Annotated in this window: 46 protein-coding genes (1 of these 46 cut by a window edge); 18 read left to right on the forward strand and 28 right to left on the reverse strand. The window is 63.0% G+C overall.

Features of this window, described 5'->3' with window-relative positions; translation table 11 throughout:
- Positions 1-145: 145 nt before the first annotated feature.
- Positions 146-1,123 carry a LysR family transcriptional regulator gene (locus tag VXM67_RS14080; RefSeq protein ID WP_367237094.1) on the forward strand — a complete coding sequence of 326 codons (978 nt, stop codon included), beginning with the start codon at positions 146-148 and terminating at the stop codon, positions 1,121-1,123.
- A 20-nt stretch (positions 1,124-1,143) separates the two neighbouring features.
- Here the strand turns inward: VXM67_RS14080 and VXM67_RS14085 are convergent, their stop codons facing one another.
- On the reverse strand, positions 1,144-1,605 hold the full coding sequence (locus VXM67_RS14085) for a Rid family hydrolase (protein ID WP_023380599.1): 462 nt from the start codon (positions 1,603-1,605) through the stop codon (positions 1,144-1,146).
- Between the two features lie 263 nt (positions 1,606-1,868).
- On the opposite strand from VXM67_RS14085, the gene VXM67_RS14090 reads away from it, so the two are divergent.
- Together VXM67_RS14090 and VXM67_RS14095 are read left to right on the forward strand one after the other, a co-directional pair.
- Positions 1,869-2,555, forward strand: a complete 687-nt coding sequence (locus VXM67_RS14090) for a hydrolase (RefSeq protein WP_023380600.1) — start codon at positions 1,869-1,871, stop codon at positions 2,553-2,555.
- Between the two features lie 95 nt (positions 2,556-2,650).
- Positions 2,651-3,034, forward strand: a complete 384-nt coding sequence (locus VXM67_RS14095) for a helix-turn-helix domain-containing protein (protein WP_023380601.1) — start codon at positions 2,651-2,653, stop codon at positions 3,032-3,034.
- A gap of 91 nt (positions 3,035-3,125) precedes the next feature.
- On the opposite strand, the gene VXM67_RS14100 is transcribed toward VXM67_RS14095, so the two are convergent.
- The 6 genes from VXM67_RS14100 to VXM67_RS14125 all read right to left on the reverse strand — a co-directional run bounded on the left by VXM67_RS14100 (position 3,126) and on the right by VXM67_RS14125 (position 11,022).
- The gene (locus VXM67_RS14100; protein ID WP_027906944.1) at positions 3,126-4,979 is read right to left on the reverse strand and encodes a DUF1302 domain-containing protein; all 1,854 of its coding nucleotides are present in this window, start codon (positions 4,977-4,979) and stop codon (positions 3,126-3,128) included.
- A gap of 172 nt (positions 4,980-5,151) precedes the next feature.
- On the reverse strand, positions 5,152-6,336 hold the full coding sequence (locus VXM67_RS14105; protein WP_027906943.1) for an acetyl-CoA C-acyltransferase: 1,185 nt from the start codon (positions 6,334-6,336) through the stop codon (positions 5,152-5,154).
- 21 nt (positions 6,337-6,357) lie between these two features.
- Positions 6,358-6,792, reverse strand: a complete 435-nt coding sequence (locus tag VXM67_RS14110) for a thioesterase family protein (RefSeq protein ID WP_027906942.1) — start codon at positions 6,790-6,792, stop codon at positions 6,358-6,360.
- A gap of 2 nt (positions 6,793-6,794) precedes the next feature.
- Positions 6,795-7,958: an iron-containing alcohol dehydrogenase gene (locus VXM67_RS14115; protein WP_023380605.1), complete on the reverse strand. Its 1,164-nt coding sequence runs from the start codon at positions 7,956-7,958 to the stop codon at positions 6,795-6,797.
- 41 nt (positions 7,959-7,999) lie between these two features.
- Positions 8,000-9,787, reverse strand: coding sequence for an acyl-CoA dehydrogenase C-terminal domain-containing protein (locus tag VXM67_RS14120; RefSeq protein ID WP_023380606.1), 1,788 nt, complete (start codon positions 9,785-9,787; stop codon positions 8,000-8,002).
- A complete protein-coding gene (locus VXM67_RS14125) occupies positions 9,784-11,022 on the reverse strand; it encodes a 3-hydroxyacyl-CoA dehydrogenase (RefSeq protein WP_023380607.1) in 1,239 nt (412 codons plus the stop codon). Before VXM67_RS14125 ends, VXM67_RS14120 begins: the two co-directional genes overlap by 4 nt.
- A 100-nt stretch (positions 11,023-11,122) precedes the next feature.
- Between VXM67_RS14125 and VXM67_RS14130 the strand changes: the two genes are divergently transcribed.
- Positions 11,123-12,022, forward strand: coding sequence for a LysR family transcriptional regulator (locus VXM67_RS14130; RefSeq protein ID WP_023380608.1), 900 nt, complete (start codon positions 11,123-11,125; stop codon positions 12,020-12,022).
- 101 nt (positions 12,023-12,123) lie between these two features.
- Positions 12,124-14,082: an alkyl sulfatase dimerization domain-containing protein gene (locus VXM67_RS14135; protein ID WP_186598852.1), complete on the forward strand. Its 1,959-nt coding sequence runs from the start codon at positions 12,124-12,126 to the stop codon at positions 14,080-14,082.
- A gap of 19 nt (positions 14,083-14,101) precedes the next feature.
- Here the strand turns inward: VXM67_RS14135 and VXM67_RS14140 are convergent, their stop codons facing one another.
- From VXM67_RS14140 to VXM67_RS14150, 3 genes are read right to left on the reverse strand one after another with little or no spacing between them, the layout of a single operon-like run.
- The gene (locus tag VXM67_RS14140; protein ID WP_104881758.1) at positions 14,102-14,401 is read right to left on the reverse strand and encodes a DUF202 domain-containing protein; all 300 of its coding nucleotides are present in this window, start codon (positions 14,399-14,401) and stop codon (positions 14,102-14,104) included.
- Positions 14,394-14,780: a DUF202 domain-containing protein gene (locus tag VXM67_RS14145; protein WP_023380611.1), complete on the reverse strand. Its 387-nt coding sequence runs from the start codon at positions 14,778-14,780 to the stop codon at positions 14,394-14,396. The genes VXM67_RS14140 and VXM67_RS14145 overlap by 8 nt, the downstream gene beginning before the upstream one ends.
- Before the next feature lie 13 nt (positions 14,781-14,793).
- A complete protein-coding gene (locus VXM67_RS14150; RefSeq protein ID WP_049818714.1) occupies positions 14,794-16,131 on the reverse strand; it encodes a DUF1329 domain-containing protein in 1,338 nt (445 codons plus the stop codon).
- Between the two features lie 149 nt (positions 16,132-16,280).
- On the opposite strand from VXM67_RS14150, the gene VXM67_RS14155 reads away from it, so the two are divergent.
- A complete protein-coding gene (locus VXM67_RS14155; RefSeq protein WP_367237095.1) occupies positions 16,281-17,243 on the forward strand; it encodes a LysR family transcriptional regulator in 963 nt (320 codons plus the stop codon).
- Here VXM67_RS14155 and VXM67_RS14160 read toward each other — a convergent pair.
- From VXM67_RS14160 to VXM67_RS14170, 3 genes are all read right to left on the reverse strand, one after another.
- A complete protein-coding gene (locus tag VXM67_RS14160) occupies positions 17,228-18,544 on the reverse strand; it encodes an MFS transporter (protein WP_367237096.1) in 1,317 nt (438 codons plus the stop codon). The genes VXM67_RS14155 and VXM67_RS14160 overlap by 16 nt on opposite strands.
- A gap of 61 nt (positions 18,545-18,605) precedes the next feature.
- Complete coding sequence (locus VXM67_RS14165; protein ID WP_023380615.1) at positions 18,606-19,769, reverse strand: acyl-CoA dehydrogenase family protein; 1,164 nt, start codon at positions 19,767-19,769, stop codon at positions 18,606-18,608.
- 15 nt (positions 19,770-19,784) lie between these two features.
- A complete protein-coding gene (locus VXM67_RS14170) occupies positions 19,785-21,332 on the reverse strand; it encodes an AMP-binding protein (RefSeq protein ID WP_027906936.1) in 1,548 nt (515 codons plus the stop codon).
- A 227-nt stretch (positions 21,333-21,559) separates the two neighbouring features.
- Here VXM67_RS14170 and VXM67_RS14175 point away from each other — a divergent pair, with 227 nt between their 5' ends.
- Positions 21,560-24,103 (forward strand): excinuclease ABC subunit UvrA, encoded by a 2,544-nt coding sequence (locus VXM67_RS14175; protein ID WP_023380617.1) that lies wholly within the window; start codon positions 21,560-21,562, stop codon positions 24,101-24,103.
- Between the two features lie 106 nt (positions 24,104-24,209).
- Here VXM67_RS14175 and VXM67_RS14180 read toward each other — a convergent pair whose 3' ends face one another.
- Positions 24,210-25,592 (reverse strand): cytosine permease, encoded by a 1,383-nt coding sequence (locus VXM67_RS14180; RefSeq protein ID WP_023380618.1) that lies wholly within the window; start codon positions 25,590-25,592, stop codon positions 24,210-24,212.
- Between the two features lie 248 nt (positions 25,593-25,840).
- Between VXM67_RS14180 and VXM67_RS14185 the strand changes: the two genes are divergently transcribed.
- Together VXM67_RS14185 and VXM67_RS14190 are read left to right on the forward strand one after the other, a co-directional pair.
- Positions 25,841-26,974: an MFS transporter gene (locus VXM67_RS14185; RefSeq protein ID WP_051376122.1), complete on the forward strand. Its 1,134-nt coding sequence runs from the start codon at positions 25,841-25,843 to the stop codon at positions 26,972-26,974.
- 81 nt (positions 26,975-27,055) lie between these two features.
- Positions 27,056-28,024, forward strand: coding sequence for an endonuclease (locus VXM67_RS14190; RefSeq protein WP_023380621.1), 969 nt, complete (start codon positions 27,056-27,058; stop codon positions 28,022-28,024).
- Positions 28,025-28,081: 57 nt separating this feature from the next.
- On the opposite strand, the gene VXM67_RS14195 is transcribed toward VXM67_RS14190, so the two are convergent.
- Both VXM67_RS14195 and VXM67_RS14200 read right to left on the reverse strand, forming a co-directional pair.
- Entirely contained in the window at positions 28,082-28,351 is a 270-nt protein-coding gene (locus tag VXM67_RS14195) for a hypothetical protein (protein WP_023380622.1), read from the reverse strand.
- Between the two features lie 304 nt (positions 28,352-28,655).
- Positions 28,656-29,813 carry an ATP-binding protein gene (locus VXM67_RS14200; RefSeq protein WP_023380623.1) on the reverse strand — a complete coding sequence of 386 codons (1,158 nt, stop codon included), beginning with the start codon at positions 29,811-29,813 and terminating at the stop codon, positions 28,656-28,658.
- 210 nt (positions 29,814-30,023) lie between these two features.
- Between VXM67_RS14200 and VXM67_RS14205 the strand changes: the two genes are divergently transcribed.
- On the forward strand, positions 30,024-30,191 hold the full coding sequence (locus VXM67_RS14205) for a hypothetical protein (RefSeq protein WP_167332793.1): 168 nt from the start codon (positions 30,024-30,026) through the stop codon (positions 30,189-30,191).
- Here VXM67_RS14205 and VXM67_RS14210 read toward each other — a convergent pair.
- Both VXM67_RS14210 and VXM67_RS14215 read right to left on the reverse strand, forming a co-directional pair.
- On the reverse strand, positions 30,188-31,489 hold the full coding sequence (locus tag VXM67_RS14210; protein WP_023380625.1) for an ATP-binding protein: 1,302 nt from the start codon (positions 31,487-31,489) through the stop codon (positions 30,188-30,190). The two genes, VXM67_RS14205 and VXM67_RS14210, sit on opposite strands and share 4 nt — an antisense overlap.
- A gap of 6 nt (positions 31,490-31,495) precedes the next feature.
- On the reverse strand, positions 31,496-32,197 hold the full coding sequence (locus VXM67_RS14215; protein ID WP_023380626.1) for a response regulator transcription factor: 702 nt from the start codon (positions 32,195-32,197) through the stop codon (positions 31,496-31,498).
- A 157-nt stretch (positions 32,198-32,354) separates the two neighbouring features.
- Here VXM67_RS14215 and VXM67_RS14220 point away from each other — a divergent pair, with 157 nt between their 5' ends.
- From VXM67_RS14220 to mobA, 3 genes are all read left to right on the forward strand, one after another.
- Positions 32,355-33,530, forward strand: coding sequence for an efflux RND transporter periplasmic adaptor subunit (locus VXM67_RS14220; protein WP_104881750.1), 1,176 nt, complete (start codon positions 32,355-32,357; stop codon positions 33,528-33,530).
- Positions 33,531-33,541: 11 nt separating this feature from the next.
- Positions 33,542-36,664, forward strand: coding sequence for a multidrug efflux RND transporter permease subunit (locus VXM67_RS14225; protein ID WP_367237097.1), 3,123 nt, complete (start codon positions 33,542-33,544; stop codon positions 36,662-36,664).
- Between the two features lie 61 nt (positions 36,665-36,725).
- The gene (mobA, locus tag VXM67_RS14230) at positions 36,726-37,307 is read left to right on the forward strand and encodes a molybdenum cofactor guanylyltransferase MobA (protein WP_023380629.1); all 582 of its coding nucleotides are present in this window, start codon (positions 36,726-36,728) and stop codon (positions 37,305-37,307) included.
- 92 nt (positions 37,308-37,399) lie between these two features.
- Here mobA and VXM67_RS14235 read toward each other — a convergent pair whose 3' ends face one another.
- From VXM67_RS14235 to peaA, 5 genes are all read right to left on the reverse strand, one after another.
- A complete protein-coding gene (locus tag VXM67_RS14235) occupies positions 37,400-39,073 on the reverse strand; it encodes a fatty acid CoA ligase family protein (protein WP_367237098.1) in 1,674 nt (557 codons plus the stop codon).
- A gap of 102 nt (positions 39,074-39,175) precedes the next feature.
- Positions 39,176-40,297, reverse strand: coding sequence for a quinohemoprotein amine dehydrogenase subunit beta (peaD, locus tag VXM67_RS14240; RefSeq protein ID WP_027906929.1), 1,122 nt, complete (start codon positions 40,295-40,297; stop codon positions 39,176-39,178).
- Positions 40,298-40,328: 31 nt separating this feature from the next.
- A complete protein-coding gene (gene qhpC, locus VXM67_RS14245; protein WP_023380631.1) occupies positions 40,329-40,652 on the reverse strand; it encodes a quinohemoprotein amine dehydrogenase subunit gamma in 324 nt (107 codons plus the stop codon).
- Between the two features lies 1 nt (position 40,653).
- The gene (peaB, locus tag VXM67_RS14250) at positions 40,654-42,084 is read right to left on the reverse strand and encodes a quinohemoprotein amine dehydrogenase maturation protein (protein WP_027906928.1); all 1,431 of its coding nucleotides are present in this window, start codon (positions 42,082-42,084) and stop codon (positions 40,654-40,656) included.
- 49 nt (positions 42,085-42,133) lie between these two features.
- A complete protein-coding gene (peaA, locus tag VXM67_RS14255) occupies positions 42,134-43,699 on the reverse strand; it encodes a quinohemoprotein amine dehydrogenase subunit alpha (RefSeq protein ID WP_023380633.1) in 1,566 nt (521 codons plus the stop codon).
- A gap of 482 nt (positions 43,700-44,181) precedes the next feature.
- Here peaA and VXM67_RS14260 point away from each other — a divergent pair, with 482 nt between their 5' ends.
- Positions 44,182-45,675, forward strand: a complete 1,494-nt coding sequence (locus VXM67_RS14260) for an aldehyde dehydrogenase (protein ID WP_367237099.1) — start codon at positions 44,182-44,184, stop codon at positions 45,673-45,675.
- Positions 45,676-46,058: 383 nt separating this feature from the next.
- Here VXM67_RS14260 and VXM67_RS14265 read toward each other — a convergent pair whose 3' ends face one another.
- The 5 genes from VXM67_RS14265 to VXM67_RS14285 all read right to left on the reverse strand — a co-directional run bounded on the left by VXM67_RS14265 (position 46,059) and on the right by VXM67_RS14285 (position 52,664).
- The gene (locus tag VXM67_RS14265) at positions 46,059-46,964 is read right to left on the reverse strand and encodes an RHS repeat-associated core domain-containing protein (RefSeq protein ID WP_244880945.1); all 906 of its coding nucleotides are present in this window, start codon (positions 46,962-46,964) and stop codon (positions 46,059-46,061) included.
- 97 nt (positions 46,965-47,061) lie between these two features.
- Complete coding sequence (locus VXM67_RS14270; protein WP_027906926.1) at positions 47,062-48,354, reverse strand: NAD(P)/FAD-dependent oxidoreductase; 1,293 nt, start codon at positions 48,352-48,354, stop codon at positions 47,062-47,064.
- The gene (locus tag VXM67_RS14275) at positions 48,347-49,024 is read right to left on the reverse strand and encodes a S8 family serine peptidase (protein ID WP_186598844.1); all 678 of its coding nucleotides are present in this window, start codon (positions 49,022-49,024) and stop codon (positions 48,347-48,349) included. The genes VXM67_RS14270 and VXM67_RS14275 overlap by 8 nt, the downstream gene beginning before the upstream one ends.
- Positions 49,014-50,747 carry an ABC transporter ATP-binding protein gene (locus VXM67_RS14280; protein ID WP_023380638.1) on the reverse strand — a complete coding sequence of 578 codons (1,734 nt, stop codon included), beginning with the start codon at positions 50,745-50,747 and terminating at the stop codon, positions 49,014-49,016. The genes VXM67_RS14275 and VXM67_RS14280 overlap by 11 nt, the downstream gene beginning before the upstream one ends.
- 3 nt (positions 50,748-50,750) lie before the next feature.
- On the reverse strand, positions 50,751-52,664 hold the full coding sequence (locus tag VXM67_RS14285) for a sigma-54-dependent Fis family transcriptional regulator (protein ID WP_367237100.1): 1,914 nt from the start codon (positions 52,662-52,664) through the stop codon (positions 50,751-50,753).
- A 515-nt stretch (positions 52,665-53,179) separates the two neighbouring features.
- Between VXM67_RS14285 and VXM67_RS14290 the strand changes: the two genes are divergently transcribed.
- The 4 genes in view from VXM67_RS14290 to VXM67_RS14305 are tightly spaced (at most 32 nt apart) and all read left to right on the forward strand, a layout consistent with a single transcriptional unit that may run on beyond the window.
- Positions 53,180-54,508 carry a hypothetical protein gene (locus tag VXM67_RS14290; RefSeq protein WP_104883884.1) on the forward strand — a complete coding sequence of 443 codons (1,329 nt, stop codon included), beginning with the start codon at positions 53,180-53,182 and terminating at the stop codon, positions 54,506-54,508.
- Between the two features lie 32 nt (positions 54,509-54,540).
- Complete coding sequence (locus VXM67_RS14295; protein WP_023380641.1) at positions 54,541-56,775, forward strand: Ig-like domain-containing protein; 2,235 nt, start codon at positions 54,541-54,543, stop codon at positions 56,773-56,775.
- Positions 56,776-56,790: 15 nt separating this feature from the next.
- Positions 56,791-57,264, forward strand: coding sequence for a curlin-associated protein (locus tag VXM67_RS14300; RefSeq protein WP_023380642.1), 474 nt, complete (start codon positions 56,791-56,793; stop codon positions 57,262-57,264).
- A 16-nt stretch (positions 57,265-57,280) separates the two neighbouring features.
- On the forward strand, positions 57,281-57,671 hold the 5' end (the start) of the coding sequence (locus VXM67_RS14305) for a curlin-associated protein (RefSeq protein WP_023380643.1). Its footprint extends 1,055 nt past the window's final position; 391 of the gene's 1,446 nt are visible here — the first part of the coding sequence; it begins with the start codon at positions 57,281-57,283; its stop codon lies off the right edge, out of view.

Raw genomic sequence — 57,671 nt, forward strand, 5'->3', positions numbered from 1 at the left:
GGGGGTTGATACCCCACAGACACCAGAAGCTCCCCAATATGCCCCATCTCACGTTGGAAGCTTGTGCCATTGAGGCTCCTTCGCGGCTTGGGTTCCCCCCGGCCCTTCTCGTATGATCTGCCCATTCTGTTCTGGAACCAGACACGTGAAGTCGTTACCTGAAAACTTGCCAACTGGCCCACAAGCCGCCAAGGATGCGAAATGGAACGTGGGCGAGGCTGCCAATCAGCTTTCCTGGGATGATCTGCGGATCATCAAAACGCTGAGTGAATGCGGTAATCGCGCTGCCACGGCCAAGAAACTCGGCATCAACGTATCAACCGTCTCGCGTCGGGTTTCCCAGGTGGAAAAAACACTGGGCGTGGCTTTGTTCGATCACCGCAAGTCAGGCTATCTGCTCACCCTCGAAGGCGCGGAATTGCGAGCGCTCGCCGAGCGTGTGGAACTGGACATCATCAGCGTGACACGGCGAGTATCACGTGCCGGCCAGGGGCCGCTCGGTAAACTGCGCATTACCACCAGCGACTCACTGCTTCTGTACTTTCTCACCCCAATCATCGCGGACTTCAAAGCCCTCAACGAAGGCATCACGATCGAAGTGCTGGTGGGCAACGAATCACTGAGCCTTGCCCGGGATGAATCGGATATCGCCGTTCGGGCGACCAAAAAACCCGCCGAGAGCCTGGTTGGTCGCAAACTGGCCTCGATCGCCTGGGCTCCCTATGGCAGCAGCAATCACATGACGCCTGCTGCGCTCTTCGCTGAAGGCCAGGCTTGGGTTTCCTATTCCGCCGCGCTAAGAGGCTTGAAAGCGACGAGCTACGTCGAAAACAGGGTCGCTGCCGAGTGCATCGCCTTCCGCACCGACTCAGTCGCAGCCGCAAGCGCTGCCATAGCCGCAGGACTGGGCGTGGGTTTTCTGCCCTGCATGCTCGGCGATATCACGCCAGGGTTGGAGCGCATCGGCCCGGTGGTGCCCGAACTTCAGGATGAACTGTGGTTGCTGACTCACCAAGACATCCGCAAATCCTGGCGGGTCAAAGCATTCATGACGTTCTGTGCAGCCGCCGTTGCCAACCAGAAGCCTTTGATCGAGGGTCAACGGGAACTCCCGGTCCTTTAGCCCGAGACCGGGAGTGCCGCTCACTCAGCCCGTGACCCGATCACTGCTTTGCAAGCAATTTCGATCAACTGAGGGCGTTGGGCCAGCCTCGATACGCCGATGATGTTGCTCGCGCATTGCGGCCGCTCGGTGCCGTAGGCAGCCTTTCGTACCTTTCCGACCACTGCGAATGCAGCGTCCATGTCCAACACGTAGAGCGTTTCCTCCACGACATCCTCGAGCGTCGCACCGTACAGGGCGAGTAACTTGGCGATATTGTCGTACGCAGCGCGCATCTGGTCGCCCATCGAAGAGAAATCGCTGGGCTTCCCGTCACGATCCAGGGGGGCAGGCGCGATCAGGCTGCCCTCCTCGTCATGGTTGAACTGGCCAGAGACATAAATGTCGTTTCCTACCCGCCGTGCCTGCGGGTAGCCGTAACTCTTCTCCCATGGCACGCCCCAATAGGCGGTTTGTTTGTTGAGCGGTTGTGAAGCTGTCATCGCATTCTCCTGAGGCGAACCGGATCAGGTGGATCCGCCTTTGCGTACGAATCCTAGCAGGCAGATGAACAAGTCTGTGGCGCATTAGTGCGTTCCTACTGGCGCAAAAATGCGCCACCGCTTCGCGTTGGGTTTGGCTATCTTGTACTCGGACTCAAGCAACGGGCGTCGCCGAGGACATCACCCGATGGCTCAGCGAAGCCTGCCGAACGCGGGCGCCGAGGCTTGTGCGATGACCTTCATCTAGCAGACAGGGAGCAACAATGAACAATCCAAAAACTGAAGTCCTGACCCCGCTCAACAGCCAGCTGATCTTCATCGATCAGCAACCGCAGATGGCTTTTGGCGTACAGAGCATCGATCGTCAAACGCTCAAGAACAACACGGTGGGCCTGGCCAAGGCCGCCAAGATTTTCAATGTTCCCACCATCATCACGACGGTGGAGACTGAAAGCTTCTCTGGGCATACCTACCCCGAGCTGCTTGCTGTCTTCCCCGACGCTCCGCTGCTGGAGCGGACCTCCATGAACTCCTGGGACGACCAGAAGGTGAGAGATGCGCTGAAGAAAAACGGTCGCAACAAGATCATCGTTTCCGGCCTATGGACAGAAGTCTGCAACACCACCTTCGCCCTGTCGGCAATGAACGATGCCGGCTACGAAATCTACATGGTCGCAGATGCCTCTGGTGGCACGACCAAGGAAGCGCACGACTACGCAATGCAACGCATGATTCAGGCGGGTGTGATTCCTGTCACCTGGCAGCAAGTGCTGTTGGAATGGCAGCGCGATTGGAAAAACCGCGACACCTACGACGCCGTCATGGCGCTGGTCAAGGAACACTCCGGCGCCTACGGGATGGGTGTCGACTACGCGTACACCATGGTGCACAAAGCGCCTGAGCGCGTTCAGCATGGGCCTACCCTAGCCCCAGTCGCTGCGCCTGTCTGACCGTCACCAGCCCCTTGCGTCAAGGGGCTGCTCATCGCCCCTGTGAGGGGTACGCCAATCGGTCGTACCCCTCTTCATTGAATAAATGGACTTGTATGAACAGTGACAACTGCACTGTGCTGGCCAGTGTCGCACTGAAAACCACCGGGCGACTTAAACCCTGGCAGGTGACGACCGCGAAGAAGTTGATGCTGGACAATCTGGACACCGGCATATCCGTTACTGAGCTAGCTCAAGCCTGCGCCCTATCGCGCAGCCATTTTACCCGCATGTTCAGGGATACCCTGCAGATGCCCCCGCAGCAGTGGATGCGTGCGCAACGGTTGAAGAAAAGCAAGGAGCTGCTCGGAGGCTCGGGAATGTTGCTGGCCGAAATTGCACTGGAGTGCGGCTTTTGTGACCAGTCCCACTTTTGTCGGACATTTGCCAAGGCCGAAGGCATTTCACCGCTGGCTTGGCAGCGGCAAGCAACGCTTTAGCACCAAGCCGCCGGCCCGCGAGTCGCACAAGTTGCCGATTCGCGGACGCTCTTGGCATCAACGGGTTTTCCATTCCCGACATTGGGCCGTTCTAGAAACTGGCGCCAACACTGAACGCCAGATAATCGCGATCGCCGCGGGTGCCATAGTCACCGTCGATGAAGTCGGTGTAGGCAACGCTTGCCCAGTACTTGTTTGCCAATGTGGCATCCACACCCACGCTGATCGAGCGCGACCCTTCATTGAACGCGGAGCCATCGGTGGGGGAATAGCCCTTGACGTCATGAGCCCAGGCCAGGTTTGGGCGGATGTCCACGCCCTGGAGCAAACTCGGGTAGCTAAAGGTTGCCCGCAGCCGATAACCCCAGGAGAATGGCGTGACGAACCCCTCCCCGTTGCAGTCACCTGGACTTCTTGAAATTTCCAGGCACACGTCGTTGTCCGCAAGCTCGCCATTACCGTAGGCGCCAGAGCGGCCATAGCGCGGGCCGAAACGCCCCTCTAGCCCACCTACATAGGTGGCCCCCACCTCCCCGATCAGCAACAGTTGGTTAGCGCCCATCACCTGGCTGAACGTCTGCAGCGCCGACACCTGGGCTTGGGTCACTTCCTTGCGCCGGTAGCCGTTGAACAAGGTATTGCCGGTCGGCGGTCGCAGTCCATCGGCGTTGAGCGGGCTGCGCCCCGGCGCATTGAGCAACGACTGCAGCAGATCGTTTCCGTTCAGCTGTACCGGCATGTTCGGGCGATAGCTCACCTCGCCTTGCACGGCGGTGCCGTTGCGCAGCGTGGTGGCAAAGGTGATGCCATAGAGGCGAATGTCCTCGGGGTACTGCGCAACGTACTGCGAGGTACCCATACGCAGCGCACCGGCCAGAGTCTGCCCGTTGCTCGACGTCAGGAAGGCCCCGCAGTTGGACAATGGCACGCCGATGCTGCCGCACAAGCGCCTGGCAAAGTCGGTATTGGCGTAATAACGGCTGCTGACCGTGCCCAGGTACGGAGAGCGACTGTGATAGTTGGCCGCGTACAAACCAAACTCGGTATCCATCGGCTCGACATACCAGTGCAGCGAAAAGCCCCACTGGCCACCATTGCGCGCAGTCTGGTCGGCGCCACGCGGCACACGCACGCCCTCCTCGGTCAGCGTCACGCCAAAGGGGGCCAGTGCTTGGGTAACCACTGGGTTGGTGACCATCTGCCCACCGACGTCCAGGCCCTGACAACCTTCTGGCATGAAATCGTTCGCGGCGAAGAAAGTTGCACAGTTATCCAGCCGGGTCTGCTCCCAATCGAGCTGGTAGAAAGCGTCGAATGACACGGCCTGGTTGAGGTTCTGAGTGATATACAGCAGGTTGATCGGCACCAACGCATCCTTCACTTCGGTGCCAGGTCGGCGTAGCGCGGCCTGGTTGAACGGACTGATTACGTTCAGACCACCTTGAATGAACAGGCTTTCGCCCCAGTTCACGACCTGTTTGCCCAGGCGAAGCGAACCGGGCTCACCGTCGATGTCGTAGAGAGCATAGGCAAACGTGTCCAGCAACTCGGCGCCCGCGGTCTTCGTCGAAACCAGACGGTTGTTGTCGTCGATAGCGACCGCGCGCTGTTGGTGATCACGCTGCATTGTGTCGTACCAGTAGCTGCCACGCACGAACAGACCGACGTTATCGTGTCGTAGCTCCAGGTCGTGCGTCCCTTTGAAGATCGCCGAGAAGACATCCCCCGAACGGTAGTTTCGCCGCCCATCGTTGCCATTGGCGTACTGAAGTTGCTGCTTGTCCGGGTTGGCAGTGCTGATGGCTGTAGCGAACGAAAGGGCCGAGTCAAGCCGCCCTTCGAGTGGGCCGACATCGAATTGCAAGGCAGTGGCCGGTGCGGCGAGCAGGCAGCAGAATACCGCCAGCGGCGCTCGGCGCCGGCAGGAAAGGTTGTATACGCTCACTCTTAACCTCTTGTTGTTGTATTCGAGAGTGACAAGACAAGTTCAACGGGGAAAACGCCGGCCGCACTGGCCGGCGGTAGTAGTGGGAAGATTATTAGTGAGGTGGCGCGGCGGTCACAAATAGCGTCTTCGGATCAGTGCCATGCCGGTTCGTTATGGCTGGTGGGCGCGTTCAAAGCACCTCGAACAATCCGGCCGCGCCCATGCCTCCGCCAACACACATGCTGATCACTACGTAGCGCACGTTGCGCCGGCGGCCTTCGAGCAAGGCATGGCCGACCATGCGTGCACCGCTCATGCCATACGGGTGCCCGATGGCGATGGCGCCGCCGTTGACGTTCAGGCGTGCTGGGTCGATGTCCAACTGCTCGGCGCAATACAGCACCTGGCAGGCGAATGCCTCGTTGAGCTCCCACAGGCCGATGTCTTGCACCCGCAAGCCGTGCCGAGCCAACAGGCGCGGTATCGCCAGTACAGGCCCAATGCCCATTTCCTCCGGTGCCAGGCCGACCACCGCCATCCCTCGGTACAGCCCCAGCGGCCGTTGCCCCAGTCGGGCCGCGCGGTCACCGCTCATGAGCACGCATGCACTGGCGCCGTCGGACAACTGGCTGGCGTTACCGGCAGTCACACAGCCGCCCTCGATCACCGGACGCAGCGCCTGCAAGTCCGCCAATTGCGTGTGGGGCCGGTTGCCTTCGTCCTGGGTCAGATGCACGAGTTGATGAGTCTGGATGCCGGTATCCGGATCCACCAGCTTGCGCTGAGCGGTCACCGCAACGATCTCGTCGGCGAAGAGTCCAGCGTGTTGCGCGGCAGCCGTGCGCTGCTGCGACAGCAAGGCGTAGCGGTCCTGCGCCTCACGGTCGATGCCGTACTTCTGTGCCACACGCTCAGCCGTTTGCAACATGGGCATATAGGCGTGCTCGCACATGCGCCGCACCGTGGCATCTTGCGCAGCGTTGGCAGCCTGCATGTGCGCCTGCTGCACCAGGCTGATCTGCTCTTGCCCTGCCCCGACCACCACCTGCATACCCTCGCTGCGAATCTGCTGGGCGCCGATGGCGATGGCCATCAACCCCGAGGCGCATTGGCGATCGATGGTCTGCCCGGCCACCGACAGCGGCAAGCCGGCCGCCAACGCCGACAGGCGCGCCGGGTTGATCGCGGCAGTGCCGCTTTGCATGGCGGTGCCGAGCACCAGGTCCTCCACCTCTTGCGGTTCTATGCCGGCGCGCTCGACCGCCGCACGGATGGCGATGGCACTCATGCTTGGTGTAGTGAGGTCGTTGAAGGCGCCCCGCCAGGCTTTGGCGATAGGCGTACGCGCCGTGGATACGATGACTACGTCTTGCATGAAACAGCTCTCCTTGTGCAATTACGCCGGCAGCAAGCGTTCGAACGCGCTGCGCAGTTTGGCGGGAATGGGGACCGGCCGGTGGTCGCGGCGGTCAACGAAAACATGGGTAAAACGACCGGCAGCACAGGCTTGGGGTTGGCCCTCGACGAACACGGCCAGCGCGTACTGCACCGAACTGTTACCCAGCTTGTCGATGGCGATACCCACCTCGATGCGCTGCGGAAACGCAACGGAGGCGTAGTAGTCGCACGCCGAACCGGCCACATAGGCCACAACTGGGTCGCTGTGAACGTCCAGGCCGGCATGCTCGATCAGCCAAGTGTTCACGGCGCTGTCGAAATAGCTGTAGTAGATGACGTTGTTCACATGCCCATACAGGTCATTGTCATGCCAGCGCGTGCTGATCGGCTGGAAGTGACGGTAGGCGCCGCGCAGCGGGCGCTCCCTGGCCATGTTCAGAACGCCGCCTGGTAAAGGGCAAGGGCGTCGGCAAGGGTCACCTTGCGCGGGTTGTTGACCAGCAACCGTTGTTGCTGCATGGCGTCCTCGGCAAGCAGCTGCAGACTGTGCCGCGGTACGCCAACGTCACGCAGCCGGCTGGGCAGGCCGCAGCGCGGCGCAAGTTTCTCCAGTTCATCGATGAACTGGCAGCACAGTTCGTGCGGATCACCCGGCAGCAATCGCTCGCCCAACAGTGCTGGAGCCAACGCCGCGTAGTCGGCGAACGCCTCGCGCCGGTTGTAGCGCATGACGTGAGGCAGTACCAAGGCATTGGCCAGCCCGTGTGGTACGTGATAACGCGCCCCTAGCGGGTAAGCGAGCGCATGCACCGCCGCCACCGGGGCATTGGCGAACGCCTGGCCGGCCAGGCAGGCGCCCAGCAGCATGGCCTGGCGCGCCTGTAGATTGCCGCCGTTGTGCACCGCCTGGTCGAGGTTGCGCGCCAGCAGCGCCAGGGCCTCGCGGGCCAACAGGCTCGACATTGGATTGCGCTTGAACTGGCTGGTAGAGGCTTCGATGGCGTGGACCATCGCGTCGATACCCGTGGCGGCGGTGATCGCCGGTGGCAGGCCCAACGTGCGCTCAGCGTCCAGCAATGCCAGGTCAGGCAGCAACAGCGGCGAAATCACCGCCATCTTCGCCGACTCGCCAGTGGTGATCACGGCGATGGGCGTTACCTCCGAACCGGTACCGGCGGTGGTAGGGACCTGGATCAGGGGCAGACGCTGGCCCTTGGCTTGGTTGATGCCGTAGACCGCTTCCAGGCTTTGCTCGCAGTCAGGGTGCGCCAGCAGCGCAACCAGCTTGGCGACATCCATGGAGCTGCCGCCGCCAAAGCCGACGATCAGCTCGGCCCCGATGTGGCGGGCACGACCGACCGCTGCCAGTACGCAGGCATGACTGGGGTCGGCACTGACTTCACTGAAAATCGCCGCGCTCAGGTTCGCCTGGGTGAAGCCGGGCAACAGGTCATCGAGCATGCCCAGGCTTGTGATGCCCGGGTCGGTCACGATCAACACACGACGCGCGCCGCGTTGCTGACACAACTGGGCAAGGCGCCCCGCGGCGCCGACTTCGCACAACAGGTGGGGGGTGGTGGCAAAACTGAATGGCTGCATGTCCGAATTCCTTTTGTTCTTGTAGGGGAACGGCAAACCGGTCAGAAGGCGAAATGCGCTTCATCCAAGCTCATCAGGCACTGAGCACCGCCACGCAACGCCTCGCAGTGGGCACTGGCGCGCGGCAATATCCGCCGCCAGTAGAAAGCCGCCGCATGCAATTTCGCCTGGTAGAACGCGCCGTCGCCGCTACCTGCAGCCAAGGCAGCGCTTGCGCGCTCGGCTGCCCGGAGCCACAGCGCTGCCAGCAGCACGTAGCCTGAATAGGCGAGGAAGTCCACCGACACTGCACCGATCTCCTGAGGGTCGCAGCGGCAGGCATCGAGCACTTCAGCGCTCAGGTTGCGCCACTCTTGTAGACGCTGGATCACCGCCTCGGACATGCCCACCAGTTCTTTTGCGTGGCATTGGCGCGCCGCCGCAAGTAGCTGATCGATCAACAGCCACAGCTGCTCGCCGCCGTCGGCCAATACCTTGCGCCGAACCAGATCCAGGGCTTGGATGCCATTGGTGCCCTCGTACAGCTGGGTGATTCGGCTGTCGCGCATCAGTTGCTCCATGCCCCATTCGCGGATGTAGCCATGCCCGCCATAGAGCTGCACGCCAAGACTGGCGACCTCCTGGCCGACGTCGGTGAGAAATGCCTTCACGATGGGGATCAACAGTGCCGCCTGCCGGCCGGCGGCGGCCCGGTCCTCTGGCTGCTCGCCACCATGCTCCAGGTCGAGCGCCTGCGCCGCGAAAGCCGCCAACATGCGGCATCCTTCGCTGAGGGTTTTCTGGGTCAGCAGCATGCGCCGCACGTCAGGGTGGCAGATGATGGGGTCGGCACTGAGTTCGGGCGCCTGCGGCCCTACGAGGCTGCGCGACTGAAGACGCTCACGGGCATACGCCAGGCCGCCCTGGAAGGCCGCCTCGGCAATGCCCAGACCTTGTAGGCCGACCTGGAAGCGCGCGTCGTTCATCATGGTGAACATACAGGCCAGGCCCTGGTTGGCTTCGCCCACCAGCCAGCCACGGGCGCCGTCGAAGTTCATCACGCAGGTGGACGCGCCCTTGATACCCATTTTGTGTTCCAACGCGCCGCATTCGAGCGCGTTGCGCGTGCCCAGTCCACCCTCGGCTGAGCACACGAACTTCGGCACCAGGAACAAGCTGATGCCGCGAACCCCGACGGGCGCATCCGGAAGGCGTGCCAACACCAGGTGGACGATGTTGTCGGTCAGGTCCTGATCGCCGCCGCTGATGAAAATCTTGCTGCCGCTGATGCGATAGCTGCCATCGCCGTGCGGCTCGGCCCGAGTGCGCAGCAACGCCAGGTCGGTGCCTGCTTGGGGCTCGGTCAGGCACATGGTGCCGGTCCATTCACCGCTGACCAGCTTGCCCAGGTAATCACGCTTGAGAGCGTCGCTGCCATGCCGGTGCACGGCCAAGGCTGCCCCCTCGGTCAGACCGGAATAGATCCGGAAAGACAACGAGGCGCTCATCAGCATTTCGTGAAAGCATGCCGAGACCATCTGCGGCAAGCCTTGCCCGCCGTATTCCAGCGAGCCGGTCATACCGCCCCAGCCCTGTTCCACGTACTGTTGGTAGGCATCGCGGAAGCCATCGGGCGTGATTACACGGCCCTGTTCGAGGCGACAGCCCTGCTCGTCGCCTTGGCGATTGAGCGGTGCCACCACCTCGCTGGCAAAGCGCGCACCTTGATCGAGAATGCCGTCGATGGTTTCACGGTCCAGCTCATTGCCCAAGCGGGCGCAATGGGCCGTCACGTCGAAGACTTCGTGCAGGACGAACTGCATGTCACGCAGGGGGGCCAGGTAGTTCATGCGCGGCCCTCGCGGACATTGGCCAACGGCTTACCCTCGGCCGCCAGACGCATCAGCAACCCAGACGGGCGCCAGTGCTCGCCGAACAGGCCTTGCAGACGCTCCAGGCGCCCCAGCAACGACCCCAGTCCCTGTTGGTCGGCCCAGCGCATGGGCCCACCGATATCCGCCGGGAATCCATAGCCATGCAGGTAGACGCGGTCGATGTCATCGCTGCAACTGGCAACCGACTCCTCGAGGATCTTCGCACCTTCATTGACCAGTGCCAGCAGGCATCGCTCGCGGATCTCTGCTTCGCCGATCTCACGCGGGCGCACGCCCAGGTCGTGGGCAACCTTGAGCACCAGCGCATCGACCTCGGGGTCGTGCACGGCTTCTCGGCTTCCAGGGGCGTAACGATAGTAACCCTTACCCGTCTTCTGTCCGAAGCGACCCAGCGCACACAGGGCATTGTCGACCTGGGCCAGGGGGGCCTCCATTCCTACGCCGGCCAGCTGGCGGGCACGCCACTCCAGGTCGATGCCAACCACGTCGTACATGCGGAACGGCCCCATGGCCATGCCGAAGGCTTGCAGCGCCTCGTCCACCTGCCTTGGCGTCGCACCTTCCAGCAGTAGTTTGCGGGCCTCGGCGACATAGGTGGCAAGCATGCGGTTGCCGATGAAACCCGGACAGTTGCCAGCCACCACGACTTCCTTGCCCATCCGCTGCCCCAGGGCCTGGGCCGCATCGAGCACGGCAGGCGATGTGCGCTGACCACGTACCACTTCCAACAGCTTCATCACGTGCGCCGGGCTGAAGAAATGCAGCCCCAGTACCTGCTCAGGTCGCTGGGTCACGGCAGCGATCGCGTCTATGTCCAGCGCCGAGGTATTGCTGGCCAGGATTGCTTCAGCTTTGAGGGTATCGTCCAGCGTGCGAAAAATCTCCTGCTTGAGGGCAAGGTTCTCGTACACCGCTTCGATCACCAGGTCGACCTGGGCGAGGTCTGCATAGGTGGTTACCTGGCTCACGCGCGCCAGGCAGGCATCGGCCTCTGCCTGGTCGATGCGACCCTTGGCAACCTGCTGCGCCCAAGTCTGCTTGAGCATCGCCAGGCCCGTCTCCGTGGCGCGCGGGTCGTTATCCAGCCACAACACGGGCAGCCCTGCACGGGCCAGGCTGATGACAATGCCGCGACCCATCGTCCCGGCACCAATCACCGCCGTCTGCTCAACGTTATAGGGAGTATTCACGCATGACGCTCCTGATTCTCAGTGTGAAGGCATTGCCCCCACCCTAGTCAGGCGCCTACTATTTTTGAAATTTTCATTTTCCATCCCATGTATTTTTCGCATGAATATTGGCAACTTCGATCTCAACTTGTTGCGCGTGCTAGACATGCTGCTGCGCGAGCAAAATGTGTCTCGCGCCGCCGAGCGCCTGGCCCTGACCCAGCCCACGGTGAGCAACGCACTGGCCCGCTTGCGCGACCTGCTCGATGACCCATTGCTGGTACGGGTTGGCCGACGAATGCGGCCTACCCCGCGCGCGCTGGCCTTGGAGGGCCCGATCCGTGCGGCCTTACAACAGATAGAGCAGACCCTTGGCGGCGGAGACAGCTTCACGCCATCGGTGAGCCACCGGCAGCTGCGCATCGCCCTCACCGACTTTGCCGAACAGCTATGCATGCCCGGGTTATTGACCACCTTGCACAACCAGGCCCCCCACCTGCGCGTGGATGTCGTGCATCTGGCGCCCAACCTGCCGGCCGAAGCCCTCGACCGGGGTGAACTGGACCTGGTACTGGGGCGCTTCGACGAAGTGCCGGCACGCTATGAGCGACGCCACTGGCGCAGCGAGACCCTGCATGTGGCAGTACGCCAGGGACACCCCGACGTCGATGGCGCACTCGACCTGCAGACTTTCCTGGGCTTGCGTCATCTTTGGGTGCACGGCGGCCAGACCCGTGGCATGGTCGATCAGTGGCTGGGCGAGCAGGGTCTAGCCCGGCGTATCGTCTACACCACACCCAACTATCTGCAAGCCGCACACCTTGCCGCCAGTTCTGACTTGTGTGTGGTATTGCCCACCGCGCTGGCGCGCCATTTCGCCCAGTTGCTGCCGCTGCAGGTATTCGACCTGCCCTTCGCCCTGGAACCGTTCCAGCTGGAGCTGGTGTACCTTGCCCACCGCCAGCACGATCCGGCGTTGGCCTGGCTGGTGGCCCGTATCATGGACATACGCGCCGGCTGAGCCATCGCATCCGGGCATGGCAGGGCATACAGCAGAGGTATTGGTTAGGCGCCAAGCTCTGTCCTTAGAGTGGTCGCCCTCAAAACAACAAGGAATGCCCCATGCGCCTACGATCTCTGCCCTACCTGCTGGCCATCGCTCTGCCCTTTACCGCGCACGCCGATTCGCCCGGCAAGGACGCTACCGACCTCACCCGCCAGAGTAATCAGCAATGGCTTCAACGCCTGCCGTTCGCCGACCGTAACGACTTCGCCGATGCTCGCCGCGGCTTGCTCGAAGCCGTGGACCAAGCCGTAGTCACTGCCGATGGCAAAACCGTCTGGGACCTGCAGCGCTATGCATTTCTCAACGGCGAGGCACCGGCCACGGTCAACCCGAGCCTGTGGCGTATCGCCCAGCTCAATACCATCGCAGGCTTGTTCAAGGTCACCGAGGGCATCTACCAGGTACGTGGCCTTGACCTGGCCAACATGACCCTGATCGAAGGCGAGCACGGCCTGATCGTCATGGACCCGCTGCTGTCGGTCGAGACTGCCAAGGCCGGGCTGGCGATGTACTTCCGGCATCGCCCGCAGCGTCCGGTGGTGGCGGTGATCTACACCCATCCCCACGTCGATCACTTCGGCGGAGTGCGCGGCGTGATCGACGAGGCCGACGTCAAGGCCGGGAAGGTTCAGGTCATCGCCCCGCAGGGCTTCTTCGAGCATGCCATCAGCGAAAACGTGTTGGCGGGGCCTGCAATGAAGCGACGAGCGCAGTACATGTATGGCGCACCGCTGCCACGCGGGCCGCGCGGCCAAGTGGACGCTGGCCTTGGCAAGGGTGTACCGGCCAATGCCACGGTCAGCCTGATCGCCCCTACGCGGCTGATCGAAAAACCCATCGAGACGCTGCGCATCGATGGTGTCGATATTGAGTTCCAGCTCACGCCCGGCACCGAGGCACCTGCCGAAATGAACCTGTGGTTCCCCACGTTCAAAGCCCTGTGCATGGCCGAGAACGCCTCCCACGTGCAGCACAACGTGCTGACCTTGCGCGGCGCCCAGGTGCGCGATGCCAAGGTCTGGGCGTACTACCTGGATCAATCGCTGTTGCGCTACGGCAACCAGGCCGAAGTGGTCTTCGCCCAGCACCACTGGCCGACCTGGGGTGGTGAGGCGATCCGCGAGTACCTGGCCGACCAGCGCGACATGTATGCCTTCATCGACAGCCAGACCCTGCGCCTGATCAACCGGGGCCTTGGCCCCACCGAGATCGCCGCCGAACTGACCTCGCTGCCGCCTCGGCTGGCCAGCAAATGGTACAGCCGCGACTATTACGGCTCGCTCAGCCATAACGTGCGTGCGGTTTACCAGCGCTACATGGGCTTCTACGATGGCAACCCGGCGACGCTGAACCCGCTGCCGCCACGCGAGACTGGCGAACATTACGTCAAGGCCCTCGGCGGTGCCGAGCGAGTGCTGACCTTGGCCAAGCAAGCGTATGACAACGGCGACTACCGCTGGGTAGCAGAGCTTACCCGCCACCTGATTTTCGCCCAGCCGGACCATCGCGCCGCGCGCGAGCTGCAAGCCGACGCACTGGAGCAACTGGGCTATCAAAGCGAAAACGCCACCTGGCGCAACGCCTACCTGACCGGCGCGCAGGAACTGCGTAACGGTGTGGCAACCACCGCCAGTAAGGGCGGTAGCGCCGATGACCTGGTGCGAGCGCTGACCCCATCGCTGTTCTTCGACTACCTGGGCGTGCGTGTCGATGCAGCCAAAGCTGCCGCGCAGGACCTGACCATCAACTGGCGCTTCACCGACATGAACGAGTCCTATGCCCTGACCCTGCGCAATGGCGTGCTTACCCACCGCGACCATACGCAACACGCCAAGGCGGATGTGCAAGTGTCGATGAGCAAGGCCACCTTGGACCTCATCGCACTCAAGCAGACCGGTTTCCTCAAGGAAACCAAGTCAGGTGGCATCGTCATCAGCGGCGAGCGGGAGAAATTCATGCGCTTCATGGCGCAGTTGGACGAACCAGATGGGCGCTTCAACATCGTCACGCCCTGATTGACTCGACAGCGCCGCTCTAGATTGAGCGGCGCAACCACACACACAGCACCAGCAGCGCCACCCCTATGGCACAGAGCGGCACGATGCAGGCGCCTGCGCGTCCTTGCTCGCTGCACAACATGCCCAGTCCTCGGCGGTAGATCCCCTGCTCCCGCACCCGCCCCAGCAACGCCAGCAGCACGCCCATGCCCGCAATGGCGAGCATTTCGCCGCGCCAGGCCAGGCATGCCACTAGCAGCAATGAGACTTGGGTACGCCGCCAGGCCAGCACCGTGCGTTCTGCCTGCAGTCCCTGGTCGACACTGCAATCAACCATGCCAACGCCCCCACAACGCCTCTACCAGCGCAATGCTGGCCAGCGCGCATGCGATGCTCAGCAGCGGTACCAGCCGAGGTAACGGCAATGGCGCTTCGCAACGCAGTGCGCGTTCCACCGTTAACCAGCGCCAGCCAGCGCCCAGGCTTACCAGCAAGCTGGCTGCCAGCAGTGCCATTTCCATCGCCACCCGACCCGGCTGGGGCCAGGCGTGAGCAGCGAATGTCTCGATGGCAATGGCCCCGCCGAGCAACGCCAGGGCTGTGCGGATCCACGCAAGAAAGGTGCGCTCATTGGCCAGGGTAAAGCGCGGGTCGGGAGGCTTGCCCTGCCCCAGCAACCAGCGTTCCCACGTACGGTGACGATGATCAGGATTCATCTAGGGTCCTTTTTCAGCGCAGCCCCTGGCTACGCAGTGCGCCGGGTGAGAAGTAAGATGCACTGGTGCGTACATTGAAGGCGAAGGGCCTGGGTTGCTCGTTGGTCAGGCCTGAGAGCTGGTAGCGGCCACTGCGTAGGTCGTAGATCGCCTCCATGGCGTTGACCAGTGACTGCCCCGCCACGTGGTAATAGCTGTGGGCCTGGGCCGTACGCCAAAGCTTTCCCTGGCGATCGTAGAAGTCCGCCTCGACGATGGCCCAGCTGTCCTCGTCCAGGTAGTAGCGACGGCTCGCATAGATATGCTTCGCCCCCGGCTTCAGGGTGCCCACCAGTTCCCAGACCCGGTGCAGCTCGTAACGGGTCAACTGCGGGGTGACATGGCCTGGGCCGACCAGTGCTGCATAACCGACCAGCGGCGATGCCAGGCGATAGCTGTTATAGGGCACGTGCAGGGTCTTCTTACCGACCAAAGTCCATTCATAGAGGTCTGGAGCGCCGTTGAACATATCCCGGCTGTCGGCGGTTCGCAGGCCGGCAGTGCCCGGGGTGATGCTGTCATAGGCCAGCGCCGGTGCGCGACGAACCCGCCGCTGGCTGCTGCTGTACAACCACGACAAGCGCGGCTGCGCCACCTGGTCGAGGGTTTCGTGCAGCACCACGGCGTCGCCGGCCAGGCGCGACGGCGCGGTCAGGCGGTAGCTCAGGTAGTACAACACGTTACCGGTCCGACCTTCGGCCAGTACATCGGGTCGGGCGAAGGTCTGTTGCATGCTCATCGTGACGAAGCGTCCGTCTCCCCGTGGGGTGACACTGTCCGAGGCCAGGCTGTAGCTGCCATTTCGCGGTCGCGTGAGGTGATTCCATAGCACTTGCAGGCCGTTGCTCGGCTGCGGAAATGCGAGCACTCCGGCAAAGCCCTGCAAGCCATTGCCATCGTTGGTCAAATGAACGCTGGTAGCGTTGTGCCGCGCCCACTCGGCCACTTGGGTCGACACCGCGACACTGCGATGCGACGGGTAGACAGGTAGGCGAAACGACTGGGGATAACGCTCGATCAAGGCCACTTGTCCATCCGTGAGCTGCTGACGATAGCGCTGGTAGTTCTGCGCGGTGATGACGTACAGCGGCTGCTCATCGGCGTAGGGATCCAGTGGCGTACCGTTGACCGACAGCGATACCTGACCCGCTTGCAATCCGCCAGTCCATGCCGGGACACTGCCATCGCGGGTAGGCCCTCGTTCGGCGCCCACGGGTGTCAGTTCCTCGGTCATCGGTGTCGCCCCCAGGTGCGGGGCCAACAGGCTGGCGTGGACGAGCAGGATGCAGCGCAGCAGTGCTAAAGATTTCATATCGCGTGGCCTCTTGTATTTACCGGACCTGACCGGGCTTGCCTTGGCCTGCCCTTTCGGGGTGATACTAGGAGCCGCGCTTCGAACCCCACAAATAACGTGTTCGGATACGTGCCATATCAGTTCGGCATACCCTTGGAACCGCTCCAATGACCTTGAAACAGCTCCGTTACCTGATCGCCATCGTCGAAGCTGGCAGCTTCTCTTCCGCCTCACGCCGGTCCTATATCGCCCAACCTGCGTTGAGCAGGCAGATCGGCCTGCTGGAGAGTGAACTGGAGATGCAGTTGCTCGACCGCCAGTACGACGGCATTGCCCTGACCGACGCCGGGCGCCAGTTGTACGAGGTGGCCCGCCAGGTTGTGCAGAAACTCGACTCGGTCAAGGACGAGCTGAAATCCAGCCGCGGCGACCCTAAAGGCCATGTGGCCATCTCCATTCCGGCCACGGCCGCCGACTTGCTGCTACCGGAAATCGTCAGGCGCGCCGAACAACGCTTCCCCGGGGTGACCCTGACGGTGTGGGATGGCCTGAGCCGAGAGGGTGGCCAGGCCATCGAACTGGGCAAAGTGGATTTTGGTGTGGTGCCCAACGCCGAGGAGCTCGAGCATGTGGAAGCCGAGGCAATCTTCACCGAGGCCCTCTACTGGGTCGGCGCCAGCGCGCCGGGTGCCGCCGACACCATCACCCTGGCCGAAGCGGCGGCCACCCGGTTGGTCCTGCCACCCCGCGCGCTACACCTGCGCCGCCGCATCGAGCAGGCAGCCATGGAAGCGGGCGTGCCCTTGGCAGCGGCCTATGAACAGCAATCGGCTCCCGGCATCGCCAGCCTGGTGCGTGCAGGCCTGGCGGCGACCATCAGCAACTGGCCGCCGCTCAGTGAACTGCTTGAACCCACGGCGGCGCGACGCATTGTCGAACCGCGCATCAGCCGCACCATCGCCTTGGCCCATTCGCGCCACAAGCCGCTGTCGTTCGCCGCTGGCTGCCTGCGCGACCTGGTGCGAGGCGTGTTGGTCGACCTGGTCAACAGTGGCCGTTGGCGGGGCGAGCTGATTGGGTGTGAGGCTGAGCCATTGGAGTCCGTGCTTGGTGTTCAGCTTGCGGTCTGAGAGCGCACCCGGACACCCCGCTTGACCACAGCTGGCTCGCGCAAGCGCTGTAACGTGCGCTGCGGATTCAAGGTCGCCAGGCCAACCAATCCGGCCAGCACCAGCACCGCGCCACATACCAGGAAACCCTGGGCGTAACCGGCCGGGTGTTCGGCCCCCGCGCCCTGCACCAGCAGACCAGTCACCACCGGTGCTGCCAGGCCGGCCAGTGAAGCGATACCATTGCCCATCGCGAGGATGCCGCCACGCTGGGCCGCCGGGGTGAACTCGGCGAGCATCGCCGGCCCCACCGAGTACATCACCAACGCCAGGCCCCCACTAAAGGTCAGCGCGGCAACCCGTACCGCAGTGCTCAGCCCAGGCAGGATCAACGATGCCGACAGTAGCCCTCCCAGCACCAGGCACAGCGAGACGAAGACTCCGCGCGCCACCCGCGACGGCATGCCTCGGCGCATCAGACGCTGCGATAGCCAGGCCAACAACAGGCTTAGCGGCGTGGTCACCACCACGAACATGACGAAGATGTGCCCCGTCTGCAGCGGATCGATACCCAGGCCGACCTGCAGGTAACTGGGCACCCAGGTCAAGGTCAGGGCCAGCGACCAGTTGGCTGCGAAGTGGCAAAGGTAGTTGCCAAGGACGCTGGGGTCGCTCAACAACCTGCGATACGGTATCGCCGTGTCATCCGCCCTGAGTTGGCTGGCACGCAGGCGCTCGAGGGTGCCCTCCTTACCCAGTCGCCACCAGAGCAGGCACCAGACCAGGCCGATCAGCGCAAGGATAATGAAGTTGGTGCGCCAGCCATAGTTCAGGCTGACCCAGGGGATCATCGCGCCCGCCACCAGCAGCCCCATGGCACTACCGGCATGCAGCAACGCTACCGGCAGGTTGCGTCGGTCATTGGGGAACCACTTGTACAGCGCATGGGTCGCCACCGGTGATGCCGGTCCCTCACCGATGCCCAGCAACACGCGGCAGGCAACGATCGCCCAGAGTGAGGTGGCGAACAGCATCGGCAGTTGTATCACTGCCCAGAAAAGGCCCATGCCCAACAGCAAGGTCCGTGTCGGGCGCCGGTTGGCCATGAAGCCACCGACCACGGCCGATGCGGCAAAGCACCAATGCAAAGCGCCACCGATCAGACCGAACTCAGTGGCCGTCAGGCCCAATTCGGCGCTCATCGGCACCGCCACCAGGCCGATCACCACCTTGTCGAGGAAGTTCACCAGCATCAGCAATGCCAGCAGGACGGCCACCAGCCAGGCCGTACGAGGGTTGGGCAGCGAAGAATCTGCAGTCATGGCAAGTACTCTTGTTCTTGTTGTGGGGTGTTGCAAGGCCGCCCCAAGGGCGGCCCGACGGTCACGCAGGCATCAATACGCCTTTGGCGATGGTGTTGCGTTGGATCTCGCTGGTACCGGTGAGGATACGCATCATCCGCGTGGCGCGGAAAATCCACTCCACGGGATGGCCCTGCATCAGCCCGGCCCCGCCATGCACCTGCACCGCTTTGTCGGCGATACGAAACGCCGCTTCGGAGACGAACAGCTTGCACATCGGCGCCTGGGTGCGAATATCGCCTCCGGCGTCGTTCACCTGGGCGGTTGCATACACCATGCTGCGCGCGGCATGCAGTTCGGTGGCCATGTCGGCGATCATATGGTTCACCGCCTGGAACATGGCGATCGGCTGGCCGAACTGCTTGCGCGTACGCGCATGCTCGATCGACAGGTTCAGGGCCAGGCCGGCCATACCCAGCAGGGTTGGGCAATGTAGCAAGCGATTGAGGGTGATGCGGCCCATGGCAAGCTTGAAGCCCTGCCCCTCCTCACCGATCAGGTTGGCCGCTGGCACACGCACTTCGTCCAGCACGATATCGCCATGGGCTCCGCCGCCGGACATCACTGAATAGTCGCTCTCGACACGTACGCCCCGAGCCTTCAGGTCGACGAAGAACGCCGAAATCCCCTGGGCGCCCTGCCCCGGACCGGTCACCGCCAGCAGCACTGCCAGGTCGGCATAGGTCGCACCGGAAATGTAGCGCTTGCTGCCGCTGAGCACATAATGATCGCCTTCACGCCGTGCCTGGGTGCGAATGGCCGTTGCATCCGAGCCTGCCTCGGCCTCGGTCAGGGCGAAACACACGGCTTTTTCGGCGCGGCACACTGGCTGTAGGAAGGTCTCGACCTGATAAGGGCTGGCTACTTTGAACAGGTGGCCGACGCGCGGCGGCCCGGACAACTCGCCCAGTACATGCGGCGCGAGCATCGACCCGGTCAGCACCGTGGCCTCCTTCACCGCGCACAGGTCCGCGACGTTCAGGCCGGCACCGCCCATGCTTTCTGGCAACATGACCTTGTAAAGACCTTGTTCACTGGCGCGTTTCCACACCTGGCGCAGCACTGCCTGCGGGTGCGGACGTGCCCAGTCCAACTGTGCCTCTTGCTCCAGCGGACGAACCTGGTCGCGGACGAAACCTTCGATGGCTTCGATGATCTGCGCAGCCTTTGCACTTGGTTGATACATGCTGATGCTCCCTGATTAGATACGACGTTCGCTGTGTTGCCAGTAGGCTTCGCGGACCAGTCGGCGCACGACCTTGCCATTGGGGTTCTTCGGTAGTTCGGCGACGAAATCCACACCGCGTGGCTTCTTGAATCCGGCCAGGGCGCGGCCGCAGCGCTCGATCAGCTCGGCCGCATCCAGCTGTGCCCCAGGCTTGAGCACCACCACCGCGCGCACCGCTTCGCCCCACTGTTCGTCGGGGACGCCGACTACCGCCGCCTCGAACACTTCGGGGAAGCCATAGATCACCTGCTCCACTTCGCTGGGGTACACGTTGAACCCACCGGAGATGATCATCTCCTTCTTGCGGTCGACGATGAACACGTAGCCCTGGGCATCGACGGTCGCCAGGTCGCCGGTGAGGTAGTAGCCGTCACGCATGACTTCGGCGGTGAGCGCCGGCGCACGCCAGTAGCCCTGCATGATGTCTGGCCCCTTGACGACGATCTCGCCGACCTCGCCCGGCGCCACATCCTCGAAGGCCTCGTTCACCACCCGCAAATCGGTCTCGAAATAGCACCGCCCGCATGAAGCCAGGCGCTGGTAATTGCCATCCTCGACCAGATGGTCCTGCTCGGTCAGCACGGTCACCAGCGAACAGGTCTCGCCAGCACCGTAACCTTGCGCGAGGATCGGCCCGAACAGTTCGATGGCCTTCTTCACCAGGGCCGGCGCCATGGGGGCAGCGCCATACATGACCAGCTTCAGGCTGGACAGGTCGAAGCGCTCGACACCAGGGAAGTTCACCAGCCGGTTGATCATCGCCGGCACCAGGAACAGCCGGGTCACCCGCTCACGCTGGATGGTCTCCAGCAACAGCGAATCGTCAAAACGGTCCAGCAGGAGGTTGCATGCGCCGACTGCCAGCAGCGGCATGATCTGCATACCGCTGGCATGGGTGATCGGCCCTACGTGGGCCATGACGTCATCAGGTCCGGAGCGACGCGTGGGGCTGGCGATACTCTTGCGCACCAGGGCCTTACGGTTGCCGAACGACAGCATGGCCGCCTTCAGCACACCGGAGCTACCCGAGGTATAGTGCAGCACCGCCAGCGCATCGTCGTCAGGGTCCCGGCAAAACGGCGCTTCGCTACCGAGTTCGAGCAGCGCGTCGTATCGCAGGTCACCGTCATCGCCTTCCAGCGCGATAACCTTGCGCAACATCGGTAACGTCTCGCGTCGCTCGGCCAGCGCGCGGGCGAAGGTGGCATCGGTGATCAGCGCAACGCTGCAAGCGTCTTCCAGCACCCGCACCACTTCATCCAGCGACAACCGCGCGTTGATCGGCACCTTGACCATCGCCGCCTTGTACAGGGCGACCTCCGCCTCCACCAACTCCACACGGTTGGCTGCCAGGATCGCCACATGTTCACCGGCGGCCACACCCAGTGCCCCCAGCCCCGAGGCCAGTCGGTTGCTACGGTGCTCCAGCTGGGCGTAGGTCAAGCGCGTCTGACGGTCCGCCACGGCGGTGTGGTCAGGCCAGTAGCGGGCACTGCGGGTAATGATCTTTCCAAGGTTCACGTTGTTGTTCTCGTCGACAGGAAGACGTCGACGATGCTAAACAGCGCGGGCCGGACAGATGTAATACCAGATTCCGATGCCGGCCATATCGAATTTGACTGGCTGGCGTTGGAAACGCCGAACGACACCAGCCGAAGTGTTTATGGCCCCTTGCATGACGCTCCGGGGTAGGCAGCCAAGCCAGACATTGGCTACCGTACCCTCTATTGCCCAACACCGAGCCGCCCATGACCCGCCCTCCTTCATCGACCAAGCCCAGCCACCTCGACAGCGAAGGCTGTGTGGTGGTGCGCGGCGCACGTGAACACAACCTCAAGGAGGTGGATGTCGCCATCCCCCGCGATGCATTGGTGGTGTTTTCCGGCGTGTCCGGCTCGGGCAAGTCTTCCTTGGCCTTCGGCACCCTGTACGCCGAAGCGCAGCGGCGCTATTTCGAATCCGTGGCCCCTTATGCCAGGCGCCTGATCGACCAGGTGGGCGTGCCGGATGTCGACGCCATCGATGGTTTGCCGCCGGCGGTGGCACTGCAACAGCAACGCGGGGCAAGCAATGCCCGCTCCTCGGTCGGCAGCGTCACCAACCTGTCCAGCCTGCTGCGGATGATGTACTCCCGCGCGGGCCACTATCCGCCCGGGCAGAGCATGCTGTATGCCGAAGATTTCTCGCCCAACACACCGCAAGGTGCCTGCCCGGCGTGCCATGGGCTGGGGCATGTCTTCCAGGTCACCGAAGCGACCCTGGTCCCCGACCCATCCCTGAGCATCCGTGACCGGGCGATTGCCGCATGGCCTCCGGCGTGGCACGGGCAGAACCTGCGCGACATCCTGGTGACCTTGGGCTACGACGTCGACAAGCCCTGGAAGGATCTGCCGCAGAAGGACCGCGACTGGATCCTGTTCACTGAAGAGTCGCCCACGGTGCCGGTTTACGCCGGACTCACACCCGCCGAAACCCGTATTGCGCTCAAGCGCAAGCTCGAACCCAGCTACATGGGCACCTTCACCGGCGCCCGGCGCTATGTGCTGCATACCTTCGCCAATAGCCAGAGTGCCCTGATGCGAAAGCGCGTGTCGCGCTTCATGCAAGGCCACCCCTGTCCGGCTTGTGCCGGCAAGCGCCTCAAGCCCGAAGCGTTGTCGGTGACCTTCTGTGGAGTGGATATCGGCACCCTGGCGCAGATGCCGCTGGACCAGGTGGCAGCACTGCTCGAACCGGTCGCCCAGGGCGAGACCAATGCGCATTTCACGCGCTCGGCAGAAAAACAACTGGCCGCGCAGCGCCTGGCCGAAGGCGTGCTGACGCGCCTGCGTACCCTGCAGCAACTGGGCCTTGGCTACCTCACCCTGGAGCGCGCCACACCGACATTGTCGACCGGCGAGCTTCAGCGCCTGCGCCTGGCCACGCAACTGAGTGCCTTGCTGTTTGGCGTGGTGTATGTGCTCGACGAGCCCTCCGCCGGGTTGCACCCTTCTGACAGCCAGGCGCTGTACGATGCCCTCGACCGGCTGCGCGTTGCTGGAAACTCGGTATTCGTGGTCGAGCACGACCTTGAGTTGATGCGCCGCGCTCAGTGGTTGGTGGACGTCGGCCCCGATGCCGGCGAGCGCGGTGGACGGGTGCTGTACAGCGGTCCGCCGGCCGGTTTGCGTGAAGTGGCCGAGTCCCACACTGCCCATTACCTGTTCGAGCAGTTGCCCACCCCCGCCAGTCATGCCCGCACGCCCACCGGTTGGCTGGAGCTACAGGGGATCCGCCGGCACAACCTGCAGGGCGTCGATACCCGCGTGCCACTTGGCGTGCTCACGGCGGTCACGGGTATTTCCGGCTCCGGCAAATCGAGCCTGATCGCCCAGGCTTTGCCTGAGTTGATGCTGCTTCACCTGGGGCACGAACCGGAAGAGAACACCGACGACAGCAGCGTCGAAGGGCCGACCATCATCGAACGCACCAGCGGCCACCTCGGTGGTGACGTGCATGCCGTGCAACGTGTCGTGCAGGTGGACCAAAAGCCAATCGGCCGCACCCCACGCTCCAACCTTGCCACCTACACCGGATTGTTCGACCCGGTTCGCAAATTGTTCGCCGCCACCGAGCAGGCACGCAAGCGCCGCTACGACGCCGGACGCTTTTCGTTCAACGTGGCCAAGGGACGCTGCGATACCTGCGAAGGTGAAGGCTTCGTCAGCGTCGAGCTGCTGTTCATGCCTAGCGTCTATGCCCCCTGCCCCACCTGCCACGGTGCCCGTTACAACGAAGAAACCCTCGCTGTCCGCTGGAACGGCCACACCATCGCCGACGTGCTGCGCATGACTGTGGAGCAAGCCTGCGACAGCTTCGCCGATGAACCGGCCGTATTGCGCTCACTGCAGGTCCTGCGTGAGATCGGCCTGGGCTACCTGCGCCTGGGTCAACCGGCCACCGAGCTGTCCGGTGGCGAGGCCCAACGCATCAAGTTGGCCACTGAGCTGCAGCGCAGTCAGCGCGGCCGCACCCTGTATGTGCTCGACGAGCCGACCACAGGCTTGCACGTAGCCGATGCCGACCGCCTGATGGCGCAACTGCAGCGCCTGGTCGATGCCGGCAACAGTGTAGTGGTGATCGAGCACGACATGCGCGTGGTTGCACAGGCTGACTGGGTCATCGACATCGGGCCGGGTGCGGGACATGCAGGTGGCCGGGTCGTGGCGACGGGGACAGTCGACCACGTCGCTCAGGTCAAGGGCAGCCGTACTGCACCGTACCTTGCACAAGAGCTGGCAAGGAGAGTCTGAAACTCCGGCCTTGCCAACCTACAGTCATCACTTGGCTAACGGCGGTCCCGGCTAGCCTCGACGAACGTCGCGTCAACCGTCCGCCGACGCCCACTGACGCGATGATTCACTCTACCGGGTGCTGGCCATACAACCCGGCGCTCGCACTAGCCGGTCGGCTGTTGACCATGCAGTACAGCGCCCCAGCCAGCACCAAACCCATGGCCCAGCTGATATCAGCGTCCAGCCACTGGGCAATGAATCCGGTGTAGAACGACAGCTTCATGAACGGTATCGTGCCAATGATGGAGACCGCATAGACCGCCAGGGTCCGCCGGTTGAAGCGCCCGTAGCGGCCCTTGATATCGTAAAGGTCAGCCACCGAGTAGTGGCCTCGGCAGACCCAGTAGTAGTCCACCAGGTTGATCGCGCTCCAGGGGATCAACAGGTACAGCTGACCGATCAGAATGTCGGCGAAGAAGGTGTCGAAGTGGTACTGGGTGGCGATCGCGATCAGGGTTGCGGCAATGCTCAGTACCGCCATCACCACGGCTTTGGCTGCTGCTGTGACCTGCTTGAGCTCGCCGAATGCACCGAAGATCGTCACCGTGGACATGTAAGCGCTGTAGAGGCAAAGCACGTTGTACTGGATGACGCCCAACGCGATCACAGCCAGCGCCAGCGGTGCCCACGGTCCGAACAACGAGGCAATCGCGGTGGCCGGGTCGTGGCCGAGCGCGGTGGGTATGGCCACGGCCAACAAGGCACCAAGCGCCATCATGGCGAATGAACCCAACGCACAACCGCAATAGGTCGTCCAGAATGTGTCGCGGGTGCGTACATTGGCCGGCAGGTAGCGTGAATAATCAGCCACATAAGGGCCATAGCCCAATGTCCATGAAGCTGCCTGGGCGATGACCAAATTGAACGCTGCGAACGAGAAACCGGTGCTCGGCGCCATGGTCGCGGCCGGGTCCAGCGGGTACAACAGGATCAGCACCATGGCGGTGGCGAACACCAGCGTCGACAAAACGCTCATCCAGGCGCCCAAGCGGTGGATCAGTTCATAGCCAACGAAACCGATAACGAAGGTCAGCACACCAACCAGTACGATGGCCTGGTCATCGCTCATCGGCATCAGCGCCTTCAAGGCATCGCGCATGAGCACGCCACTGGCGGCCAGAAACAACACTGCCGCAACAACCATCACCAACAGCGGAATGGCTGCGCCATAGACGCCGAATTGCGCGCGGCTCTGGATCATTTGTGGAATGCCCAGGTGCGGGCCCTGGGCCGAGTGCGCGGCCATGAACACGGTGCCGACCAGGTTGCCGATCAACAAGCCCAGCAATGTCCAGCCGAAACTCAAGCCTGACGCAATACCCAGCGTGCCGACCATCAAGGCCGTGACCTGGAAATTGGAACTGAACCAGATAGTGAACAAACGTCGGGGGGTGCCGTAACGCTCGCTATGGGGGACAAACTCGATACTGCGCTTTTCCAGCTTCACGACAGCCTCCTGATTCATTTTCACGATTATCAGTGGGTTATCGATGGCCTCTCGGCCTGTTAGCGAACGCCTCATAGCTAGTAACGCCATGCCTCGGCGCAATGACCGACGGCCAACCCGGTCCTCGACGCTGCAGTCGTGGATTGTCTAAGATGCCCCCTTTACCGTTTCAGCATGTTTCAATAAGGATCTCGATGTCTGTTATTCAAGCGCCACCGCCAGTGCGCAGCACGTCCACCGTTGCCAAGATGGAGGCCGCCCTGGCGCTGGGCAGCTTCGCCATCGGTACCGGCGAGTTCGCCATCATGGGCTTGATGCCCGATATCGCCAATAACCTGCAATTGAGCGAGCCTCAGGTGGGCCATGCGATCAGTGCCTACGCCCTGGGGGTGATGGTCGGTGCACCGACACTGGCCATTCTGGGCGCCAGGCTGCTGCGCAAGCACCTGTTGCTGTGGTTGATGGCGCTTTATGCCATCGGTAACCTGGCCACAGCATTCGCACCCTCGTTCGCCAGCCTGGTCGCCTTCCGGTTCATCAGCGGGCTTCCCCATGGAGCATACTTCGGTATCGCGGCGGTAGTGGTTTCGAGCATGGTGCCGACCGATCAGCGTGCCAGCGCGGTGGCGCGGGTCATGATGGGGCTGACCTTGGCGATGTTGCTGGGCAACCCGGTCGCCACTTTCCTCGGGCAATTCTTTGGCTGGCGTTCCGCTTTCGTGCTGGTCGGGATGATCGCCCTGTGCACCATCGCCATGGTCTGGCGCTTCGTGCCCCAGCGCCATGACGAGGTGCGCAGCGACCCACGCAAGGAGCTGCAGGCCTTCCGGCTGCCACAGGTGTGGATGGCACTGGCCATCGCCTCCATTGGCTTTGCGGGTATGTTCTGCGTGTTCAGCTACCTGGCCCCGACCATGCTCGAAGTCACCCAGGTGTCACCGCAGTGGATTCCATTTGGCCTGGCAGCATTCGGGGTCGGCGGCATCGTCGGTAACATCGCAGGCGGCAAGCTGTTCGACCGTTGGCAGTTCCGCGCCGTTGGGCTGGTGCTGGTATGGTCGATGGCGGTGCTGCTGTTCTTCTCGTTCGCCGCCAGCGCACTGTGGTCGCTGCTGCTGGGGATTGGCCTGGTCGGCACCATGATCGCATTGGCAGCGCCCCTGCAGATTCGTTTGATGGATATCGCCCATGAAGCCCCAAGCCTGGCAGCGGCGTCGAACCATGCAGCATTCAACCTGGCCAATGCGCTCGGTCCCTGGTTTGGCGGAATGGCGATCACTGCCGGCTTGGGGTGGACGAGTACGGGTTACATCGGCGCTGCTGCCGCCCTGGTTGGCCTGGCGCTCTACCTGTGCGCGCGCCGCATGAAAGGTGGGCACTGAACCGTGAGCAGTACGGCCGTGGGGCTCCCCCACGGCCTTTTATGTATACTCCGGCGCCCCAGAGTCAAATTACCGTGCGCCATGAAAAAACTGTTGTATGTCATAACCTTAGCCTTCTCTGCCATTCCCTGCGCCTTCGCTACTCCACCCGCAACGTTCACCGAAGCCAAAGTCATCGCCAAACAGCAGGTCTACCTTGACCAGGCCAACAGCGCCATGGGGGACCTGTACTGCGGCTGCAAGTGGACCTGGGTTGGTAAATCCGGCGGTCGCATCGATCCCGCCTCCTGCGGCTACGAAACCCGCAAGCAGAAAAACCGGGCCGAACGCACCGAATGGGAACACATCGTCCCGGCCTGGACCTTCGGCCATCAGCGCCAATGCTGGCAGAACGGTGGGCGCGAGCAGTGCGTGGACGAAGACCCTATTTTCCGCGCGATGGAGGCAGACCTGTTCAACCTCTATCCTGCCGTGGGGGAAGTGAATGGCGACCGCAGCAACTTCAACTACGGCATGGCCTCGGGCGTCGCCCCGCAATACGGTCAGTGCACGACCAAGATCGACTTCCAGCAGAAGGCCGCGGAACCCCGCGACGAAGTCAAAGGCCTGGTTGCCCGCACCACCTTCTACATGTTCGATCGCTACAAGCTGAGCATGTCGCGTCAGCAACAGCAGTTGCTGATGGCCTGGAACAAGCAGCACCCGGTGTCCGCCTGGGAAAAAGAACGCAACGCCCGCATCGCTCGGATCATGGGGCACTCCAACCCATTCGTGACCGGTGAGCGCACCTGGTCGCTCGGCTACAAGCCAGTGGGTGACGGTGTGGTCGCCGCCGTGGCGGCAAAAAGTGCCACGGCCAAGCCTGCCGAGCGTACCGTTGCCAGCAACGCGACTTCCGGTGCCGTGCTCGGCAACCGCAACAGCCATGTGTATCACCTTGCCACTGGTTGCCCCGGCTACTACCAGCTCTCCCAAAAGAACCAGGTCATGTTCGAGTCGGAATCCCAGGCTCAGGCTGCCGGGTATCGCAAAGCGGGCAATTGCAAGTAAACGTGCAAGACAGGGAGCTCCAAGGCTCCCTGCCCCTTCCCACGGCGATCAGACAACTCACGAGCACATCAGTGCTGCGTCCAACAACCTGCCCTTGTCGTACCAGGCATCGCGTTGATAAGCGGAATAGTGATGCTGCGTTCCAGACGGGCGAATCTCGACCAGGCCGGTGGACTGTCGTGGGTCCGTGCTTTCGAGGAACAGCGCCAGCGCATGGTTGTCTTCGCGCATGAATGCCTTCTCACCCGCAGGAAGCTCATCCCGTACGCATTTTATGAAGTCGGGCGGGCTTTTCAGCGTGGTCCCCGCCACATTGTCATGCCCCATCCGGATATCCGGGTCATGGGCGCACCCCGTCACCAGTAGGGCCGCAAACAGCGGTACCAGCGCATGACGGGTAATGGAAAGTGATGGACGAATGCTGGACGTGCGTTTCATGTGGCAATTCTCCGACGCGCCCCGATAGGAAAATCAACGTTCGGCGGATACAGCCCTTTTTTATTGTGGCGTCAGCAGGTCGACAGGCTCAACCTGCTCAGTCTAGCCCTGGGCATCCGCTGGCCATAGGCAGGTTCGCTATAGTCGTTATGAAGGTTCGTAGCTCAAGACCCCGCGCCGCCTTCGAGCGGGCTCATTCCAGACCTTCGAGCAGGCCATCGGCGCGAAGCACTTCGGCAATCACCGAGTCATCGACCGCGTACACGCCTCGCGAGGCTTTCCACACCAGTTTCTTCTGCTGTAGCGCGATCAGGGCCTGCTGCACGCCGGGAACCTCGACATGGACGTCACTCGCCTCGATGCCCGCCAGGGTCATGGCCTTGCCGTAAAGCACCATGGTCGGCGCTTCGAAGGGCGCGTAGTCATCGCCCTTGACGCTCATCACCCGAATCACCGCCGACTGGATCGGGGTCAGGCTGTGAATTACCTTCCTGAGGTTGGCGTTCAGCTCATCGGCCTGGGCGCGCACCCGTTCGGCAAAGCGTGCAGGAATCGCATCCGGCTCGATGACGAAGTCGAATCGGATCTCGTCGGCTGCCGCGCCCAGCAGTTCAGGACGATAACCACTCTCCTTGAACAGCTGGAACACCTGAGCAGGGTCCAGTGCTCCGGCAAGATCGACGTTGGCGCAGAACCAGTCGATGAAGTCCTGGTCCAGCGTTGGAAACTGCACCATCGAAGCGCCAAAGAATGCCTGGTCCTTGCTGTTGCGCAACATCGCCAGCTTGTCCCGATTCGAACCGGTGCAAACGATGCGCAGGCCGTAGTGCCTTGAGCTGTTGAGCTCGTCCCTCGCCGCCTTGAGCGCGAACAGTGCTGCCACGCCTTCGTCGGTGGTGATCGCATGTTGCGCTTCGTCGATGATCAGCACGATGATCTTCTTCGACTCATCGGAAAGTGCCACCAACGCTGCCGTCAGGTCGATGTCCTTGCCCAGGCCAATCTTGTCCAGGCTGAAGTTGAGGCCACCGACTACGACCTTCTCCATCCCCGACGACCGTGCCAGCCGTGTGATGAAACCCTCATTGCGCCCGACCGCTTCGCGTACCGCCTCGACGATGACCTGGCCAGGGTCTTTCTTCAGGTCTTTCCACAAGTCGGCGTACAGCACGATCGCCCCTGTCGCCTCCAAGGCAGGCCGCAGGTCTTCACGGGCGAAGGTGGACTTACCGGTACGCCGTGGCGCCGCCAGGAAAACGCCCGAGCTGGCAGCACTGCCCACCGCGACCTGCAAGATCAGTTTGGAAAGCCGCGCAGCCAGGGCGGGTCGGTGATAGAGGGTTTCGGTCATTCCGGTCCTTTGAGCGTCGGTTATAGGAAACTATAGAACGATTATAGACCAATTATAGAAGCGCGCGATTTTACAGACGATTATAGGCCGACTATAGAACGCAGCGAAACGGAAAGAGAACATTTGTACCCCTCGATATTGGCGCTGCAAAATCGGATCCAACGCGTTAAGGTAGGGAACAGGGACGGACCAATCGCCACGGAGCTCGCCATGACCACCCTCTCACGCCTCAGTTTGTTGGTTTTAGTCCTCGGCATGGTCCTGGGCGACATCATCGTGGCCAGCGTGGGACTGGTTGGCCTGTGCGGCGCCGCCGTCTACTTCACCCTCAAGCAGGATGCTCAGGACCCGCCCACCTCACCCGGATTCCTCGCCTAGGAAGACGCCGGCAGACGAATCCTGAACTGCGCACCCCCTAACGCCGACTGCGCCACGGTCAATGTCCCGCCCTGCCCCTCGATCGCCCTTCGGCTGATCGCCAGCCCCAAGCCAAACCCACCGGTGTTGCGGTCACGGCTGCGATCCAGGCGATAGAACGGCTGGAAGATGCGTTCGCGTTCTTCGGGCGGAATACCGATGCCATCATCCTCCACGGTCAGCAGGCAGGCCCCGTCCTCCTCCTGCCGCAAGCGCAGCAACAGGCTCTGGTCGCAATAACGCATGGCGTTGCGCACGAGGTTCTGCACTGCACGCGCGGTCAACCTCGGGTCGAGCACGAAGCGCGGCAACATGCCCTCTGCGCGCACTTCCCATTGGATACCACGGCCGTCCAGCTCCTCGGCAAAACCGCCCAGCACGCTGTCGACCAACTCCAGCAGCGACACCTCGACCCGCTCACGGGCCTGGTCGGCGTTGTACAAGCGGCTATAGGACAACAACTCAAGCACCAGCTCATCCAGCTCGCGCACATGCCCAACGAGTTCCAGCAGGCGTTTGCGACTGGCTGGCGGCACTTCATCGAACAGCAGCACGAGGCCGAAATCCAGGCGGGTCAGCGGCGTGCGCAGCTCATGGGAAACCGCGTTCAGCAGTTCACGTTGCTGATTCACATGCCGTTCCAGGTCACTGGCCATGGTGTCGAACACTCCCGCCAGTTCTCCGATGTTGGAATGCGGCGAAATGTGCGTGCGCTCGGCCATCTGCCCTTGGCCCAGACGCCTTGCGGTCTCCTTGAGTCGCTCAAGGTCACGCCAGTGCGGCCACACCCACAGCAGCAGGCATCCCAGCATGGCCGCGCCAATCAACACGGTAACGCCCCAGGACAACAGGTTGATGTCCAGCGGATCGGGCGGCGCATGCAAACGTACCAGCCAGTCATTGTTCAGCGGGGCCAAAACGGTCTCGTAGTAACCCCAATCGCCGATACGCACCGCATAAAGCCCTTGCGCCAGACGCGCCTGTTCGTCGCGGCTCAAGCCCGCCTGGTCATTGCGCAGCAATTGGACCTGGAGCGGCTCGAACACCTTGGCCAGGTCCCGCTCCACCGTCGGCCACTGCTCGGACGGGGTCTGTTGGAACTGGCGGACGATCAAGGTCTGTACACCTTTGGCCTGCTCCAGGTTATAGGCCATGAAGCGGTCCTGGAACAGTCCGACGATGGCATCCGGAATCAACAGCAAGGCACCGGCGTAGGCGACGATGATCACTAGGTACAGGCGCACCAGGATTTTCAGCATGCGGGTTCAGCACTCCCACTCGACACGACTGAACAGGTATCCCTTGCCCCAAACGGTCTTGATCTTGCGCGCTTCGCCGGCATTGTCGTCGAACTTGCGACGCAGCTTGGAAATGGCGACGTCCACCGAGCGATCGGTGCCGTTGAATTCGATACCCCGCAGTTCCTGCAGAATGCGATCGCGGCTCAGCACCTCGCCGGCACTGCGCGCCAACACCACCAGCAGGTTGTACTCGCCGCTCGACAGTTCCACTTCTTCGCCCCGCCACGTCACCGCGCGTTCGGCCAGGTCGATGCGCAAACTCCCCACCTGGATCAGATCACTTTCCAGGCGCGGCTCGTTGACGCTGCTACGGCGCAACAGGGTGCGCACGCGGGCCAGCAATACCCTGGGCTCGCAGGGCTTGGTGACATAGTCGTCCGCGCCCATCTCCAACCCCAAGACCTGATCGTGACTGTCATCACGGGCGGTGAGCATCAGAATGGGCAGGCTCTGCGAGGCCTGGCGCAGCAAGCGACACACCTGCAGGCCATCGAGGCCCGGCAGCATCAGGTCGAGTATCACCAGGTCGGGCTTTTGTTGATGGAATGCGTCCAGGACATGGTCGCCACGGGCAATCACCTGCACATGGTAGTCGTTTCGTTGGAGGTAGCTGGCAATCAGCTCGGACAACGCGCTGTCGTCTTCGACCAGAAGAAGGTTTGGCATACGCACTTTGATACATAACAAGAGGTAGGCAGGATATAGAATCCTACGCTTCGTCAGGGCCATTCTTCACACTTTTTCACACTCGCCCTACAGCTGGTAACAGGCAGCCAGCCCGCGGCTGCCTTAGGATACGCACGCTCATCATCGGAAGATCGGTATGCCTATTTCTTTCCCTTCGCGCCTGCGCCCAATGGCGCTTCTGGCGCTTGTCACCCTGACTCTGGCCGGATGCGACGACAGCTCGCAACCCAATGAACAAACACCCAAGCCCCAGGTGCGCGTGGAAACCGTGCAGCTGCAGCCTCTGGCAGTCAGCACTGAGCTGAGCGGCCGGCTGCTCGCCCCGCGCACCGCCGAAGTTCGCGCCCGGGTGGCGGGCGTGGTGCTCAAGCGTGTGTACCGCGAAGGCAGCGACGTCAAGCAAGGCGATGTGCTGTTCCTGATCGACCCGGCACCGTTCAAGGCTGACCATGACAGCGCCCGCGCTACCCTGGCCAAGGCCCAGGCTACCTTGTACCAGGCCCGGCTGCAGGAGCAACGCTACCGCGAGCTGGTCGACGACAAGGCCGTCAGTCGCCAGGAGTACGACAATGCGCGCGCGGCGTTCCTGCAAGCCGATGCGGCGGTCGCCGAAGCCAAGGCGGCGCTCGAGCGGGCACGCCTTAACCTGGGTTACGCCACGGTCACCGCCCCTATCTCGGGGCGCATTGGCCGAGCGCTCGTCACCGAGGGCGCACTGGTCGGGCAGAACGAGACCACGCCCCTGGCGACCATCCAGCAATTGGACCCGATCCATGCCGACGTCACCCAGTCGACCCGCGAACTCAACGCCCTGCGCCGCGCCTTGCGGGCAGGCGAGCTGCAACAGGCAGGTGATGGCCAGGCCCGTGCCACGTTGATCCAGGACGACGGCAGCGCCTACCCGCTGCCGGGGAAGTTGCTGTTCTCCGACATCAGTGTCGACCCGAGCACCAACCAGATCACCCTACGCAGCGAGTTCCCCAACCCGGATCTCGACCTGCTGCCGGGCAGCTACGTGCGCGTTCGCCTCGAACAGGCGCTGCAACCCAAGGGTATCAGTGTCCCGCAACGGGCCATCCTGCGTGACAGTGCCGGGGTACCGAAGGTGCTGGTGGTCGACCAACGGTCCCAGGTCAGCGAGCGCCAAGTCGCGCTGGGCAACGCCCAAGGTGACCGCTGGGTCGTCAGCGAAGGCCTGGCCCCTGGTGAGCGCGTGGTCATCGAAGGGCTGCAACACATCAAGGCCGGCGACCAGGTGCAAGTCGACGCCCCCCAGGGTGCCCAGCCCATTGCCCAACACCTCGGCCAGTGAGGGCCTGATCCATGCCGCAGTTCTTCATTGAGCGCCCCATCTTCGCCTGGGTGGTGGCGCTGTTCATTCTTTTGGCCGGAGCGCTGTCGATTGTGCAGTTGCCGGTGGCCCAGTACCCCAACGTGGCGCCACCGCAGGTCGAGATCTACGCCGTCTATCCTGGCGCTTCCGCGGCGACCATGGACGAGAGCGTGGTCAGCCTGATCGAGCAAGAGCTCAACGGTGCCGACAACCTGCTTTACTTCGAGTCGCAAAGCAGCCTGGGCAGTGCCACCATCACCGCCACCTTCGAGCCCGGCACCCATCCGGACATGGCCCAGGTCGACGTGCAGAATCGGCTCAAGGTCGTCGAGTCGCGCCTGCCCCGCCCCGTCACCCAACAGGGCCTGCAAGTGGAGAAGGTCTCCACCGGCTTCCTGTTGCTCGCGACCCTCACCTCCGAGGACGGCAGCCTGGATGAGACCGCTCTGTCCGACATCCTGGCGCGCAATGTGATGAACGAGATCCGTCGCCTCAAGGGTGTCGGCAAGGCGCAGTTGTATGGCTCCGAACGGGCCATGCGCATCTGGATCGACCCGGCCAAGCTGATCGGCTACCAGCTCACGCCCAATGACGTCGCCGCCGCCATCGCCGCGCAGAACGCCCAGGTCGCGCCTGGCAGCATCGGCGACCTGCCCGCCCGTGGCACACAGGAGATCACCGCCAATGTGGTGGTCAAGGGCCAGCTGAGCACGCCGGAAGAATTCGCCGGCATCGTGCTGCGTGCCAATACTGACGGCTCCAGCGTGACCATCGGCGACGTCGCCCGGGTTGAGATCGGTGCTCAAGAATACCAGTACGGCACTCGCCTGAACGGCAAGCCAGCTACGGCCTTCAGCGTACAGCTCGCCCCCGGCGCCAACGCCATGGAGACTGCCGATCTGGTGCGGGCAAAAATGCAGGAGCTGTCACGCTACTTCCCCGAAGGGGTCCGGTACGACATCCCCTATGACACCTCGCCGTTCGTCAAAGTGTCGATCAAGCAAGTGATCAACACCCTGTTCGAGGCCATGCTGCTGGTGTTCGCAGTCATGTTCCTGTTCCTGCAGAACCTGCGCTACACCCTAATCCCAACCTTGGTGGTGCCAGTGGCGCTGATGGGTACCTTTGCCGTGATGCTGGCGATGGGCTTCTCGGTCAATGTGCTGACCTTGTTCGGAATGGTGTTGGCCATCGGTATCCTGGTGGACGATGCCATCGTGGTGGTGGAGAACGTCGAGCGCATCATGGCTGAAGAAGGTCTTGAGCCCAGGGCGGCGACGCGCAAGGCCATGGGCCAGATCAGCGGCGCTATCGTCGGTATCACCCTGGTGCTGGTGGCGGTGTTCCTGCCGATGGCCTTCATGAAAGGCTCGGTCGGGGTGATCTACCAGCAGTTCTCGGTGTCCATGGCGGTGTCGATCCTGTTCTCGGCATTCCTGGCACTGAGCCTCACACCGGCCCTGTGCGCGACACTGCTCAAACCGGTGGCCAAGGGCGGGCATCATGAGCGCAAGGGGTTCTTCGGATGGTTCAATCGTCGTTTCGAAGCGACAAGCGAAGGCTACCAACGCTGGGTAATGGCGGCGCTCAAACGCAGCGGCCGTTATCTGCTGGTCTATGGCGCGCTGCTGGCGGTTCTGGGTTATGGTTTCAGCCAATTGCCCACCGCATTCCTGCCCACCGAAGACCAGGGCTACACCATTACCGACATTCAGTTGCCACCCGGTGCCAGCCGCATGCGCACCGAGCAGGTGGCAGCGCAGATCGAAGCCCACAACGCTCAGGAGCCAGGGGTGGGCAACACCACGGTGATCCTCGGCTTCAGCTTCTCAGGTAGCGGGCAGAATGCCGCGCTAGCCTTCACCACGCTCAAGGACTGGTCCGAGCGACGGAGTGACGACAGCGCCCAGTCGATTGCCGACCGTGCAACCGTGGCCTTCAGCCAGATCAAGGACGCGATCGCTTTCTCGGTGCTGCCACCGCCCATCGATGGCCTGGGCGAGTCGACGGGTTTCGAGTTCCGCCTGCAGGACCGAGGTGGCATCGGTCATGGCGAGCTGATGGCAGCCCGTGACCAGTTGCTGGCCGGCGCAGCCAAGAGCAAGGTGCTGACCAATGTCCGCGAGTCATCGCTGGCTGAAAGCCCACAAGTGCAACTGGAAATCGACCGCCGCCAGGCCAATGCCCTGGGTGTGTCGTTTGCCGACATTGGCTCGGTATTGGATACCGCAGTGGGTTCCAACTACGTCAACGACTTCCCCAACCAGGGGCGCATGCAACGCGTGGTGGTACAGGCCGAAGGCGACCGGCGCAGTCAGGTGCAAGACCTGCTGAACATCCATGTGCGCAACAGCAGCGGCAAGATGGTACCTCTGGCTGCCTTCGTCCAGGCCAGGTGGGTCAGCGGACCCGTGCAACTGACCCGCTACAACGGTTACCCGGCGGTATCGATCTCAGGCGAACCGGCGGCCGGTTACAGCTCGGGTGAAGCGATGGCTGAAATCGAGCGCCTGGTAGCCCAGTTGCCCGTGGGTACGGGTCTGGAATGGACCGGCCTGTCGCTGCAGGAGCGTCTGTCCGGCAGCCAGGCCCCCTTGCTGATGGGGTTATCGTTGCTGGTGGTGTTCCTGTGCCTGGCCGCACTGTACGAAAGCTGGTCGATCCCCACCGCGGTGTTGCTGGTGGTGCCGCTGGGTGTGCTAGGGGCGGTGCTGGCGGTGACCCTGCGCGGCATGCCCAACGACGTGTTCTTCAAGGTCGGCTTGATCACCCTGATCGGTTTGTCGGCCAAAAATGCCATCCTGATCATCGAGTTCGCCAAGAGCCTGGTCGACCAGGGGCATGATGCCGTCGACGCTGCGGTTCAGGCTGCCCGTCTGCGCTTGCGCCCCATCGTCATGACCTCCCTGGCGTTCATCCTCGGCGTGGTGCCCCTGGCCATCGCCACCGGCGCCAGCTCGGCCAGTCAGCAGGCCATCGGCACCGGAGTGATCGGCGGCATGCTCAGTGCCACCCTGGCGGTGGTGTTCGTGCCGGTGTTCTTCGTGGTGGTGATGCGTCTGGCCGGGCGCGGCAGCGCCATCCAGGGCAAGCTGTTGACCGACGAAACCTGACTGGACAAGCAGCCCGTTGAATGAGAGGGTTCCCGGCATCGACTGCCCGGAACCCTTTTTCATGCCAGACGCACTGCCCCCCTGCTCCATCCTCATCCTCGCCGGCGGCCGTGGCCAACGCATGGGCGGCCGCGACAAGGGCCTGGTCGACTGGCAGGGCGAACCGCTGGTGGCGCATGTGCAGCGCGTGGTACGGCCTCTCAGCGATGACCTGGTGATTTCCTGCAATCGCAATCAGGACACCTACCGGGCCTATGCCAACCAACTGGTTGGCGATGCAGACCCGGATTTCCCCGGCCCCCTGGCCGGGGTGATCGCTGGTCTTGCAAAGGCACGTCATGAGTGGGTGGTGGTGCTGGCCTGCGACGCGCCGCTGGTCGACCAGGCACTGATCGACGACCTGCGCAAATTGGCCGTGCAGCATGACCGCTGCGCGATGGTTCGCCAGGGTGGGTTCTGGCAGCCAATGTTCAGCGTCCTGCCGCGCCGGGTATTACCCTTGCTCGAACAAGCCTGGGCAGCAGGTGAGCGGAGTTTGCAGAGAGCGCTGATGCGCCAGTCGATTGAAGGGCTGGACTGCGCGGAAGAGGATCCAAGGTTGAGCAACTTCAACAGCCCGAATCTGCTGAAGCGGACTTTGTAGGAGCGGGCTCGCCAGCGATCACCGGCCAAGCCGGTGCCACACGGCAACCCCGGTTTCCACAAGCCCCACGCCAGAGCGCAAACTGCACGGACTCACTCCAGCGCCAATTCCTCGACACTGATCTCACGCATCCTGAACTTCTGCACCTTACCGGTGACCGTCATCGGAAACTCATCGACGAAGCGGAAGTACCGGGGCACCTTGAAGTGGGCAATCCGCGCCCTCGCCCATTCGCGTAACTCGTCTTCGGTGGCCGTATGCCCTGGATGCAACCGCACCCAGGCAACGATCTCTTCACCATACTTCTTGCACGGGACCCCGATCACCTGCACATCGGCAACCGCTGGGTGGGTGAAGAAAAACTCCTCCAGCTCACGCGGGTAGATGTTCTCTCCCCCGCGAATGATCATGTCCTTGCTGCGCCCGACGATCCGCACGTAGCCCTGCTCGTCCGTCACCGCCAGGTCACCCGTGTGCATCCAGCCCTCGGCGTCGATGCTCTCGGCAGTGGCCTTGGGGTTGTTCCAGTAACCCAGCATCACACTGTAGCCACGGGTGCATAGCTCGCCGATCTCACCACGGGGCAAGGTGCTGCCCTCGGCATCGATGATCTTGTTCTCCAGCCTCGGCTGGGTGCGCCCGACACTGGTCACCCGCCGTTCCAGATCGTCATCGGCGCCAGTCTGCAGCGACACCGGGCTGGTCTCGGTCATGCCGTAGGCGATCTGCACTTCGGCCATGTGCATCTGGTCGATTACCCGACGCATTACCTCGATCGGGCAAGTGGCCCCAGCCATGATGCCGGTACGCAGGCTCGACAGATCGAATTCGCCGCGCTGTGGGTGGTCGAGTTCGGCGATGAACATGGTGGGTACACCGTACAGTGCGGTGGCCTTTTCTTCCGCCACTGCCCGCAGCGTAGCCAGGGGGTCGAAGGCGTCGTTGGGGTAGATCAGGGCACTGCCATGGGTCATGCAGCCGAGGTTGGCCATGACCATGCCAAAACAGTGATACAAAGGCACCGGCACCACCAGGCGGTCGTGTTCGGTCAGGCCCAGGCTTTCACCGACCATGTAGCCATTGTTGAGAATGTTGCGGTGGCTGAGCGTGGCGCCTTTGGGGAAGCCTGTGGTGCCAGAGGTGTACTGGATATTGATCGGGTCGTTGCACTGCAATTGCGCCTGCCGCTCGGCCAAGGCTTCGCGGCTGATGGCTTCGGCGCGGGCTTGCAGGTCATGCCAGGCCAGGAAACCTGGAGGCGGCGACAGCGCCAGGCTCACGACACCGCGCAGGTCGGGAAAGCGCTCGCAGATCAGCGCACCCGGCTGCCCATGGGAAAGGCCCGGGATCAGGCCCTGCAGCATGGCGTGGTAATCGGATGTCTTGAAGGCGTCCGCGCAGATTACCCAACGGCAGCCAGACTGGCCCAGGGCGTAGTCCAGTTCATTGGAGCGATAGGCCGGATTGATATTGACCAGAATGGCACCGACCTTGGCGCTGGCGAACTGAGTGATGCACCATTCGGCGCAATTGGGCGCCCAGATGCCCAAGCGATCGCCAGGTTGCACACCAAGGGCCATGAGCGCGCGGGCATGCTGATCGACCGCGTCAGCCAGCTGTTGCCAGGTGTAGCGCAGGGCCTGGTGGCGGACCACGAGTGCCTCGCGATCGGGGAAGCGGGCGACGGTGGCGTCGAAGGCGTCGCCGATGCATTGGTCGAGCAGGGCCTTGTCCGGGTTGCCCTGTGAGTAGCTTGGCTGGGGCATGGGCAGTTCTCTTGTTGTTCTTGTAATGACGGGACCGGCGCTTTCGCAGGCAAGCCGGCTCGTGCAGGGGAGCGATGCAGGAGCCGGCGTGGCGACGCCGGTTTAACGGACGAACACCTGAGGCGTGGTGGTGGACATGTCGCCACCGGGCAACTTGATGTTCTTCACCTTTTCCAGGGTTTGCGGGTTGAACACCGCCAGGTCGTTGAAGGTGCCGCCCAGGTACAACTTGTCGCCCTTTTTGTCGAAGGTCACGCAATAGTAAGTGTGGTCCAGATTCGCCGCCTTGATCAGCTTGCGCTGCTTGATGTCGTACTTGGCCAGGCGGTTGAGCACGCCGTACATCTGGTTCGGGTCTTTCGGCGAGCGTAAGCCGGTGAAGTACAGCTCCGTCAGGTCGGCGAACTCAGCGGTATGACGCTTGCCCGTCTTCAAGTCCACGCTCAGGTAGCCATACAGCAACTCCGCGGTGTTGGGGTCCTGCTTCTCATCCTTGAACTTGGCGATGGTGTACAGCATCGAGAACTCATGCCGGGCGCTTTGGTGCGGCCAGAAATACAGCACGTCCGGAGCGCTGTAGCCCTTGCGGTTCCAATTGCGCAGCGGCAACGCCACTTCGTACTTGCCCGTGTTGACATCCATCTTGTAGAGGTCCGGCCCGGCCACGAACAGGCTGCCATCGTCGGCGGTGCGCATCAGGTAGACCTGGCGTGGCATCGGGAAGGTGCGCACGGGCTTGGCCTCCAGGCCATCAGCTGTACGGAATACCTCAAGGCGCGGCGGCTTGACCACGTAGTGGTCGTTCAGGCGCTGCGTCGGGTTGACCGTGGCATACACCTCTTTGCCGTCAGGGCTGATGGCGAACGAGTACATCGATTTGCCGACTTCGCCCGGCACGCTGGATAGGTTGGCGTGGAAGGTGGTCTTGCAGGTGTCCAGGTCGATGCCGTAGATGTCGGCAAAATGGTTGTTCAGCACGTAGGCGGTGCGGTTGTCCGGTGCCATCATCGCGGTGCCTGGGCCGAAGGCGTCAGGCATGCGGCAGCTCTTGTAGAGTGTGTCGCTGGCGACATCCACCACATGCAGGTTGTTCGGGTAGTTGGTGGCGATCAGGTATTCATGGCCAGCCTTCAAGGCGGGGCCGGTGTCTTCGGCCTGGGCTGCCCAGGCGCAGGTCATAGCGGCGATGGTGAGCGCGAGTTGCGCGCAACGTCCAGCTTTCATGCGGTTTCCCCTTGTCATTCTTGTTGGACCGTCACTTGTCTTTCGGGAACACGGTGCCGAGGTTGCGCCAGTCTTCCTGGGAGTTGCTCGCCTGGGCGTTCCAGTCCTGGTAGGTGCTCATCATGTCCGGCACCTGGGCGGGCCACCAGCAAGGGTCGGAACAGCCATACAGGTCGGCTTCCATGGGCTGGCACAGCGAGCTCACGCCGCCAAAGGCGTCCACTTCCCAGCCCGGGTCGGTGGTGGCGGTGCAGCCGGCCACCGCGCTCATGGCCATGACTTCTTCGACGCGGTCTTCGGCGGCAGCCTGTTCGAGAATCCGTGCCTTGTTGTTCAGGGGCTTCAAATGCTTCATGTCAGTGCGCCTTCCGCGGAGTGATGTATCGGTCGATGAAGGCCGGGTTGACGGCCATGATGCGGCTGTAGACCTCGATGCCGAAGTCGACCCAGTCACGCATCAGCTCGCAGTAGTGATAGGTCGGGTGCTGCGGGTCGCCGTAGCGGGCATAGCTTTCGTGGTAGCAACCGCCGGAGCACAGGTTGCGGATACGGCAGCTGTCGCAGCCCGTGTTGCTGCGGTCCAGACGTTGGGAGAGGAAGTCGTTGAGCTGCGCCTGCTTCACCCCCTGGTGCACATTGCCAAAGGTCGGCAGGCTGGAGCCGGTGAAGCGATGGCACAGGTTCAGCTCGCCTTCGTGGTCGACGGCCAGCATCTTCAACCCGGCGCCGCACGGCAGTGCCTTCTTGTGGCCTTCGTGGATGTCCGTAATCAGCTGGTGCAGGTTGGAGAAGCCGATGTTGCGATGCGCCAGTGCCGCCTCCAGGTAGCGTCGACCCAGTGCCTTCATGTTGGCGAAGACCTCCACCAGTTCGTCACTGGTCAGGTTGAAGCTTGCCATGTCTCCGGAGGTGACCGGCGCAAAACCGACTTCGGCGAAACCCAGCTCGTTGAACAGGTGGTTCCAGATCGTCTCGACGTCGGTGATGCCACGGGTCAAGGTCACCCGCGCACCCACCGGGCGGCTGTGGTAACGCGACAGCAGCATGTCGACCTTGCGTCGCACCACGTCGTAGGTACCCTGCCCGCCCACGGTGATGCGGTTACGGTCGTGCACGGTCTTTGGCCCGTCGATGCTCACCGACAGACCAAAGCGGTGGGCGTTGAGCCAGTCGACGATCTCTTCGGTCAGCAAGGTGGCGTTGGTGGTCATGATGAACTCCACCTGCTTGCCGGCCTCGGCGAAGCGCCGCTCGCAGTAGCCCACCATGTGCTCGATCAATGGCCTGTTGGACAGCGGCTCACCGCCAAAGAACACCACGCTGTAGCGCTCTTCGTTGGGCGATTCCGTGAGCAGCATTTCCACCGAGGCCTCGGCGGTGGCCGTGCTCATCTTCTTCCCAGCCGAGGGTTTGTCCAAGTCTTCCTTGTAGCAGTAGGTGCAACTTAGATTGCAACCGGTGTTGACATTCAGTACCACAGTGTTCAGCGCCGTGCGCTCGACCTGCTTGAGGGCGATCTCCGGGGTCAGCGGCGAGCCGTCGCTGACCACTTCCAGGGCGATCAACTCCCGTAGGGTCTCTTCGATATCCTGCCCGGCGAACTGCTGGCCAAGCCGCTGCATCAGCTCTTCGGCCGAGCAGCCTCGTTGGCGCAAGGCATCGATGATGCCGCCAGTCACCGCATCCGCGGTGAACAAAGAGCTGCTGGGAATGTGAAACAACATACGGTCGGCATCGACCTGCACTTCGTGCAGGTTGCGTTCGACCAGGTTCAGTAGTGCGCCCATGGCAACCTCCCGATAATCGATCCGTTGGAATACGCGTCCGCCACAGCCCTTAAGGCAACGGCGGGTTGTTCCAGCGTTGTACGGTGACGATCAGGTGGCCTTCGCCCTGCTGGCCGCCATCTTCGAGTTGGGCGATGACCTTCAGGTTGCCGGCGTTATTGGTCATCATCTTGCGCGCAGGGTTGGGGCCTGCGCCTCCCGGCACGAACACACCGTCAGCCTGCATGGTGCCGGCGAACTTCACGTCTTCGTCCTCGATCGCGCGTTCGTTGAACGGCTCGACCTTCCACTTCGCCGGCAGGTAGCCGATGCGCAGCGGCTGGCCACTGGCGTCCTTGCCCCAGGCCTCGGCCTCGAAGCGCCCCTGAACCTTGGGCACCGAAGCGCCGTTCTCGCCGATACGGGCAATGGAAAACGCCGGCACGACCTTCACTTCGTCGACCTTGTCGTAAACCGCCAGGCTTGCGCCCTTGAGCGCACCCACGGTCACTTCGCGCTGGCCAGGCGTGGCATCGGCCGCGGCTCGCGCCTTGACTCGAACCCACGTTGGAGTCGACTCCAGCACCTCGGTCACCTGTACACCTGCGCCAAGGTCCGGCTTGCCAGCAAGGTCACTGCCTACCAGGGTGACTTCCTGTTCGGTACCGGCCTTGATGAAGGCCGGCTGCACGGCCAGCAGACGCGCCTTGCCCGCCTGGGCGGCACTGAAGTCCAGGCCGCGCTCGTCGTGTTCGGCCTCGAACATGCGGCCTTTCATTTCGCCATCCAGCGCCGCGAACACCTGACGCAGGTGGCTGTCACCGACCTTTACGTTGCCGCGCCATTCGTAGCCGTTGTAGAGGATCGCCGAGCCGCTGCCATTGAACGGCGTGCCATCGGCGTAGGCGCCTTTGACGTCGACCTTGAAGGTGTCACCTTGGTCGGGGGTGACCGTCATCACGCCGCGTACATCACCTTTGGCCAACATATGGCCGCTAAACGCCCATTGTCCCTGAAGCGTATCGGCTTTGGGCTTGGCCTTTTCCCATGCCGCATAAGCGGGGCTCTCAAGCGGGAAGCGCTTGGCCAGGTCTGGCACCACTTGCTTGAGGGCGATTTCCAGCCACTCGCGGTCACGGGCCTGGGCCTGGTATTCCAAGGACGGCCATTGTCCGAGGTGGAAGTTGACCAAGTGCTCCCATTCCTGGGCGGGACGACGTTGCAAGGCCACCCGGGCACCGGAGTGGCAGCGACCGCAGGTCTGGCTCAGTTGTTCGTCGAAGTGCTCGACGGTGTTGAGCCGGCGTTCCATGGCATAGCGCACGCCGTCGGTTTCACTCGGGGCGAGGCCCTGCTTGTCGGCCAGGTACTTGACCAGGGTGCGGCGATCGTCATCGCTGATCTGCAGGCCGTGCATGACTTGCATGCGGGCGATACTCATCAGCCAGCCTTCCGGAGTCTTGCGCTGGTGGCTGATGCGACTGTAGGTGTCGTTGCCTTCGGGGATATGGCACCCCATGCACTTGTTCTGTAACAGGCTCGGGCCCTGCTCGGCCGCCATGGCCTGGGTGCTCAGCAGTGCGGCGGCAACCAGTGCCAGCTTACCCGCATGCCGCCGGAGTCGAGTCGTCTTCAAGGTCAGACCTCCACGGTGTTTTTCTTATGGTTTTCGCACGCTTTGGTACAACAGGTGTGCATGTATCGGTTGCGATACAGAAACTATGCCAGGTCACGCAAAAACGTTGAATTTCAGGCAGTTGGACAGTTTGCACGGCCAACTCGAGGGATTGCCGCCTGAAGCGCAGCGTGCCATTTCGCGACACGGTGTTTCATCCTGAGACAGGGCCTGGCGGGCGGGGCGCGCGCGATCCCAGCCCGCGGCCACGAGTCCAAGGGCCAGTCAGGTACCTGCGAGCGCGCACTTGCTCGGGCAAGCGCTCGACAGTCACTGTTTCACAACCGTCTCACAGCGTCTCAATGTGCAACAGCGCAACGGCGCACCCCCTCGCGTGCAGCGCGACAAACCCTAGGCATTTCAGGCCCTTGCGCACACGGGGCGAGCTTGGCACGGCCATTGCGCCAGTGCCCGTCACATCCAATGACAAGAGGCTCAGCCCCATGCTTTGCGAACTGCCCATCCTGCCTGCTACCCGCGCCTTCCTCGAACGCAAGCTGAAGATGCGCATCGGCGCCGACTGGCAGGACGCCGCCAGTGGCCAGACGCTTTCCTTTCGCAACCCGGCCACCGGGGAAATCCTAGGCGAAGTGCCAGCCGCCGATGCTACCGACGTCGACCGTGCCGTGCAGGCCGCCCGCCAGGCCTTCGATGATTCGCCATGGAGCCGCATGCGCCCGCGCGAGCGTCAGAACCTGCTGTGGCGCCTGGCCGACCTGATGGAGCGCGACGCGCAGCAACTGGCCGAGCTTGAATGCCTGAACAACGGCAAGAGCGCGGTGGTTGCCAAGGTGATGGACGTGCAATTGGCCATCGACTTCCTGCGCTACATGGCTGGCTGGGCTACCAAGATAGAGGGTAGTACCGTCGAGGCGTCCATGCCGCTGATGCCCAACGATCAGTTTCATGGCTTCATCCGCCGCGAAGCAGTGGGCGTGGTCGGTGCCATCGTTGCCTGGAACTTCCCGCTTTTGCTGGCCTGCTGGAAGCTCGGCCCAGCCCTGGCTACCGGCTGCACCGTGGTGCTCAAGCCTGCCGACGAAACGCCGCTGACTGCCCTGAAACTCGCAGAGTTGGTGGATGAAGCTGGCTATCCTGCTGGTGTGTTCAACGTCGTAACCGGCACCGGCCTGAATGCCGGCGCCGCCCTTAGCCGACACCCTGGCGTGGACAAGCTGACCTTCACCGGCTCGACCGAGGTGGGCAAGCTGATCGGCAAGGCGGCCATGGACAACATGACCCGCGTCACCCTAGAGCTCGGCGGCAAGTCACCCACCATCGTCATGCCCGATGCCGACCTGCAGGAAGCCGCCGCTGGCGCTGCCACCGCGATCTTCTTCAACCAAGGCCAGGTGTGCTGCGCCGGTTCGCGGCTGTACGTGCACCGCAAGTACTTCGACAACGTGGTGGCCGACATCGCCGGAATAGCCAACGGCATGAAACTTGGCAATGGTCTGGACCCGGCGGTACAGATGGGCCCGCTGATCTCCGCCAAGCAACAGGACCGGGTCACCGGCTATATCGAACTGGGCCGTGAACTGGGTGCGACCATCGCCTGCGGCGGTGAAGGTTTCGGGCCGGGCTACTTCGTCAAGCCGACCGTGATCGTCGATGTGGACCAGCGCCACCGCCTGGTGCAGGAAGAAATATTCGGCCCGGTGCTGGTCGCCATGCCGTTCGATGACCTGGATGAGGTGATCGCCATGGCCAACGACAACCCTTACGGCCTGGGGGCGAGCATCTGGTCCAACGACCTGGGCGCGGTGCACCGGATGATTCCGCGGATCAAGTCTGGCTCGGTGTGGGTCAACTGCCACAGCGCGCTGGACCCGGCGCTGCCGTTTGGCGGCTACAAGATGTCCGGCGTCGGCCGAGAGATGGGCGCGGCAGCGATCGAGCATTACACAGAGCTGAAGTCTGTGTTGATCAAGCTCTGACCGTTCCTGTGCCGGCCCTTTCGCGGTGCTCCTCGAAAGGGCCGGCACAACCACCCCCAAAAATAACGACAAAAACAGGGAGCACACCCTTGGGCACACTCTCGCCTGCGTCCTCGCCCTGGTGGTCACCGCACCCACCCAGGCCAACGAGCTGTACAACCAAAACGGCACGCCGTCAGGCCGTCGAATACGTGACCCAGGGCAAAACTGACGGGCGTTTGGTTAGGCTCTGTACGAAAAGCCTTGAAAGCCGGTGATGCTGCGCGAAAACAGGGCGGGGAGATAGCGGCGCCTACATGAAGTTATTCACCGCTTATTGCTTCTAACTTGAAATGCGAGGCTGCCGTAAAGGGCCATGACCTGCGCGGAACAATTAACGCGCTTCATCGATTGTCTCTTGCGCGATAAGCAGCAATTGATACCCGGGCCCACTGCTCAAAAACTCTTACACTACGCTCACGCCCCTCAGGCGTTGCTGCAGCGGCGAGTTGTAGCAATTCAGCTCTGCGGACAGGTACTACGAAACTTTCCAGCCTCAACTGGCGAGCAATGAAGATGGAAACGATAGCCTGAGCTCGCTCTGTGGAATCCGGTCTCACTGCACCATTCTCTCGAAGAAAGGCCATAATATCACCTGTCATTTGCCGCTCTTCAGGTGCAAAGCGTTCCACCAGGCGATTGAGATTGCCTATTGTGGATGCGGCCGATTGCTGAACGGCTCTAGCTTGCACCTGTCGCTGTACAGGTTCGCCGTTGCGCATAGGATTGACAAACGCGATTTGCCGGGGAGGCGGTGAATTTTGCCTCTGCGGGCGTTCCCCGCTCTCCCGTGCAAGTATCCTGTCTACCATAATTTTAGACTTAATATTCCCGCTCGGATCCGTAAAGTTGATCGGATCATCACCACAGTACGCATATGTATTTATGCCACCCAAGCCGAAGGGGCTGTAGGTGTCAGGAGACAAGAAGCGCATAAGCGTCGAGCTGTATAATCTTTTTCCGTTCCCTAAAAGATCACACGCCGTCATTGAGTCACGGACCTGGCCATTGAATGCCAGTATGGCCCCATGCTTTAACACATCAAAATGGCCATAAGGGGCGTACACGACTGCGCGTGCTTCATGCATGATCGAGTTTGTGGCGCTGGTAGAAAGTAACAGGGTCTTGTCAAGCGCACCCGCCCACTGCTCAGCAAGGGGGGAAGAATCACTTCGAAAGATTACGCTAATCTGGCCAATGGAACCGATAGCCGAGAGCCGGCCACCTTGGTAAAAACAGTGCTTTTTCATAACGGTTCTCGAAAGATCGGTGTCATATCTGAGCATTGCGAGACCGCTGTCCACAACTGGTAGTTCTGATAGTTTTCCGCGGTATTCCCCAGAAAGGTCAAATGAACCCCTGCTCCCATAGCCAGCGCCTCACCCTGGTCTGCTGCTGATCAGGGTGGCCTTGCAACACGCTCTCAAGTGGTTGGCCAGCCTGCAACGCACTGACCACCGGCGCTAACTCAATCCCCTGCAAATGCCACACCCCCAATGGCTGATCCGCCGTTACCACCACCTCGGTTTCGTCCACCAGCCCATCACGCAGCACTGGCCGCCGTTCGACCCGCACTGCATGCCAGTCTGCCGCCATGTGCAAAGGCTGCGCATCCGGCCAATCTTGCCGCTGAAGCCAGAACGGTTGCCCTGCGCGCCCCTGCTCTTGCCTGTAGAAATCCCGTCCGATCCGGGCAAAGCGCAAGAACAGCTGCTCGACCCGCTGCTGGTGAAACTGCCGCGCCAATCCTGCGCGCTCGGGCTTGCGCAACAATGTATTGATGACCACCGGCGCCTGAAACGCCGAGGACAGTGACTGGAAAATCCCGTTACCCGACAGTGGGTCAACGGCCATCGCTGCATCGCCCACCCGCACCCAGTCTTGACCAACACATGCGCCAGCCAGAATCGCGGTACTGCTACGTGCATGCACCGGTGCCGGAACCAGCGCCTGGACATCGAACAGTTCGGCCACCAGCGCGCTGTGGGACCGCCGCGCCACGCAGTATTCCGCCAATCCGGCCTTGCCTGGCAGGCCGGCCGCGTCAAGGGTGACTTGCCAGTAACAGCGGCCATCCTCTAACCGCGCCATCCACGCCCAGCCATCCTCCAGGCTTTCCACCGCCGACGCAGGCGCCCCTGGGCTGCCTTGCCAGACATTGAGCAGGCTGACCGTCTCCGGTCCGCGCAGCCGGTCCGGGGCCAGTGGAGCCTGACGGCCTCGCGCTTCGACGAGGAAATCAGCCATCAGTACCTGCCCATCGTCCAAACGCACCTGGTGACCGCCCTCATGCGCGACTTCGCGCACCCGCCCCTCGACCACACGCACGCCAGCACGCTGAAGGTCGTCGCGCAGCGCCCGGTCAAAACGCTGTCGATCCAGCAAGAACTCCTGGTTCGTTTGCAGGTGCTGGCCGTTCCAGAGCACCTGTCGGGCTGCGGGCATGGCGGCCTGGCGCAAGGCCCCGCCCAAACCTGCATGTCGCAAGCCGTCCAGCACCCGCTGCGAAACCCCTTCAACTGCTGCGAAACGGCGCCAATCTGACACCACCATCACGGCATAGCCCAGCCGCCGCAGGCCTATGGCCGTGGCGGCACCCGCAGGGCCGGCACCCAGCACCACAATGCGCGGTTCAGGCATGGCCCAGACCTCGTCGCTCGGGGCCGGCATACGCTGCATTGCTGCGCAGCCAGTCGTAAATCTGCTGGCGATCCATGCCCGGTTCGTCGCGCAACAAAGCTGCAATCCTACCGCTCAAGGCCGCGCAGCCCAGGCTCGCGCCCGCCCTGCCGCCCGCGCCCACGTAACCGCCAAAGTCCGCCTGCCGCGTACCCAGCCACGACCACTGACCCGGAGCGCAGCGGGCATCGCCGGTTACCCGAATCACCCCGCTGTAGCTGGCCGGGTACACCGCCCCGCCCCGCGCCGGGCTGGATGCGCATAACAGCACCCCCGCCGCCAACGCTTCAGCGCAGGCCTGGTGTAGCACCGGGCGGTCTTGTTGCAGGCCCAGGCTGAGGTTGACCAGCGTCACGCCTGCCTCCACCAGCCACAGCAACGCAGCAGCCACCTGCAAGGCACTGGTGCTGGCCTGGCTAGCGAATACCTGGGCCAGCAACAGGGGCACCGGCCCGCCCTCGCCCTGCAAAGCGGCAACCACCTCACTACCGTGCCCTAGCTGGTCCGGCAACATCTCACCTTCACGCAACTGGCCGTCCTCCAGCCAGAACCGCCGCCCTTGCAGCAAGTAGCTGGCCTGATGAGGCGAGCAACCGCTGTCAATCACGCCAACCCGCACGTCAGTGGCCATGCTTGATCACCTCCTGAGGCAGCACCTGCAACTGGCCGTCATCCAGGTACAGGTGCAGGTCAGCATCGGCCAGGGTCGAAGCACGGTGGCTGATCAGGATGCGTGTGCGGCCGGCGAACAGCTGGTCGATGGCCGCGATCACTTCGCGCTCGGTGGCTTCGTCCACCGCCGATGTGGCCTCGTCCAGCACCAGGATCGCCGGCGCCTGCAGCACCGCGCGGGCGATGGCAATGCGTTGTTTCTGCCCGCCGGACAGCTGCTGGCCACGCTCCCCCAGCAGGCCGTCCAGGCCCAGCGGCAGGCTGTCGACCAGGCTGTCCAGCCGCGCCAGGCGCACCACCCGCTCCAGTTCCTCGCGGCTGGCCTCGGGCACGCCGTAGGCCAGGTTCTGTGCCAGGGTGCCGCGGAACAACACGATATCCTGGCTGACCACAGCAATGCGTCGGCGTAGCGCGGCCAAGTCCAGATCGCGCAGGTCGGTGCCGTCCAGCAGGATGCGCCCGGTGTCCGGATCGTAGAAGCGCTGCAACAGGTCGATCAGGGTCGACTTGCCGACCCCTGAGGCGCCGCTGATGGCCACTTTCAGCCCACCCGGCAGGTACACCTGCACGTTGTTCAGCACCGCGCCCTGGCGCCCTTCATGGGCAAAACTCACCCCCTCGAGGCGCAAGTCGCCCGGGCCGTCAGGCATCGGCCGCGGGTCGGCCACCGGTCGCACGGCCACGGACTCCTGCTTCAACTCCATGACCCGCCCCAGGCTCACCGCCATGCGCTGCACCGCCACGTACAGGCCCAGCAGGCTCTGCACCGGCCCTACCGCCATGCCCATGTAGGTGGAAAAGGCGATCAGTGCACCCAACTGCCAGGTACCCTGGATCACCCACCAGCCGCCGACCAGGAACGCACAAGCGCGGCACCAGGAGGTCAGCGTGCCGGGAATGGCCTGGGTGAAGAATTCGGTCACCTGCACCTTGAGTAGCTGGCGCATGTAGCCCTGGCCCAGCTGGTCCAGGCGCCCCGCCTCGCGGCCTTGCTGGCCGGCTGCCTGGATGAACTTCATCGCCGGCAGGGTCTCGACCAGAAACGACGACACATCCGCCGAGCGTTCGCGCAGGTTGCGTACTTCGCGCTCCACCTTGCGCCGCATCCAGCGCAGCCAGAGCACTTCGATGGGCACCAGCAACGCCAGCAGCAGCGACAGTTGCCACGACAGCATCAGCATCAACGCCACCGCGCCTACCAGGCCGATCACCGCCGATACCGCCGAAAACAGCGAATCCACGGCAAAGCGCTGGATTTCCGCCACATCGCCATCCAGCCGCGAAAGGATGTCACCTATGCGCCGCCGTCCGTAGAACGTCGGCGACAGCTGCTGCAGGTGGCGGTAAAGGTCATCGCGCAGGGCAAACAGGATGCGCCCCGACAAGCGCGTATGCAGGTAGCGGTTGACCCCGGCCAGCACGGTGCCCAGCAGCCCCGCAGCGATCATGATCGCCGCCATGTGCCAGAGGGTCTGGTAATCCTTGGCCAACAGGCCTTCGTCGATCAGGGTCTTGACCAGCCAGGGCTGCGCCAGGGCCAGCAGCGATGCCCCCAGGGACAGCCCCAGCAACACCGCGATGGCACGTCCGTGTGGCCGCACGAAACCATACAGCCAGGCTAACGCCTGGCGCATGAGCACCGGGTCGCTGGACTCCACCAGCCTTGCGAACAATCGCCCCATGATTCAGCCGCGCAACTGCTTGAGCTTGCGGTACAACGTCGCCCGGCTGATGCCCAGCGCTTCAGCGGCAGCCGAAACGTTGCCGTGGTGCCGGGCCAAGGCGCCGCGGATCAATTCCAGCTCGTTGTCCTTCAGGCTGCCCGACGGTGCGCCGCCCGTTGCGAGCTCATCGAGCAGGCAGTCGGTGAGGTGATCGAGGGTCAGCACCTGTTCACCCTCCTCGCGCATGGCCAGTGCGGTGCGCACGACCATTTCCAATTGGCGGATGTTGCCTGGCCAGTCGAAACCTTCAAGCAGCGCAGCCAGCGCCGAGTCGAGGCTGACGCCCTTGGCGCCGGCCTTGTGCAGCAGGGCTTCGATGATCCTGGCCAGGTCATCGCGCTCGCGTAGCGCTGGCAAGCGCAGTGACACGCCATTGACCCGGTAGTAAAGGTCTTCGCGAAAATGCTGCTCCTGCACCAAGCGCTTGAGGTCGCGGTGGGTCGCACAGATCAGCGCGACGTCGATCTCTTGCTCATCGCCCGCACCCAGCGGCGCCACCCGGCGCTCTTGCAAGACGCGCAGCAGACGAGCCTGCAAGGCCACCGGCATATCACCGATTTCGTCGAGGAACAACGTGCCGCCGTGGGCCTGCATCAACCGTCCGACCATGCCGCCTCGGCGCGAGCCGGTAAAAGCGCCCTCGCGGTAGCCGAACAGCTCCGACTCGATCAAACCCTCGGGAATGGCGGCGCAGTTGACCGCCACGAATGGCTTGTCGGCCCGGGGGCTCGCCTGGTGCAGTGCGCGGGCCACCACCTCCTTGCCGGTGCCGGTTTCGCCCAACAGCAGCACCGGCAGACCATTGCCCAAACCCTGGCGCGCCATGCGCAGGTTGCGCGCCAGGCGCGGGTCGCCACCGGCCAATGACTCCAGCGCCTGCGAGCGGGCGGCCGGTGCAGGTTTGTTCGTCGCCACGCTGCCATTGAGGTGCCCATGTCGCGGCAACTGCAAGGCACGGAAAAAGAACTCACCCTTGGCGGTCTGTACGCTGCTCACCCCACCCTGCCACAGGCGCGCGATGAAGGCTGGCGAACGCTCCCCCAGCAGGTCGCTACTGCGCCGGCCGATCAGTCCCTGGCGCGGCAACTGCAGCAGCTGGCAGGCGTTGTCGTTGGCCGCCAGTACTTCGCCGTCCAGACTCAGCGCCAACAAGCCATGCCAGGCGCTGTTGAGGTATTGCGGACGGCTGTGGAAGGCCAGGACAAGGTGTTCGGGGTGGCACAGGCCGAACATTCGGCTTTCGATGTTGCCTGCCGCCAGCATCAGGGTCGACAAGCTGTCCTGTGGCTGGGCCATGACCCCCTCGCGGGTGATGTCGAGCACACCGATCACCTCGCCACGCGGGTCACGCAGCGGCACCGAGGTGCAGGAAAACGGGCTGAGTCGGTCCAGGTAGTGTTCGCCGCAATTGATCAAGGTCGGACGGCCCTCCACCACGGCGGTGCCGATGGCGTTGGTGCCGCGCAATGACTCGCTCCAGCAGCTGCCTGGGTGCAGGTCGCGCAGTCCTTCGCGCTGGAGCACATGCTTCTGGCCTTCGATGGCCAGCACATTGGCCTGGGCATCGCCGAGGATGATGATGCCAGCTTTGCCCTGGCGGGATACCAGGTAATCCAGTTCAGGAGTGACCGCGTCCAGCAACAAGCGATTGCGTTCGAGCAGTGCCTGCAGGTCGTGGCCGTGTTCAAGGCCCAGGCCGACTTGTTCGCCCTGTAGGCAATCGAGGCCATGGCCAAGGCTGCGCCGCCAGGAAGCGTCGATTTCGTCGCGCAGCATGCCCAGTGGCAACTCGCCTTCGCTGGCCAGCTTCAAACGGGCCTGGCGGGATTCGTGAAGCGTGTCCTGGGCGTTTGTTATGGGTATGTGTCGCGCCATCTTTTGCTCCAGCTGTTCCCCCTGCCGGGGGTCGCATGCTTGGTATTTTTTCCGCAGTGTGCGGGAGAAATTTCTGGGCGTCGAGGTGATTGTCTTTAGGAGGGCGGTGCGGTATGGATCGAGCGCCGCCCGCGCGGCGCATCGCGAGCAAGGCTCGCTCCTACATCGGTTTCGGGCCAGTAACGCCAGTGTACGACTCGATAGTGCGCCATGCGCAAATCCCGCAGAACTCATTGGACCGAAACAGACGTAGGAGCGAGCCTTGCTCGCGATGCGCCGCGCGGGCGGCGCTCGATCCATACCCCACTCCATAGCCATCCACCTCCCGACCCCACCCCTAACCCCAACCTTGGGGAACCCACCCCACCACGCCATCCCCCCCCACCCTGCCGCGATTCAGCAGAACCCAGGCCCCACGGGCCCTCCAGCCCGATTTAGGAGACTTGGCACGGCTGTTGCCGACTCCTGCACAGACGCCCCAAGTCCATGGGCTCGTTCGCAGGAGGAATTGACTCATGCTCCGACCGATACCCCACCCGCTGGCTGTGGCGATCTTCGCCGGCATGCTCCAGCTTCCCGCACAGGCTGCGCTCAACGCTGTCGATACCGGCACCTACACCGAAAACAACGGCAAATTCCCCGCCTGGTACCAGGACAGCCATGGTCGCACCCTCGACCTGTGCCTGACCAAGGCAGTGAGTTCGCGGGTTGCCGGTGCACCCGGCGCGCCTTCGTACATGTGCACGCTGTTGCCGACACCCGGTGTGTTCGACGACACACAACCCATCGCCTTCCCGACCAACTTCCCGGATGAAGCCTTCTGGTTCACCGCCGACGCGGCTATCGTCGATGCTGCCCGTGGCATCGACCTGAGCTATGGCACAGCGATCGAAGCGGCCTTCGGTGCTGGAGATCCGCTCGATGGCGACCAAGTCAGCTTCGCCCGGGTGCGTATCCGCGTCGACGTACCCGCGGCAGGTACCTATGTGATCACCCATCCCTATGGCGTCGAGGTGTTCGATGTACCTGCCGCCGGGCGCCGGGCAATCAACATGACCCGCGATATCGGTATCGGCAGCCCAGGCGACTTCAGCGGTGCGCTCAAGGGCGATGTCGGCCCGTTCCTGCGCAGCGTCAACGGCCCCTACACCGAGGGCAGCGAGCGCTTCATTGGCGACCCCAATATCGAGGAACGAGTCACCGGCAGCCCGTTCAACACCAACTTCGTACGCATCGAAGGCCCCAACGGCATCGACTTACGCACCGAACTGTTCGCCGTGTCGGGCAAGCTCTCCGACGTCAGCCTGCCCACGCCCTTGATGCCCCAGCGCAGCACGTATTCGCGGCGTACCGAGAATGGCGACCTGCATGCCCAGCAGGACATGTTCGTGCTCGCTCCCCCGCCACCGGCCACCGTCACACTCACCAGCCAGGACCCTAACCTGCCGCTGACCGAGGCCAATGGCACCGGCACCTGGTACGCCCAGTCGGTGGTCAACCCGGCGCCTGGTACCAACCTGCTCATCCACGCCGACAACAGTGTGGCCATCCCCACCAGCACCGTAACCACCGCCACCCTGCCGCTGATCGACCTGGTGACCATCGCCCGCGCCGAGTACAGCCTGTCCAATGGTCTCTTGACCCTGGTCGCCAGCAGCAGCGACGAAACATCGCCACCCGTGCTCACCGCCCACACCGGCAACGGTGCATTGATCGGCAACCTCAGTGGCGATGGATCGCTGAAGTCGCTGACCACCAACCTCTCGCCCATTCCGCCAGCCAAGGTGCAGGTCACCAGCGCCCATGGCGGCAGCGACAGCGAAGACGTGGTGCTGGTGCCATGAACAGACAAAGGTTTCGCCTTCAAGGAGGCACCATGAACACTTGGTCTCGCCGGGCGCTGTGCGCCGCTGGTTTCACCCTGACCATCAGCAGCGCGGCCTGGGCCGCGCTGTCCGAAGTCGACCCCGGCCCCTATACCTTCGCCACCGGCGGTTACCCCATGTGGTACAAGGACGCGGACGGCCTGTCCCTGGAGTTGTGCCAGTCGCGGGCCACCAGTTCGCGGGTACCCAGCGCACCGGGCGCGCCTTCGTATATGTGCACCCTGCTCCCGGAACCGGGTGTCTACGATGACGCACTGCCGTTGGTGTTCCCCGATAACTGGCCGCCAGAGATGTTCTGGTTCCTGGCCGAGGCCACCATCCCGGCAGTCGGCAACAGCGGCTTCGAGCTTGAGGCTTACGTCGCCGGCGTCGAGGCGGCCTTCGCCGCCGAAAACCCGGTCGATGGCGATCAGCAGAGCTTCGCCCGCATCCGCATCCGCGTATCGGTTCCTACTGCAGGCACCTACAAGATCACCCACCCCTATGGCGTCGAGACGGTCAACGTGACCGCACCCGGACGCCGGGCGATCAACATCACCCGCGATATCGGCATCGGCGCGCCAGGCAACTTCACCGGTGCGCTGAACGGCGCAATCGGGCCGTTCCTGCGCGGGGCAGCCGGGCCGTACGTCGAGGTCAACCCGGACACCGGAGTCAGCGAAACCTTCGTCGGTGATCCGAACCGGACCGAGACTGTGCTCGGCAGCCCGTTCAATACCAACTTCATACTCATCGAAGGACCGAACGGCCTCAGCATCACGACCAATCAGTTCACCGTCTCCGGTAAAGTGCTGGACCAACGCGCACAGACCCCAGTGAGCCTGGAACGCGCCACCTACTCGCGCGACGGCTCCGGCACGCGCGTCGCAGTGTTCGCCAAAGCGCCAGGCGATGCCAACCTGTGCATGCGAAATGGCCTGGCACTGGTCGGTACGCCACCCTCGCCCTGCGAGTTCAACCTGTTGGCGGACAACAACGGACTGTTCTTCGCCCAGCAACTGAGTCAAGCAGCACCGCCTCCGGTAGTGGTGGTCACCGCCAGCAGCAGCACAGCGGCGACCCAACCCACGGCCCTGTCCAGCAAGCTGTCCGATATGGTCAACGTCAGTACCGCACGCTATGACTGGGCCAACAAACGCCTGGTGATCGAGGCGCGTTCCAGCGACGAAGTGGTGATTCCCGATCTGGTTGCCCAGGGCTACGGGCGCATGTCCAAGTCCGGAACCCTGCAGACGTTGACGGTCAACGACCTCAAGCAGCCACCAGCCACCGTCACGGTGAAATCCGCCCACGGCGGAAGTGATGTCGAGCCCGTGCTGGTGGTCGGCAATGCCCCGGTCGAAGCCGCCAACCAGCCGCCGCTGGCCCAGGCCGACACCGGCGCCACCAGCGTCGGCGTACCGATCACCCTCAACCTGCTGCTCAACGACAGTGACCCAGACGGCAACGTGCCGCTGACCCTCAGCGACCTCACCCAACCCGGTACGGGCCTGGGCGGCGTAGTCCTCAACGGCACGACCTCGGTGACCTACACCCCGCCAGCCGGGGCCACTCAGCCGGTGGTGGCCACCTTCACCTACCGGGCCATGGACGCCAAGGGCCTGAAGTCCGAGCCTGCCACTGTCACCATCAACGTTGCGCCCAACCAGGCCCCGACCGCCGTGGCCGACACCGTCAACACCCTGGGCGTCCCCATCACCATCAACGTATTGGCCAACGACACCGACCCTGAAGGCAACTTGCCGCTCACTGTCGCCAGTGTCAGCCAACCCGCTGCTGGCAGAGGCACAGTGACCACCGACGGCGCCACGGTCACCTATACCCCACCCGCCACCGTCACCACAGCCTTCCCGGCCACCTTCACCTATGTGGTACGTGACTCCATCGGCGCTACATCCACCCCTGGCACGGTCACGGTCAACGTGTCGCCACGGCCGGCTGCGGAGACTTTCACGGTCACCACCGCAACGGTCACGGCCCGCTCGAACAACCGTTACAACTGGGACTTCAGCGGTACCTCATCGGTGACCACCGGCAATGTCGTTACTGTCCGGGCGACCACCACCACCGGCGTGCAGACCCTAGGCACCGCCACAGTACCGGCCAACGGTCGCTGGCGTCTGTCGGTCAGCAACAGCACCACGGCGGTGCCGACGGCCAGCCCGACGGCGACGATAACCACCAGCCCCGGCACCACGCGCACCGTCAACGTGGTGGTGCAGTAAGGCAGGGAGAACGCCATGAAACGCCTGTACCTACTGCTGCTGTGCCTGGCCCTTGGCGGCCAGGCCAACGGCGCCGAGGACCTGATGGACAACGCTGACCTGGCGGCCGGCAACGACCTGGGTGACCCGGTGATCATCCGCCTGCTGCCGGCTGGCGCCGGCCAGGTAGCGGTGATCGAGCAGCAAGGCGCGGGCAACCGCGCCGCCCTCGACCAGAACGGCCAGGCCCTGCTGGGCCGCATCGTCCAGGGCGGGGGTGCGCAGGAGGCGTTCATCCTGCAGGAAGGCAGTGACCTGATGGCCAGCATTAGCCAACAGGGATATGGCAACAGCGCCTCGATCCGCCAGAGCGGCAGCAGCAACAGCGCGACCATCGAGCAGATCGGCAACAACAACAGCGCCAGCATCGAGCAGTCCGGCTCGGGACTCAGCAGCGCCGTGACCCAGGCCGGCAATGGCCAGCATGTTCAGATCACTCAATATCGATAGACCTGGAGGCACCACCATGTACAAGCTCGCCCCTTTAAGTGCCGCTATCGTCCTGGCCCTGGCCGGCCAGGCCATGGCCGACGACAGCAACTCGAACCAGTCCCAGAACGGTAACCAGAACATCGCCGAGGTGAGCCAAACCCTGGCTCCCTTCGCCTCGGCGACACAGAACCAGAGCGGCAAGGGTCACAATCACATGGCCCTGCAGGACGGCAGCACCAGTGACATTCAACAGAGCGCCACCGGCTCGTACAACGCCGGATACGGTGAGCAATACGGCGAGAACGGCAGCCAGATCCAGCAACAGGCAGGCGGCAACTACAACGATGCCTTCGCCAGCCAGTCCTACGGCGAAGGCAATCAGACGCTGCAGGTGCAACAAGGCAGCGAGAACCGCTCGACCATCT

Source organism: Pseudomonas sp. Rh2 (assembly GCF_040762985.1).
In the GTDB taxonomy this organism is placed as follows: domain Bacteria; phylum Pseudomonadota; class Gammaproteobacteria; order Pseudomonadales; family Pseudomonadaceae; genus Aquipseudomonas; species Aquipseudomonas taiwanensis.

Bases quoted from the DNA above. Each gene is read 5' to 3' on its own strand.
- VXM67_RS14140 (WP_104881758.1), bottom strand. From the start codon at position 14,401: ATGGTTGATTGCAGTGTCGACCAGGGACTGCAGGCAGAACGCACGGTG.
- VXM67_RS14165 (WP_023380615.1), bottom strand. From the start codon at position 19,769: ATGTATCAACCAAGTGCAAAGGCTGCGCAGATCATCGAAGCCATCGAA.
- VXM67_RS14235 (WP_367237098.1), bottom strand. From the start codon at position 39,073: ATGCCCCAGCCAAGCTACTCACAGGGCAACCCGGACAAGGCCCTGCTC.
- VXM67_RS14220 (WP_104881750.1), top strand. From the start codon at position 32,355: ATGCCTATTTCTTTCCCTTCGCGCCTGCGCCCAATGGCGCTTCTGGCG.
- VXM67_RS14105 (WP_027906943.1), bottom strand. From the start codon at position 6,336: ATGCAAGACGTAGTCATCGTATCCACGGCGCGTACGCCTATCGCCAAA.
- VXM67_RS14295 (WP_023380641.1), top strand. From the start codon at position 54,541: ATGAACACTTGGTCTCGCCGGGCGCTGTGCGCCGCTGGTTTCACCCTG.
- VXM67_RS14260 (WP_367237099.1), top strand. From the start codon at position 44,182: ATGCTTTGCGAACTGCCCATCCTGCCTGCTACCCGCGCCTTCCTCGAA.
- VXM67_RS14145 (WP_023380611.1), bottom strand. From the start codon at position 14,780: ATGAATCCTGATCATCGTCACCGTACGTGGGAACGCTGGTTGCTGGGG.
- VXM67_RS14130 (WP_023380608.1), top strand. From the start codon at position 11,123: ATGAATATTGGCAACTTCGATCTCAACTTGTTGCGCGTGCTAGACATG.
- VXM67_RS14225 (WP_367237097.1), top strand. From the start codon at position 33,542: ATGCCGCAGTTCTTCATTGAGCGCCCCATCTTCGCCTGGGTGGTGGCG.
- VXM67_RS14175 (WP_023380617.1), top strand. From the start codon at position 21,560: ATGACCCGCCCTCCTTCATCGACCAAGCCCAGCCACCTCGACAGCGAA.
- VXM67_RS14185 (WP_051376122.1), top strand. From the start codon at position 25,841: ATGGAGGCCGCCCTGGCGCTGGGCAGCTTCGCCATCGGTACCGGCGAG.
- VXM67_RS14280 (WP_023380638.1), bottom strand. From the start codon at position 50,747: ATGGGGCGATTGTTCGCAAGGCTGGTGGAGTCCAGCGACCCGGTGCTC.
- VXM67_RS14090 (WP_023380600.1), top strand. From the start codon at position 1,869: ATGAACAATCCAAAAACTGAAGTCCTGACCCCGCTCAACAGCCAGCTG.
- VXM67_RS14160 (WP_367237096.1), bottom strand. From the start codon at position 18,544: ATGACTGCAGATTCTTCGCTGCCCAACCCTCGTACGGCCTGGCTGGTG.
- VXM67_RS14150 (WP_049818714.1), bottom strand. From the start codon at position 16,131: ATGAAATCTTTAGCACTGCTGCGCTGCATCCTGCTCGTCCACGCCAGC.
- VXM67_RS14290 (WP_104883884.1), top strand. From the start codon at position 53,180: ATGCTCCGACCGATACCCCACCCGCTGGCTGTGGCGATCTTCGCCGGC.
- VXM67_RS14085 (WP_023380599.1), bottom strand. From the start codon at position 1,605: ATGACAGCTTCACAACCGCTCAACAAACAAACCGCCTATTGGGGCGTG.
- VXM67_RS14115 (WP_023380605.1), bottom strand. From the start codon at position 7,958: ATGCAGCCATTCAGTTTTGCCACCACCCCCCACCTGTTGTGCGAAGTC.
- VXM67_RS14285 (WP_367237100.1), bottom strand. From the start codon at position 52,664: ATGGCGCGACACATACCCATAACAAACGCCCAGGACACGCTTCACGAA.
- VXM67_RS14300 (WP_023380642.1), top strand. From the start codon at position 56,791: ATGAAACGCCTGTACCTACTGCTGCTGTGCCTGGCCCTTGGCGGCCAG.
- VXM67_RS14190 (WP_023380621.1), top strand. From the start codon at position 27,056: ATGAAAAAACTGTTGTATGTCATAACCTTAGCCTTCTCTGCCATTCCC.
- peaD (WP_027906929.1), bottom strand. From the start codon at position 40,297: ATGAAAGCTGGACGTTGCGCGCAACTCGCGCTCACCATCGCCGCTATG.
- VXM67_RS14270 (WP_027906926.1), bottom strand. From the start codon at position 48,354: ATGCCTGAACCGCGCATTGTGGTGCTGGGTGCCGGCCCTGCGGGTGCC.
- VXM67_RS14265 (WP_244880945.1), bottom strand. From the start codon at position 46,964: ATGAAAAAGCACTGTTTTTACCAAGGTGGCCGGCTCTCGGCTATCGGT.
- peaB (WP_027906928.1), bottom strand. From the start codon at position 42,084: ATGGGCGCACTACTGAACCTGGTCGAACGCAACCTGCACGAAGTGCAG.
- VXM67_RS14095 (WP_023380601.1), top strand. From the start codon at position 2,651: ATGAACAGTGACAACTGCACTGTGCTGGCCAGTGTCGCACTGAAAACC.
- VXM67_RS14275 (WP_186598844.1), bottom strand. From the start codon at position 49,024: ATGGCCACTGACGTGCGGGTTGGCGTGATTGACAGCGGTTGCTCGCCT.
- VXM67_RS14210 (WP_023380625.1), bottom strand. From the start codon at position 31,489: ATGCTGAAAATCCTGGTGCGCCTGTACCTAGTGATCATCGTCGCCTAC.
- VXM67_RS14205 (WP_167332793.1), top strand. From the start codon at position 30,024: ATGACCACCCTCTCACGCCTCAGTTTGTTGGTTTTAGTCCTCGGCATG.
- VXM67_RS14155 (WP_367237095.1), top strand. From the start codon at position 16,281: ATGACCTTGAAACAGCTCCGTTACCTGATCGCCATCGTCGAAGCTGGC.
- VXM67_RS14200 (WP_023380623.1), bottom strand. From the start codon at position 29,813: ATGACCGAAACCCTCTATCACCGACCCGCCCTGGCTGCGCGGCTTTCC.
- VXM67_RS14110 (WP_027906942.1), bottom strand. From the start codon at position 6,792: ATGGCCAGGGAGCGCCCGCTGCGCGGCGCCTACCGTCACTTCCAGCCG.
- mobA (WP_023380629.1), top strand. From the start codon at position 36,726: ATGCCAGACGCACTGCCCCCCTGCTCCATCCTCATCCTCGCCGGCGGC.
- VXM67_RS14120 (WP_023380606.1), bottom strand. From the start codon at position 9,787: ATGAACTACCTGGCCCCCCTGCGTGACATGCAGTTCGTCCTGCACGAA.
- VXM67_RS14195 (WP_023380622.1), bottom strand. From the start codon at position 28,351: ATGGGGCATGACAATGTGGCGGGGACCACGCTGAAAAGCCCGCCCGAC.
- VXM67_RS14215 (WP_023380626.1), bottom strand. From the start codon at position 32,197: ATGCCAAACCTTCTTCTGGTCGAAGACGACAGCGCGTTGTCCGAGCTG.
- qhpC (WP_023380631.1), bottom strand. From the start codon at position 40,652: ATGAAGCATTTGAAGCCCCTGAACAACAAGGCACGGATTCTCGAACAG.
- VXM67_RS14135 (WP_186598852.1), top strand. From the start codon at position 12,124: ATGCGCCTACGATCTCTGCCCTACCTGCTGGCCATCGCTCTGCCCTTT.